The organism is uncultured Ellagibacter sp. (assembly GCF_934617235.1).
GTDB lineage: Bacteria > Actinomycetota > Coriobacteriia > Coriobacteriales > Eggerthellaceae > Ellagibacter.
On the sequence record NZ_CAKTTZ010000021.1, the window covers coordinates 1 to 41,553 of the forward strand.

The following is a 41,553-nucleotide window of genomic DNA, read 5'->3' on the forward strand; positions in this document are numbered from 1 at the left end:
GGGGCTTGCGTGAGCTTGCCCAAATTCCGCGCCCTATCGAAGAATTAGGGGTTGACGAAACTATAGGAACACCCCCCGATATCTTTGACGTAATGAAACCCACGTCGAAAGGAAAGGGAGCTAATGGGTGAATATATGAGCTCGAAAGAGGCTGCGAGTATTTGGAACACGACGCAGGCAAAGGTGACGAAATGGTGCCGCGACGGCAAACTGAAGTGCGGAACAAAGCCCTGTGAGCACGATAAACCTGGTGCGCCATGGCGCATCCGGCGAGACGCAATTCCGCCCATCACTATCAAAAACAAGCAGTAGAAAGGAATTTACCATGTACTATTATTCCAGTTTTTTTGAGTTTTTCGGCGTTGTTATTCTTGTAGTAGCCATTGTCGCTCTTGTGGCATGGATTCTTGCAATTAGCAAGCTCGTTAGCTTCGCCAACGCAAAAGGACACTCCGATGCCGGTATTCTTTGGTTCATTGGGCTATTTGCCTCGCCAATCGTGCTCGGTCTCATCGTATGCGCAATGCCAGATAAACAATCTAGCTTTTCCGAGCCAAACGACCTTCCAACGGTGTAATCATGGCAGAATCAAACTACAAAGTTATCTTCAGAGCAGACGCTCAATCCAATCAGCATCGCATCACTTGGGAAGAAAAATGCCCAATTCAACTATCAGCAGTCCAGATATCACGCGACACGACAACATCGGCGACCTTTCTCCAAGTCAAAGTTAAAAATATATCGAATGACCCCATAGTTTCGATTGCCGCAGCCTTAACTATTGAAGTGCCCGATAAACCAGATGAAGCAATGCCTCTTGAATATCTCGATACGGATATTCCCGCAGGCACCGAGAAGACGCTTAAGCCGCAACGTCTAACTCAAGCCAATATCACATCCTGCAATCTGGTGATTAGAGGAGTCGATTTTTCCAACAAAACCTGGCATTCGACAACATCGCCAAAACCGCTGCCCCAAAGACAAGCGCTAAGCCTTTCCCCGAAGGCGCGTGCCCAGCGTGCCTACGCTTTGTCGCTTGGCGAAAACGATGAAATCGTCAACGGAGCCGTTCAGAATCATAGCGGATGGTGGGTATGCGCTTGCGGACAAGCAAACATCGGGAGAGCCACTTGCTGCAAGTGCGGAATGGTAAAGGAGCGCCTGCTTGACACGGAAAACGAACAGGATTTACTCGCCGAATACAATGATCGCGTAGACGATATTTACGACCAGGCGTGCGATTTGAGCAAAGACGACGCCAGTAAGAAGGAGCTTAGAAAAGCTTCGAAACTATTCACCTCCATCAAAGACGAAAAGGACTCCGCAGAAAAAGCCAAGGGCTGCGATGAGAGAATTCAAAGCATAAGCTCAGCGCAAGGCAGGAAGATTCGGCGTGGCGTAATTACTGCGACGACAAGCGTAGTTGCGCTGGGGCTCATCATCGCACTCGGCATTTTCGTTATAGTCCCAAACGTGAAGTATGCCATAGCAGCCAATTATGCCAATTCGGGCCAATACAAAGATGCAATTGCCGCATTTGAAGAACTAGGAGACTTCAAAGACTCCCCAAAACGAGCCATACAATGCAAGGTGGATGATTGCGAAACGCAAGTGCGAAATGCCCTCGAATCAGATAACTACGATGAGGCTTACAGATGCGCACAAACACTAGCAGGGCTCGACGGCGGCTGGGATAGGCTGGAACCCATAGCGGAAACAGCTGCCAAATCTTTCATGCAGCAGCAAGATTACGGAAGAGCAGAAAAATGGTTCGCGTTCACACACAACGAGGAATCGCGTAAAACAGCGATGTACCAATACGCAACCAATCATTTGAATCACGACGACCAAGCCACCTACTTTTATTTGAAGGAACTCAGCGAAGCCAATTACAAAGACGCAGCTAGTCTTTACGACCAGCTATATTATTGGCAATTTGAATTCGGTATCTCAACCAGCGAACAGGCAAAAGACCAAAACACCTGGGAAGGAAAAAACTTTGGAAATGTGTACGCCTTCGCGAAAGCAACCAATGGTCCGCTAAGTAGCAGCAATAGCAGCGAGAAGGCGACAATCCGCATAGAGGTTAGCGCGCATTACGAAGAAACGGGAAGCAAACCAGAACGATGGGAGAGCAGTTCAGACCAATTTTCGGTCACGAGCAGCGGAAAAGTGCCATCCACTAAGTACGTCGGAATAATAGGCGGCAGCGCTGTTTATGGCGGTGCGGATTACTATAAAGTAACCTTTTTCAACAATGACACAGGAGAGTATCTAGGAGAGAAAGAAATTCAGTGCGTCAATTAAACTAGCCCCAAGAGCAAATGCTACAGAGACGCTCATACAAATAGCTTCTAGATTCACAGAGCACAATCCGCACAAAAGCATCGTCAATCCGAATTCACAACCGTAATAGCACAGGTGAAAAGCTAGCCGGATTCCTCTTCGCAAGCAATGAGGAATCCGGCTAGCTTCAGCTACAACACACCGAGCGCAATGGCCACGACGAGTAATGCAGCGGCGATTCCCATTGCGGCGAAGTCGATGCCCGAGAAGGGGTACTCCTTGAAGCCGCTTTCGCGTGTGCGCAGGTTGAAGCCGCGCACCTCGGCGGCGATGGCGGCGCTGTTCGTCTTGCGCACCGACGACACCAGAAGCGGCACGCACAGGGGAACCATGAGACGAACCTTCTTCGCAAAACCGCCGTCGAACTCCACGCCGCGCGCCGTCTGCGCCTCCATGATGTCCGCCATGTCGTTCATGAACACGGGGATGAAATGCACCGTCGACATGAAGGTGAAAGCGTACTTGTACGGAACATGCAGCACTTTGACCAGCGCATTCGCCATATCCGTGAGCTTGGTCACGTAGAACACGAGGAACAGCGGCACCGCGCAGGCCACCAAGCGCACCACGATGAGCACGGCGTTCACAACGCTCGCGGTGCCGATGTATCCCCAGGGCAGAGGCGCGAGCACGTCGCCCTGCGGCGTGAACAGAAGCGCGATCAGCGCGAGGATAACGGAGAACGCAGCGACCGCTTTTGCCAGGCCGATCGTCTGTGGGACCATCTTGCACTGCACGGCCATAACGATATCAAGCGCGATTACCACCGCCAAAAGCACGAAATTGCTCGTTGCAAAGCACGCAATGACCAGTAAAAACGCTGCCGCAAGCTTCGCTACTGGGTTCATGGTGTGCAGAAAGCTCTCGCCCGGCACGTATTCGAGGAACCCCTTCACTTGGCGCCTCCTTCCCCGCGCCCGCAAGCCTCACTCGCAAGCGCACGCTCCATGTCATCGAGCGTATTCGCGCACGCAACGGGCGACGCGGGCGAAACCGCGCCGGCCTGCGCAAGCCGCATCGACACTTCAACGACCTGCGGCGGCAGAAGATGCGCGCGAGACAGCACGTTCGCATCGCGCAGCACATCGAACGTCGCACCATCGGCAACCACTTGACCTGCGGTCATGGCAATCACTCGCGTCGCGTAGTCACCAACGACCTCCATGTCGTGGCACACCATGACGACAGTCGTGCCGCGAGCGTTCAGGTCGGAAACCACCTCCATCACCTTGGCGCACTCGCGGAAATCAAGGCCCGTCGTGGGCTCGTCGAGCACGACGATGGGCGGCTCGAGCACGATGATCGACGCGAGCGCCAAAAGCTGGCGCGTTCCACGGTTCAGAAGGAAGGGCTCGGTGTCACCATCGAAGCCGAAACGCTCGATCATCGCGTCGACCTTCACCTCAGCATCAGCGCCTGTGCGACCCTGGGCGACAAAGCCGAACAACAGCTCCTCGCGCACTGTCTTGCAGCATATCTGGCGGTCGGGGTTTTGGAACAGAAAGCCCACCTTCGAGGCAAGCTCGCTCGTCTTCAGCTGCGTCGTCGGCACCCCGTCAATCAGGACCTCGCCTGACGTCGGCGTCAACAGGCCGTTGATAAGGCGCATCGTGGTGGATTTCCCCGCGCCGTTCGTTCCCACGAAAGCGACGAAATCGCCATCGCCCACCGTGAAGCTCACGTCGCGTAAGATGGCAAGCTCCCCATCATAAGAAGCGCTCACCTGGCGAAACTCGATCATGCGCAAGCCTCCTTCCCGGAAAGCAACCCCTCGCACGCGTAAACGGCGCCCTCGACGGTGCACACCGCCGGCTCCTGAACCAGCCCGCGGGCGCGCAGCCTGTTGACGAGGCTTGTCGAGCGCGGGCAGTTCACCCCGATCTCGAGAAGCTCATTGGAATGCTCGAGCACCTCGTGGGGGGCGCCGCAAAAGCGAATCTCCCCCTCGTCGACGATGACGAGCGTATCGGCGTATTCGGATAACAGGGCGATTTTCTGCTCGACCACGATAACGGTTGTCCCATGTTCGACCGAGTAGCGCTTGAGCAGGTCGAACACGGCAACCGACGACGCGGGGTCAAGCTCGGCCGTTGGTTCATCAAGCACGAGAATCCTCGGCTTCAACGCAAGCACCGACGCGACGGCGACCTTTTGCTTTTGGCCGCCGGAAAGCTCGGCGATGCTGCGGTCGCGCAAGTCGGCAATGCCCATGGCGGCAAGCGCCTCATCGACCCGCGCGGGAATCTCGGCCTTAGGCACACCGAAGTTCTCCAGGCCATAGAGCACCTCATCTTCGACCACCGACGACACCATCTGCGAGTCGATGTCCTGGCAAACACTTCCCACCAGGCGGCTTATGTCGGTAAGCGACGCCTCGCACGTGTCGAGCCCTTCGACAAGCACGCTGCCGTAGAAATCGCCTGGGTAGCAATGCGGAATGATGCCGTTGATCGCGTAGGTGAGCGTCGACTTCCCGCTGCCCGCAGCGCCCGTGACGCCGACGAACGCGCCGTCGGGAATGACGAGGTCGATGCCCTTGAGGATGGGGTCAGCCCCCTCCCGGTAACGAAACGATAGCTGTGAGATTTCAATCATGGGGTGTCCTTCGTGGTAAGAGCGCTTCAGGCAGACGGTGCGACTAGCGCTTCAAAACCGCACGCAGGACCGGGGTGAGAATCGCGGCGAGCACCGCGTTCATCGTCGCAGTTCCAAGCACCATAACGGCGTACACCCCGAAGACGGCAAGCGGATCGAGGTGCGCAACGGCGACGCCGACGATCATCGCGAAGGTGTAGCCTGAGAACACGGTAGAGATGAAGGTGATGATAATCGGGAAGACGACGTTTTGGCAGGTCTTGTTGTCACGCGCCGCCTTGGCAAGCACGGTGACGAGAATGCCGCACACAAGCGCGCCGACCATCTCGGACGCGATGTTCACCAATGGCGTCGCGTTCAACATGGGAATCTGGCTTACCACACCGACAAGCAGGCCGATGACCACCGATTGGTAGATTTTCGGTCGCGTGAGGATGATAGCCAGGCAGTACATGGCGATCATGAAGTTCGGCTTCATGCCGGCGAAATTAAGGAAGCTCGAAACGGTGAGCTTCAGCACGGCGCCTGCCGCGATAAGCACGGCGACCAAAATAAGGTCCCGAACTGACAGGCCGTCTTTCTTCTGGTCGGTGGCGGTGGTGCGCTTCGCTGCTGCAATGTTCTCGGTCATGATTCCTCATTCCTTTCTTGGCGGTTTCCCCGCCTGTCTTCGTCCGTCCCCGGACTTTTCGGTTTGCCGGCTTGGACGCGAATGAGGAATCGCCCGGGAATCATCTCGGGTGGCAATCTGCCCGCAAAATAAAAAAATCTGTCCTTTGAGATAAAGGACAGATTCGAAATCTGCGGTGCCACCTTTATTGATTTCCCACGGGGAAACCCTCTCACGAACATGCCAACACATGTTCTGCCCTTAACGCAGGCTCACGGTCCAGATACTCAGTTGCGCGCCATGCGGCTTGCAACCTTTCCCCTTTCCCTCGGCGATCCATTTACCGCTCAGCATTTCTACGGGACTTCCAGCAACGCCCGCTCTCTGTAAGCGCTTTAACGGCTTGATCTTCGCCTCATCGGTTTCAACGTATTAAGTTGTGAATCGCACTTTAGCAGAGCGCAGTGACATGTCAAGAATTATTTTTGAATATTTCCGAAATAAAGTGCCACGAAGCATATCCCCGCGCGAATGCGTATAATCGAATTCTAGGTGCGGGAATCCGCGTGTCCGTCCGCACCGTGGTTGAATAAGGAGCACTTTTACGCCATGACGGATCAATTTAGCCGAGACCATTATCGGGACAGTCGGCAGCCTGGGGAAAATTCATCAAGAAGGCAAGCAGACTCATACACGAATCACCATACCGCCGAAAATAACGCCCGACGCTCCCCTTCGAGCAGAGGACAGGCCGGCGCTCGTCCGCGACCAGGTGGTCAGCAGCAAAACGCCCCCCGGCCGCGAGCGCATGCCGCATCACAGCAGGTAGGACGCCAATCCTCGCCGCAGCACACACCCTCGCAACGCCCTCGACAACAGGTAAGGCAAGGAGCACCTGCTGGCAATCGCGGCAACTCGGGTGCGCATCGTCCCGCAGCCCAAGGGAACGTGCGGCCCGCATCCTACAACCGATCGCGAGCGCAGGCGAACCGCAACAACCCCGCCAATGCCTCCGTCTATAACGATTACTCCCGCTACACCGAACGCCGCTCAAAGCGCCCCGGCCCTGTTGCCATCGGCGCTATGGCGGTGCTCGTTATCGCCATCGGCATTGGCGCGTTCTTTGTTTTGAACCCGCCCACTTTCGACATCACCGTCAACGGCGCGAAGCACACCGTCTCCAACGGCACGACACTCGACAAGCTCATCGATGACGGCCTCGCCTCCCCGACGGCGGGCAATCTGCTTGCCGTCGATTCGAGCGTCATCACCGAGGGCGGCGGCGACCGCTTTGCCGCGACGGTCAACGGAACCGCCACCAACGACGGGTCGAAGAAGGTCAGGAAGGGCGACAACGTCGACATCCAAAATGGCGCCGACGTCACGGAGGATTTCGACTCCTCGACCGAGGAAATCCCCTATGAACGCGTCGAGGACAACAATTACTGGAACGGCTCGCTGCATGTGTACATCGACGGGCAAAACGGCGTGCGCACTACGAAAACCGGCAAGGTATCAGGCAAAACGGTGACCGAGGACACGACCCCCGCGGTGAACGAGGAGTACAAGATCTACACCGCGAACACCGGCGACGACAAGGTGATCGCGCTCACCTTCGACGACGGTCCATGGAAGGACACGACGGCTGAGATTCTCGACGTCTTGAAGGAGAATGACGCGCACGCGACGTTCTTCACCATTGGCAAGCAAATTGCCGACCACTCTGACGTGGTGAAGCGCGCGCACGACGAGGGCCACGAGATTTGCACGCACACGTGGGATCACGCTGCCGGCAGCGGCCAAGGCGTGAACCTGACGTACATGACCGCTGATGAGCAGATTCAGGAAGTCGAGAAGGGTATTCAGGCGATCAAGGATGTCATCGGCGAAGACCCCGCCCGAATCATGCGCGCGCCCGGCGGCAACTTCAAGGGCGACATCGTTTGGACGCTGCAGCCCTACATCGATGCCGAAATTGGGTGGAACGTCGACACCGAAGACTGGCGGCGCCCGGGAGCGGACACCATCGCGAGCCGCATCATGAAGGCGAAGCCGGGAAGCGTTATCCTCATGCACGACGGCGGCGGCGACCGCTCGCAAACCGTGGAAGCGCTGAGGAAAGCTCTTCCCCAGCTGAAGCAGGAGGGCTATCGCTTCGTCACGATAAGCGAGCTTCTGCAATACGACCCGCCCGCGGATTCGAGTGTGAGCAAGTAGCGAGCTGCGAGGTTACAAGCAACATTGCCTTCGATCTCTCAGGCGGAAGGCAGTGCGCAGGCGACAATTAATACGACGCAAGACTAAGGCGGCCATCTGGGAAAACTTCTAGATGGCCGCCTTTTTCACTTAAGTCAAAATCCGCGGGCGAAAGCGCCTGAGAATGCTCGAATGGATGCGCGTGCCGATGCGGGATTGCATGCCTGACAGGCTTTTCTCCAGCAACGTTGCCGCTACTCGCCAGAAGCGTTGTGCAGCATCTCACGCGCGTGAGCAAGCGAGGCATCCGTTACGTCACCCGAGAGCATGCGCGCAATTTCGGTCGCACGATCCTCTCCCGACACGACCGAAAGCGAGGTCTCGGGCACATCCCCTTGGGTCTTGCGCACGACATAGTGGACATCGGCAGCAACAGCAACCTGAGCCAGGTGCGTGACCACGATGACCTGATGGGTCTTCGCTAAATCAGTGAGAACGGAAGCGAGAGCAACTGCCGTCGCGCCGCCAACGCCAGCGTCGACCTCATCGAAGAGAAGCGTGTCGACGCTGTCTGCCTCGCCGAGCGCCACCTTGATGGAGAGCATCACGCGGCTGACTTCACCGCCCGACGCGATGCGCGCAAGCGGTCGAGCCTGCATGCCGCTTCCCGGACGAAACATGAATTCGACCTGATGAGGGCCTTCTTTCGTCCATTTTTCGCGCGGCAGCTCGCTCACCTCGCACTCCAGGGACGCACTGCCCATTTCAAGGCGGGCCATCACCTTCGAGACAGCTCGCGCGAAACGCGGCGCCATCTTGCGGCGCGCACCATCGAGCGCCGATGCTGCTTCAGCGAGATCCCGCTCGGCAGCTTCGAGGGCTTGAGCCGCAGCACGTTCCCTCTCCTCCGCATCGTCGACGAGGGAAACCAGCTCCGCCGCCTCCTCGCGCGCGGCAATGACGTCGGAAAGTCGAGGCCCGAACGCTCGCAGAAGCCCTTGGAGCGCAGCCATTCGCTCCTGCGATTCCTCGAGCGCATCGCAATCGAATTCGACCGAGTCACGATACGACAGCGCCTCGCGCGACACATCCTCAAGAACATAGCTCGCCTCGCGCAACGAACTCGCCAAATCCGCAAGCGTCTTGTCGTAGGCAGACGCGCTCTCGAGCGCACTCGCCGCCGTGTCGAGCGCATCGATGGCGCCTCTTTCGCCAGAAAGCGACTCATAGGCGCAATTCGTCGCCGATACAAGCGACTCCGCGTTTTCCGCCTTCTCAAGACGCGCGGCAAGTTCCTCGTATTCGTGTTTGTCGGAAACACCGACCGAATCAATGCGTTGAAGCATGAAGCGCGCCTCGTCGAGCCTTGCCGTCGACGCCTCACCAGCAGCTTTTACACGCGAAAGTTCGTCGGCAGCGCGCTTCGCAGCTTCGAATGCCGAAAGGTAGGCGGCGTGCGCCTCGCTGACAGAATCCCTCGCCCAGGCATCGAGCAGGGAGAGGTGAGTCGACGGGCGCATGAGTGCTTGATGCTCGTGCTGACTGCACAAGTCGAGAGTCGGCGCGACAAGGCGGGCGATTTCCTTCGCACTTGCCATGTGTCCATTGATCGATGCGCGAGAGCGACCGTCAACGCTGACGCGGCGACAAACAACCGCCTCCCCGTCTTCGAGTTCCACCCCTTCAGGGATGTCGGCGCTATCGTCGAAGAAAAGACGTCCCTCCACCGATAGGCCTTGAGACCCTTCGCGAACTGCGGTTTTGTCTGCCCGCTCGCCCACGAGGAGCTTGCACGCCGAAAGGAGCGCCGTCTTTCCCGCTCCCGTTTCACCAGTAAGCGCGGTAAGTCCGCGAGAAGGAGAAAAGGACGCGTCCCGAATGAGCGCCACGTTACTGACATGGATTTCGTCGATCATCGCATTCTCCCTTTCCCGAACTTGCCCCGCATCGCACATCACGGTGCCGAGATAGCTTCCCTCGCGCCGTGGCGCCGCGCACCTCGACGCCTGAGGCGGCTTTCATCAAATCGCAACGCGGGGCGCCGCGTGCGGCCTGGCGGCCGAGCGTCATGTTTCTTGCCGCACAGTATACCCCATCTTTTGAGCTTGATTTCGAACAAATGTTTCCGTTTTTTCCAAAGATGCCGATACGCGCATATCGTAGTACACTAGCTTGCATTACACACGAACCCGAAGGAGTACACATGCGCGCCCTTATTCAACGCGTCACTCATGCACAAGTCGATATCGATGGCAGCACCGTCGGGTCGATTGGCACCGGGCTGCTCATCCTGCTCGGCGTCAGCACGAACGACACCGAAGCGCAGGTCGATAAGCTATGGGGCAAGATCTCGAAGATGCGCATCTTTGAAGATGAGGCTGGCAAGACGAACCTTTCCCTCGCCGACGTGTCAGGCGAGGTGCTCGTTGTATCCCAGTTCACCCTTTACGCCAGCTGCAAGAAGGGGAACCGGCCATCCTTCACCGATGCAGGTGCGCCCAACGAAGCGAATCGCCTCTATGAGCTCTTCGTTTCGCAAGCGCGCAAGGACGTTCCCCGTGTGGAAACGGGAGAATTCGGCGCGATGATGGAGGTATCGCTGGTCAACGACGGGCCCTTCACCATCTGGCTCGACACCAACGAGCTGTAAGTGAGAGAATCCCCATCGCCCACCAGCGCCTAGCTTCTGCGACTCGAACCGTAGGCTGCGTTCTTGCGATTACCAAACGCGCTCCCCTTTCGAGCGCTCCGCTTCAGCTCCTTCAAAACGTCGTCTTCGCTTGAGCCCTCGAACTGAGCTTTCAGTTGCACCACCTGATCGCGCAAGCTTGCCGCCCGCTCGAAATCCATCTCGCGCGACGCTGCCGCCATATCGTCTTCCATGCTCGAAATGACGCGAAGTACCTCTTCGCGCGACAGCGAGGCAAGCTCCTTGTTCACCTGCTCCGCCGTCGTGTTCGAAATCTCCGCCACCGCGCCCATGATGTCGCTGACCTTCTTGCGGATGGTTTGCGGCGTGATGCCGTGCTCATTGTTGTAGGCCATCTGGATAGCACGGCGGCGGCGCGTCTCGGTAATGGCCTTGTCCATGGAATCCGTCGTTTTATCGGCATACATGATGACCTGGCCATTTGCGTTTCGTGCCGCGCGGCCAATAGTCTGGATGAGCGAACGGTAGTTGCGAAGGAAACCCTCCTTGTCGGCGTCTAAAATGGCGACGAGCGACACCTCGGGCAGATCGAGCCCCTCGCGCAAAAGATTGATGCCCACAAGCGTGTCGAACTCGCCGCGCCTGAGGGCGCTAAGGATTTCGACGCGCTCGAGCGTGGCGATGTCGGAGTGCATGTAGCGCGCCTTTAGGCCCCTATCGAGAAGATGGTCGGTTAGATCCTCCGCCATCTTCTTGGTGAGCGTGGTGACAAGCGTACGCTCGTCGCGCTCGGCCCGCTCCCTCGCCTCGTCGATGATGTCGTCGATCTGGCTCGCACTTGAACGCACGATAATCTCCGGATCCAGCAAACCGGTCGGGCGAATAATCTGCTCAACCGTCTGCTGGCTCACCTTTTCCTCGTAATCGCCCGGCGTCGCGGACACGTAGACGAACTGCGGGACGCGGTCCTCGAACTCGTCGAAGCGCAACGGGCGATTATCCAGGCAGCTCGGAAGGCGGAAACCATGCTCGGCAAGCGTGATCTTGCGCGAGCGGTCGCCTTCATGCATGCCGCGGATTTGCGGCACCGTGACATGGCTCTCATCGATGATGCACAGGAAGTCTTTCGGGAAGTAATCGATAAGCGTATAAGGAGGTTCGCCCGGGGCGCGGCCGTCGAGATGGCGCGAGTAGTTCTCGATTCCCGAGCAGAAGCCCATCGTCTCGATCATTTCCAAGTCGTAGTTCGTGCGCATCTCAAGACGCTGCGCCTCGAGGAGCTTGCCTTCCTCCTTGAACTGCTGCAACCGCTCGCGCAGCTCGTCTTGGATCGTTCCGATCGCTCGATCGAGCTTCGGACGAGCGGTAACGTAGTGGGAAGCCGGCCAGATGGGAAGCGCTTCGTACTCGTTGAGAACCTCGCCCGTAACGTTGTCGATCTCGGCGATCGTCTCCACCTCGTCGCCCCAGAATTCCACGCGGATGGGATTGTCGGCATACGGCGGGAACACATCGAGCGAGTCGCCGCGAACGCGGAAGGTGCCGCGTTTGAGCTCGTAATCGTTGCGGTCGTATTGAATATCAATCAGCTCGTGGATGACATCGTCGCGCTCGGCCGGTTTCTCCTTGTCAAGAAAGACGGCCATCCCCGCATAATCCATCGGGCTGCCGATGCCGTAGATGCAGCTCACCGAGGCAACCACGATGCAATCGCGGCGCGAGAGCAAGGCCGACGTGGCCGCATGGCGCAGCTTTTCGACCTCTTCGTTAATCGAGGCGTCCTTTTCAATGAACGTGTCGGAGGAGGGAACATACGCCTCGGGCTGATAGTAGTCGTAGTAGGAAACGAAGTAAACTACCGAGTTGTTCGGGAAGAACTCTTTAAGCTCGCTTGCAAGCTGCGCAGCAAGCGTCTTGTTGGGAGCTAAAACAAGCGTGGGCTTCTGAACTGCTTCGATGGTTTTCGCCATGGTGAACGTCTTGCCTGAACCCGTCACACCCAAAAGCGTCTGGTAGCGCATGCCCTCTTCGATGCCGCGCGCGAGCTCGGCGATTGCTTTGGTTTGATCACCTGCCGGCTCATACGGAGACACAACCTGAAACGGCGTATTGGACAGGCGGACCTCGGGCAGCTTGCCCTCCATTTCAAGGCCTTCGATATTTTGAAGATGTGTCGACATCAGAGCACCACGTCCTTCGCCGGAAGGATACGCAATTTCGCGACCCCGCGCCCGGCTTCAAAAAAACTAGCCTTCCCTTGTTTCGGGAAGGCTAGTCTATCATAGAATCATTATTAGAACAAGTGTTCGAACTCTAAATCGTCTTCTCGTACTCTTTCCACCAGTTCAGCATCTTGTCGCGCAGCACTTCCGGCGTGCTGTCGTTGCTGAAGACGACGTCTGCGGCCTCGATGCGATCGGCGTCCGTAATCTGGCGAGCGATACGACGTCGCACGTCAACCTCGGAGAACCCCGAAGCCACCGCTCGCTCGACGCGCAGCTCAAGCGGTGCGATGATGGCAATCACCACATCGGCGCAATAGGCAAGCGACCCCTGGCGATTCTTGAACACGGACTGCTCGACTACAACGGCCTTGTTTCCCTGGCGCGCGAACTCATCGAGACGGTCGGAGAAGAGCTCCTCAATGCGAGGAAGCGTGATGCGGTTGAGCTTGCGCGTTTCGGCAGGCGATGCGAAGGCCTTCGCTGCGAGCTTCTTGCGATCAATCTGGCCGTCTTCCCCGAAGACATCGTCCCCGAAAGTCTCGCGAATCTCGTCTTTCACCGTATCCCAAGCGAGCACCTCATGCCCAACATGATCCAAATCGACATAAGGAAGCCCCTGCTCAACGAGGGCTTTTCTGGCTGTAGACTTGCCAGCGCCCATACCACCGATGATGAACAGCTTTTTCATGACTTGCCTCCTCGAACGTTTGCCACCCTCCGTATACCATAATACACGTATTGACGTCTCATGGGGCAAAAGCCGCACGCCCCGCTAAGCAAGATTGCGATTGGGCAAGTCATCCAGGAGAAGCGTTCGCCCTACCCCATCTTCCATCGAATGGCATGCTTTTGGATTTTCTCCACGATCACGTTCACGATTAGCACGACAACAGCCATCTCGAATATGCCCGCGAACACCTTCGCGTAGTCACCGTAGTGCGTGAAGAGGTTGATCCAGTGGCCCATGCCGTAGTTAGACCCGACCGCTTCGGCGAACACAAGCATCATGAACGCGATGATGACGTTCACTTTGAGCGCATCGACATATGCGGGAAGAGCACTTGGCAGCAAGATTTCCATAACCATCTTCGAGCCGCTGATTCCAAGGGTGCGCGCCGAGTCGACGATGTTCTCATTCACTTGGGAGACCGAGATGATGGTGCTCAGGAACACGCAAAGAAAAATCGCAAGTCCCACAAGCGTAACCGAGGTCAGCTCGAAGGCGGGCAGAATGATAACGACGTAAGGCGCATAGACCATAGGCGGAATAGGCGCCAGGATTCGAGCGATGGGGAAGAAAAAGGTTTTAAGGCGAGGATGCCACCCAACGAACAAGCCAAGCAGAATGCCAGCCGTCGTGCCAATGACGAAACCGACGATGAGGATGCCCGTCGAATAACCTGCGTTTATAAGCATTTCCTGCCAATTCGCGGGGAAGACCGCGAAGACATTTTCAGGTGCGGGGAAGATAACCACATTCATCAGCTTCAGTTTCGCCGTGACCACCTCCCACACCAAAAGGACAGCCCAGAGAAAGGCGATGACTTCCCCTGCGTGGCGGTTAATCGTGCCGCGTCTCCAGTGGTAGACCTGAAGCGACACGAACAGCACCTCGATAATCGCAATGGCCACGCAAAACGCTACCGGGCCTTTCGTCTTAAGGACACCGGGCATGGCAATGGTCGCATACAGTGCGATGAGGACCACATGCGACAAGATAAACGCCGGATTAAACAGTTCCCTAAGCTTCATGTGCGTCCTCCTGGTCAACATCGAGCGAGAACAATTCCAAAAGCTCGCGACGGAGCTCGCCGAAGCGCGGGTTTTCCGCCAAGGACGCCGCATCTCTGCTTCGGGGAAGATCGACATCGATTATCTTCGTGATTTCCCCTGGTCGCATGAAGAAAATACGATCAGACAGCAAAATGGCCTCATCGATATCGTGCGTTACGAACACAACGGTTTTACGGTGCTCGCCACTGTCCCACAGCTCGAGAAGCATCTCTTGAAGCTGAGAGCGCCTATGCTGATCGAGCGCGCCGAACGGCTCGTCGAGAAGCAAGATGTCGCTGTCGAGGGCCAAAGCACGCGCAATGGCGACGCGCTGCTTCATGCCGCCTGAAAGCTGATAAGGATACAGGTCGGCTGCATGGCTCATTCCCACATTCTTCAACGCGAGGGCAGCACTTTGCCTCGCCTCCGATTTGCTCAGTTCAGGATGAGCCTGGCGAATGCCGTATTCGACGTTTTTGATCGCCGTCTTCCAGGGAAACAGCGAATACTGCTGGAACACGACGGCGCGATCAAGCCCCGGCCCTTCAATCGGCTTCCCGTTAAGCGTCAACTCCCCTGAGGTAATCGGAGACAAGCCCGAGATGAGCCTGAGAAGGGTTGTTTTCCCACAACCGGAATGCCCGACAACGCAGACGAACTCGCCGTCTTCAATGCAGAAATTCAAATCATGCAGCGCCGTAAAACCGTCGGCGTAATCATACGAAAGGTCTTTTGCTTCGATTCTTCCCACAAACGCTCCTTGATTCTTCGAATTCGCACAATTAAGCCCCCGCAACCTCAACGGCGATGCGGGGGCACAAGGCGCAACTACATGCTGTAAGCGTACGTGGTGTTTTCCTTGGGATAGCGCTCCTTCATTTCCTTCCAGAGCTTCTCGTCGGGCTCGCGCTCGGAAAGCACATCGAGGGCGGCAACGTATGCCTCGTTGTAGAAGAAGTCATCGAGCTCGTAAGGAGTTTCCGGATCGATGAAACCGCAGGTCTTGTAGTCTTCGTAGTAGGTCTTGATGTAGTCGACCTGGGGATCCATAACGATTTCCATGGCGGTACGGAAGCTGTCGGTACCGTAGTAGACCGCCTCCAAGGACTCAGCGTCGACGCCGGTGAAGGCCGCAAGATTCTTCACCGTCTGCTCCTTGTTTTCCTTGAACAGCTTATAACCGCGCAGCTCTGCGACCATGAACTGGGTGAGCGCGTAATTATGCTCGGTTACCATAGCCTTGTTCACCGTCATGCGGCAGCAGGGGTACTTGCCGACGAGGTCCTCATTGTACGCGGCAATCTTGAGCCCCGACTTAACGGCGATCATGTACACGGGAACACCGTTGAAAATGGCGACATCGGCCGTGCCTTTGAGCACGTTTTCGCAGCCAACCGACATGCTCTCGGTGTAGATGACCTTATAGTCCTCGCCGCGTTTAAGGCCGCTGTTGAGCAGCAAGGCTTCGATGACGATAAGCTCGGAGTCTGCCTGGATACCACAAATGGTAAGGCCCTTGAAGTCCTCTGCCGATTTGAGTGTGATGTCGGAATCGGGGGCAACGGCGCACACGCCGCCTTCAGACATAATGCCACCCGCCATGTAAAGATTCTCCTCACCTGCGGCGATGCGATTCAAAGCGAGGTTCATGGCGACAACCATGTCAAGATCGTTGGTCGCTACAGAAGAATACGCGGTGCCCATGTCCTCGACGATCGTCAAATCCACGATAGCGTTTTCGTCATCGAAGTAGCCTTCCTGATAGGCGTTGATCACGGCAACGGGGTTGGGATTGCCCTTGGTCATTCCCAAGCGAATGGTGTACTCATCGCTGCCCACCTTGGAGGTGTCGAGCGGAGTATGATCGACGCCGTCGGCCCCCACAAAAGCGGAATCGGCTTTGGTGTCGGAAGCGTTATTGGACGTGCCAGAGCCTGAGGAGCATCCAGCAAGACCCGCGGACAAAGAAGCTGCAACTACTGCGCTGCCGGCAAGAAATGAGCGGCGGCTAATCGACCGAACCATAAATCCTCCTTTATAAAACCAACAGAAAAAATCAACGGTCGAATAGTAACAGAACTAATGCTTTATTTAGCCGACTATTTAGTTTTTACTACTAGTTGCTTCGGTTGATGCATCGATGATGTCTGCTATTTGCGAAGCCGATAAGCAGTCGTGTAGGGAGAATTCCCGCATCTGCGATTCTCGGTCGCTAGGTTTTTGCCTCGTTCCATACAGGCTAAGAAGACCATCGCGCTCCTTCTTTTCGGCGGTGACAGCGGTGGGCGCCCGCCCGCTTTCTCCCCAATTCCGCACCCCCCAATACAAAAAAAGGAACCCGCCAGATGACGGGTTCCTTCATGTTCGCGTTATGCGAGTTGGAGCTATTCGGCTTCCTGCTCCTCGGCGGGCTTGTCAGCCTTCTTCTCGCGCTTCTTGGCCGGCTTTTCCTCGACCTGGACGGACTCGTCCACTTCGATCTCGTAGCCGAGCTCTTCAGCGGCAGCCTTCATGGACAGGGAGATGCGACGACGCTCGGGGCTGATCTCCATGACCTTCACCTTGACGTCCTGGCCAGGCTTGACGACCTGAGCCGGGGTGTCGATGTGGCGCATAGCCATCTCGGAGATGTGCACCAGGCCCTCGATGCCGTTGCCGAGCTCGATGAACGCGCCGAACGGAACGATCTTGGTGACCTTGCCGTCGACGATGGAGCCGACCGGGTACTCCTCGACGAGCTTGACCCACGGATCTTCCGTGGTCTGCTTGAGGCCGAGGGAGATGCGCTCGCGCTGCAGGTCGACGTCGAGAACCTCGACCTCGACCTCGTCGCCAACCTTGACGACCTCGGACGGATGGTTGACATGGTTCCAAGAGAGCTCGGAGATGTGAACCAGACCGTCGATACCGCCGAGATCGACGAATGCGCCGAAGTCGACGATGGAGGAAACGGTGCCCTTGAGACGCATGCCCTTGGAAAGCTTGGACAGGATCTCGGCGCGCTCGTTCTTGCGGCCTTCCTCAAGCAGCACGCGGCGGGAAAGCACGACGTTGTTGCGGTTGCGATCCATCTCGATGACGCGGGCTTCGATCTCGGTGCCCAGGTACATGTCGAGATCCTTCACGCGGCGAAGGTCCACGAGGGATGCGGGCAAGAAGCCACGAAGGCCGATGTCGAGGATGAGGCCGCCCTTGACGACTTCGATGACCTCGCCGGTGACCGTTTCGCCGGCCTTGAACTTCTCTTCGACGCTGATCCAGGCGCGCTCGTACTCGGCACGCTTCTTGGAGAGGATCAGGCGACCGTCCTTGTCTTCCTTCTGAAGAACGAGAGCTTCGATCTTGTCGCCAAGGCTGACGATCTCAGAGGGATCGGCATCCTTGCGGATGGAGAGCTCGCGAACGGGGATAACGCCCTCGCTCTTGAATCCGATGTCGACGAGCACCTCGTCGTGCTCAATCTTCACCACGGTGCCGTCGACGAGATCGCCCTCGTCAAAGTCGGTCAGCGTGCCATCGATCATCTTGTTCATTTCCTCGTCGGAAATGTCGGTGAAGTCGATGACGGAAGTGTTCTTAATTTCGGTCAAAACGGACCCCTTTCGAACCTTCAAATTCCGGGGACCCTTCGCCATGATTGATTGCTTACGTGTAAACCATGTTCGTACGTAGTGGAACCGACCTGCCCGAAGGCTGCTCGGCCGCGCAAAAAACATGTCTCGGGGGCCAACATTACTTACTGCCTATGGGTTTTCCCATAAGCTTGGCTAGTATACCACGCGCCGACGCGCCTCAGCGAGACGAAATTCCAAGGTTCGCGAATGCACAAAAAGAGCCGACAACCGCACATTCGATGCAGTTGCCGGCCCTTAAAGCCTTGGCGTCGGAATCGGCCGCCTCAAACCCCAAGCGCTACGGCGGGCAGCACAGAAGCTTGAAACGCAATACCGTTTCCTTTACGCCTCCTTCTTGCGAAGGCGCGGGAAGGTAAACGCGATGACCGCCGCGATGAGCATCGTCACGCCGACGATGCCGAAGGAATTGCCCACAACGCCCGTCGCGTCGATGAGCATGCCGGCAAGCCAGGGGCCGAGGTAGCGGCCGACGACGTTGACCGTGCCGATGAAACCCGTGCCTGTGGCGCGGATGTCGTCGGTGTAGTACTCGCCTGCCGTGGTCATGATGACCGTGATGACGCTCGTCGTCGCAGAGATGATCGCGACGAAGATCCAGCAGATCATAAGCGAGGGCGAAGGCGTGTTCGTCAGGTAGAAGAAGTAGGCCAGACCGAAGATGCCGGAGAGCGCGACCACCGCAGCGATGACGTTCTTGCGCTCGACATGGTCGGAGAGCGTGCCCAGGATAAGCTCGCAGATGATGGTCAGGATGCCGCCCCAGGTGATAGCGAGCGACGCAGAGGCCAAATCGAAGCCGGCAGACTGGATGGACGCCACGTAGTACTGGGTCGCCGCCATGTAACCGACCTGATAGACGATGTAGAAGATACCGAAGTGCCAGGAAATCGGCATCTTGAGCACGCGCTTGAGCGCCTCACCTGCGCCGACCTTGCCCGTCTTCTGGTCCTCGAGCTTCGGCGCGGGAGCGGCCTGGGTGCCTGCAGGAGCACCATAAGGTGCAAGACCCTTCTCCTCGGGTCCTTCGCGGAAGAACATCGCCACGAAGACCGTGATCACAGCGAACACGATGCCGAAGATGACGTAGGTCCACTGCCAGCCCATCGCACCGATGATGAGCGGCGCGATGATGCCTAAGATAATCGCCGAGAAGTTCGCGCCCGGCGTGATGAGGCTCATGCCGAAGCCACGGCGATGCGGGGCGAACCAGCGAGAGACGATTTTCGGCAGGATGGCCATGAGCAGGCCAGCCGTGCCGACGCCCGCGATAGCCCAGGTGCCGATCGCAACCGGCAGCCCGTACTGGGCGAAGAAGCCGAACAGCAGCGCGCCGACGGAGGCAAGTCCACAGGCAATGGTCATCGCCCAGCGGGTGCCGATCTTGTCGCCGAGCATACCCCACACGATGGACAAGCCCGCGTAGAAGATCATGAACACCGAGGTGATGAGGCCGACATCGGCGTAGCTCACACCGAGCGTCTGACGAATCGGCTCGAGCGCGACCGCGGGAAGTCGCTGGCAGCTCAAGACGATGGCCTGCGTTAAGAAGCCACCAAGGCAAATGACGAATGCGTAATGGAGGCCGTTCCCCTTTTTCGACGGGGCAGTATCTTCAATGGTTTGAAGCATTACCGTCTTCCTTTCTAAAACAACAGTCGAATCGAATCAATGCGATCGACCGGCGAAAGCGTCCCCTTATGACGCGCTACCGCCGAGCGAGCGCAGTTTCGTGAATAAAAGTCCCCTTTTCGCCCTCCTCCTTTCCTTTTTCATCTCGAGGTACGACGCCTTCTTCTCCGTCGCCTCTTCGTTGAACCTCGCGTGCGCCTCGCCTCCGACCTCGGCTTCGAGCTCGGCGGCGCGGGCGAGCTTCTCCTCGTCCTCAATGAGGGAAGCCGCCTTCTTCTTGCGGTCGGCGGGCACGTATATGTCAACCCCATAGTTCTTGTCCTTGCTCATGGGGATTGCCATCGCTGCAATGGGGTGGTTCATCTTCGTCGTTCCGCGGTCGATGCCGTAAAGCGGGATTCCCGCTTTACGAAACAGGTACGCCATTCCGTCGTATTGCCAGGTCATCTTGATATTCGTGAGAAACGTCCAAGTGGTTTTCTCGAACTCGGCAAGGTCGACCATAGTGGTGAACCCTTGTCTTTTTTGAGGCATAGAACCTCCTTCGCACCTCAGGGCGCGTCATATGGAAATGCTGGGTTTTGCTGTTTGGGGAGTGCGCGGCCCGTCTAAGCGAGGGAAACGGACCGCGCAGGTGAGGGATGGATAATCGCTATGGGATGCCCTACGGCATGAAGCAGCACACCTTGTGCTCGCCAAGGTCGGCCAAGCGCTTCGAGACATCCTCAACGGGAACGATCTCGATGCACTTCGCCAGGCAGTGCAACTCGCACAGCGGCACTTTGCCGGCCTCGCGGCGCTCGGCGCACAGATCGCACGCCCGGGAAGGCACGGGAACATAGTCCCATTCCCACTTGCCGCCGATCTTGTTCGGGCCGATCTGCTCGACCTTCATGCCCCACTCTTCGGCGCCAAGGCCTTTCTCCTTCGCGCAGGAAACAACGCAGGACTCGCATCCGGTGCAGTACTTGTAATCGATGATCATCGCATGTTGCATGTTGCACACCCCCTAATCCTTCATGCTGTCGACGCGAGTGATGGAGCAAATGCCGTTCTTGTACGGCGCGCCGTATCCGGTGACGCCGACGCTCTCATGTGGGATGAGGTTGTTGGCGTTCGCGTCGAACACACCGAAGAGGTTGGGCGCCTCGCCGTCTTGCTCGGGGAACCACCAGGCATGTTCCACGTGCACGGTCTTCTCGTTGACCTCGTAGGTGAGGTGCGCCTTCTGCGTGCACTTGCCGAACATGGTGTCGACGCGCACCCAATCGCCCTCGCGGATGCCGTACTTCTCGGCCGTGGCCGGGTTGATAGTCACGAGCGGATCGGGGTGCAGCGCACGCAGCGAGGGAACCTGTCGGTGCTCGGAGTGGAAAGCGCTGATGTGGCGGCCGCCCGTGGTGTAGACGAGCGGGTACTTCTCCACGACCTCAGACGGTTGGGACACAGGACTGTAGTCAGGTTCCTCGAAGTAGGGGACCGGCTTCTCGTCATAGGCCTCGAGCACGTAGGAGTACAGCTCCACGCGGCCGGTGACCGTCTGAAAGCCGGGCTGCCCGTCGTCGCGCAAATCGCCCGTCTCGTACTTGCGATACTTGTAATCGGCCTGGATGACGGACCTCTCGCGCAGCTCCTCGATGCCGTAGCCGTAGTTCTCCTTCAGCTTGGTGTCGAAGAAGTCGTCGATCGTGGTGAAGTCCCCCCAGATTTCGGGGCGCATGCGCTTGCCCATGTCGACCAAGATCTCGAGGTCGCTTTTCGTGTTGGGGTTCTCCACCGCGGTGTTCATAGCGCCCACGAAGTGCTGGTTGCGCCCGTAGTTCGGCGTGACCAGGCCGTCGTGCTCGGCGAAGGTCGAAAGCGGCAGGACCAAATCGCACAGGCCCATGATGGTCGGAGTCATGAAGATATCCTGCGCCACGATGAAATCGAGATCCTTCATCGCCGCATACCAACGCTGCGGCTGGTCGGCCATGCAGGCGAGCGGGTTCGAGCCGATAAGCCAGCACATGCGCAGCGGGTAATACTCGGGATAATCCTTGTACATGCCTTCGAGCCAGTTCAAAAGCGTGTCGCCCTGAACGCCGCCCATGGCAGCGCCCGTGTTGAACATGCGGTACTTGCCCGTGGGGTCGACGATATGCTTCTCCGCCATGCCCTCGGTGAGCGTGTCGGACATGTCGTAGCGCCACTGGCCGATGAAACTCGTGGGCTTCGTGATGGTGATGCCGCCGGGCACATCGATGTAGCCGCAAATGGCGCAGATAGCCATGAAGCACTGGGCCGCCTGCGTGGACTGCTTGGATTGGTCAAGCGCAACGCCCCAGGTCGCAGTGGAAGGTGCGTTCGTCGCGAAGGCACGCGCGGCCCCCACGAGTTGCTCGGGATCGACCCAGGAAACCTCCTCGACCTTCTCAGGCGTCCAAGGCTTTACCGCCTCGGCGAGCTCCTCGAAGCCGTAGCACCACTTCTCGACGAAATCGTGATCGTAGAGGTCCTCGGAGATGATGACGTTCAAAAAGCCCATGCCGACTGCGGCGTCGGTGCCAGGGCGCAGCTGCAGATGGTATTCCGAGTGCGCACCGAGCCAGGTCAGGCGCGGGTCGACGGTGATGATTTTCGCGCCGCGCTTCATGATGTCGATGATGCTGTGGCCGAAGAACCCATCGGGGCTCGAGTAGAGCGGATCTTTGCCCCACACCATGATGTACTTCGGGCAAACCCAGCGCGGATCGTCATAGCGGTCGGGGAAAAACTGCGCGGAGTCGATTTCGGGCACGCCTGCACCCAGCAGGTAGTTCACGATGGTAGCGCGCGGGCCGTAGCATGCCTCGCCCGAGAACGGGTAGGTCGATGCACCGTTTGGCGTGTTCATGATGGCAGGACCATACACCGGGGCGTAAAGCGTCGACTCGCGACCCGTGCCCGTCAGCGTGAAGATGCACTCGGCGCCGTAGTTCTCCTGGAAGCCGCGAATCTTCTCCTCGAGCAAATCGTAGGCCTCATCCCAAGAGATTTTCTCCCACGTGTCCTTGCCGCGATCTTCGCGGGCGCGCTTCATGGGGCTTAGCAGACGGTCTTTGTGATAGACGACCTCATCGAGCGCGATGCATCTCGGGCACAGACGGCCCTGCGTGATCGGATGGCTCGGGTCGCCCTCCACCTTCACGATCTTGCCATCCTTCACATGAATGAACATGCCGCATCCAACCGGATGGTCTCCCGGAGGCGACCACGCACAGGTGCGGACTTTCAATACCCCGTCTTCTTCGGTGATGAATGGCTTGCACGAAGCGCAAGTTTCTCCCATTACACTCCCCCTCCTTCGTCGGTTTCACGAAGGCCTCGCCAGACCCTCGCGTCGTTTCGAGCGACCCGAACTCTACGCTTCGGGAATCGGGGGGAGAAAGACCCGTCGCGGGGCGTTTCGGGCATTCCCCACTCGGCGGGGTACAAACCCCCCACAATAGGGGGTCTCACTCCCCCCTATGGGTCTCACCTGGGGAAAGGAAGTGAGGTATGCTGCATAAGGAAAAAGGAGGGAAAACTATGTCGTGCTACACCTGCACGCACTGCAACAAGTGCGGAATGTTCTCGATCAAGGTTGTCGTGGTGTGCAAAAGCTGCGGAACGGGAGTGCCCGTGGGGGCGGGAGCGTGCCCCGCATGCGGCAGCACCTCCCTTGCGCAGAAGGTCATCAAGCCCGCCGCGGCTACATCCGCAGATAAAGCTCCTCGACCGCATCGATGAGCTCCTGGCGCGAATGGATGCCGAGCTTCGCGTACACGTTCTTCACGTAGCCTTTCGCGGTGTTCTGCGCGATAACCAGTTCGTCGGCGACATACCCGATCGTCCGACCGCGGGCAAGCAGCGCGAGCACCTCCGTCTCGCGAGCCGTCAGCTTCGCCTCCGAGGCGAGCGTCGTACATGCCCGATCGAAGAGCGCCCCGGGGGCTTCTTCGGGAGCGCCGGTACGCTCCTCGCCCACCGCAGGCACACTCGCAGCCTGCCCCTCAGCGGAGCGCTGGCTTAAGCGCTCGACCGCCTGCTGTTCCTGCTTCGCGAGCATCACGTCAAGCGCCCGCTCGATAGTGCCCGTGGAAAGCGCCAGGGTGAACACGAGCACAAGAAGCACGCTCATGACGGCAAGATAGGCCACGTAGTAAACAGAGTCACCCGAGAAAAGCCCCTGGTTCAGCATCACTACCACAACGCCGACCGTCGTTCCAAGCGCCGACGCGCCGCGCCCGAAGCCGAACACCCGCACGGGGGTGAGCGTCGTTCTCCCCGCAAGGTCGATGAGCAAGCACCACACCACGATCACGAAGATGTTGTACAACACGCCTGCAATCGCGCTCTGCACGATGTCGGGAGAACCGAGGATTGGCGTAACGAGCATCGCGAACGCCATGAGAAGCCCGATTGGCAGATAGAGCGAGCTCACGTTGAAATTGCGCGTACGAAGCAGTAGGCACAGCCCCAAGATGAAGCCCGCGATGCACACGATCGAGATGATGCACTCGACAGGCGTCGAGGCGCCAGAGACGACAATCATGCCGATGCCCTTTGACACGCCTGCAGCCAGCGCAAACGCGCACACGGCAAGGATAAGGCGCACGAAAAACCCGCGCGGCAGCTTGTCGATGCTGATCGCCTCTTCGAGCGGGTCGCTCTTGCTCACCTCATCGGGCACGCAAAACGAGCAGAATACCGAGGCAAACGGCAGAAGCGACACGAGGACAACCGATATGTCCCCCGGCGCCCCTTTCACCGCGAAGTAAATGAGGAAGGAAAGAAGCGCCACGCTGCTGATGGTGATGCACGCCTCCGTGCCGCTCAAACGGCTTGTCACCAGACCGACGCGCAAGCACACAAACGCCGTGCCGAGACCCGTTCCCACCATGGCGATATCGTAAGCAAGACTGCCGGTGCCATGGCCCGTCGCAACGACGAACGTGGACACGGAGGCAATGATGGCCATGACGACCGTCAGCGGACCGTGCGCGATGCGCTTGTTGAAGAACGAGTCGAATGCACCCGCCAAAAACAGGCAGGCGGTCAGCGGGATGCCGGAGAGCATGTAGTTGCGCAAGAAGCGCGATACGGCGTCATCCGCGCCCGAAAGGGAAACCAGGTCGACCCCCGTCACTGAAAGCAGGATCCAGGCTCCGTAAAAGCTATAGCTTAAGTATCGAAGTTGCGGAAGCCTGTTGCCGATGCATGACAAGGCCCAGCTGATTCCCACTGCTTTATTCTCCACGTACGTCCCCTGTTTTCCACTCTGAACGCGCGAACCCCTTTTCGCGCGTTGTCCATTATGCGGCTTGGGACATCGTTTCGCTAGCTATTCCTTGGGGTTTGCGCAATCGGGGCATAGGCCGGTGAAGATGATGTCGAAGCCCTCGATCTGGAACCCATGGGTGTCGCGCACGCTCGAGAGCAAGCCCTCGCTGGGCATCTCGACATCGTAGACGACGCCGCATTCACGGCAAATCGCATGATAGTGGCAATCACAACGGAAGTCGTAGCGGTCGGCACCGCCCGCCACGGGGATATGGAGCACCTCGCCCTGCTCGGTTAGCACACTGAGGTTGCGATACACCGTCGCCCGCGAGATGCTCGGGTGCTTCTCGCGCACAGCCTCGTACACGTCCGCGGACGTGGGATGGTTATGAAGCGAGCGAACTGCCTCGAGAACAAGTGCCCGCTGACGCGTGTTCCTCGTCGCCACACTGCTTGCAGTGCCCGCCTTCGCCGTAGCCTTCGATATGTTCGCCATTTCGCCTCTTTTCAAGCTTGCTAATCGTAATCTTAATAGGAGTATATATCATTAGCAGAGCCTTTACGCAAGCATGATAAAGGCTCCGACGGAAAATCCATCGGAGCCTTCCGAATTTGAGAACTCAAGCTGTCGCGCGGGTGCCTTTCAGTCCTATACCGCCGACTCGCCACGCTCGTCGGTGCGGATGCGAATGACCTCGTCAATCGGAGCGACGAAGATCTTGCCGTCGCCCACGTTGCCCGTGCGCGCCGTCTCGGTGATGACCTTCACCAGCCCGTCGACTTCCTCATCTCCGACCACGAGCTCGAACTTCACCTTGGGTACCATGTTCAGCAGAACCTCGGTGCCGCGGTAGTATTCCTTCCAGCCATGCTGACTGCCGCAGCCGTTGACCTGGGAAATCGTCATGCCGCCAACCTTTGCTGCAAAGAGAGCCTCCTTGAGCGGTTCGAGCTTCTCGGGGCGGACGATTGCAGTGATCCTCTTCATAGGTTTCAACTCCTTCCTTAAAACTCGCCTAGTCAAGACCGATATAGGCAGGGTACGCGGACTCGCCGTGTGCCGCAACGTCGAGGCCTTGCGCCTCTTCTTCCTCGCTGACGCGCAGGCTGCCCTTGAAGCACGCCTTCACGATGAGGCCGATGACCACGTCGAGCACGCCGACGAACACGATGGTAATCAGGATGCCCAAAATCTGGCTGCCGAGAAGCGAGACGTCGCCGGTGTAGATGAGGCCGCCGAAGTCGGTCCAGGAAAGCTCGGGCACGCAGAAGATGCCCGTGCAGATGCCGCCAACGATGCCGCCGACGCAGTGGCAACCGAACGCGTCAAGTGCGTCGTCGTAGCCGATCTTCGCCTTGCAGAAGGAAATCGCGAAGTAGCAGATCGGGGACACGATGAGACCCATGATGATTGCAGCCCAAGGCTCCACGAAGCCAGCTGCAGGGGTGATGACGACGAGACCTGCGACAAGACCGGTAGCAGCGCCGACGAGGGTGGGCTTGCCGACCTTCACGCGCTCGACGACCATCCAGGAAACGAGCGCCGCGCCGGAAGCGACGACCGTGTTGATGAGGGCCAGACCCGCAACGCCGTCAGCAGCGAACTGAGAGCCTGCGTTGAAGCCGAACCAACCGAACCACAGAAGCGCAGCACCCAGGGCAACGAAGGGGACGTTGTGCGGGCGGTAGCTCATCATGCCGAAGCCCTTGCGCTTGCCGAGAAGCAGGCAGAGGATAAGGCCAGTCAAGCCGGATGAGATGTGGACAACGTCGCCACCTGCGAAGTCGAGCGCGCCGATGGTGTCGCCGATGAGGCTGCCGTCGCCGCCCCAAACCATGTGGGCCAGCGGCGGGTACACCACGATGGTCCAGATTGCTACGAACGCGCACACCGCGCCGAACTTCATGCGACCTGCAAGGGAACCGGTGATGATGGCCGTGGTAATCATGCAGAACGCCATCTGGAAGACGAAGTCGATGATGGACGGGTAAACCGCGTCTTCGGGAACTGCTTCGGCTTCAGCAAGCATATCGCTCGTGCCGCTTAAGAAGCCCAGCTGATCAAAGCCCCCGAAAAAGGGGATCGAACCGTCTCCGCCGTAGGCAAACGACCATCCGCAAATCGTCCACGTGATTGCAACGATGCCGATAACCCCGAACACCATGACCATCGTGTTGACCACGTTCTTGCGACGCGAAAGGCCGCCGTAGAAGAACGCGAGGCCGGGCGTCATGAGCAGGACGAGCATGGCGCAAACGATCATGAATGCCGTTGATCCTGTGTCAAACATTGCATTACCTCCTCTGATATCACTAACGTGCATCTGTATGACAGAAAAGATAATCGCACCTCAAGACGGTCTCAGACGGCGCGAGCCCGAGTGTTAACGTTCATTCAAACGCACCGTAACAAACGGGAAGCGTGAGCGAAACAGAGAAGAAATAACCCCAGGTCAGCTGACCTAGGGTTATTGTTTCAAGCAGATTTCAGGGCACCGTTTGCCGATGGGCTCAAAACGACTGTCGCCTTGCCAACCTCTAACGATGGACAGCCATCAATAGCGCACAAAGAACTCAATGAGGAGCTCGCCGGCATAGCCCGCCTTCCCGCCTAATTTCCGCCCTTGGGGGGCACCCCTCTAGTCCATGGTCAACTGAGCGAGTTATGCGCTATTATTTTTCAGGATAATTCAACTTGCTCTTCGCTGACCTGGGGCTTTATTATACAGGGGAGCTCCGACCCATCATGAGGGGGCAAAACGGACGAAAAAACGTCGCATAACTCGCTCATTTGACCACCAACTCGGGGTCATGCAATCGCTTATCGCTGCATTCCCCTCAAATATCGCTTCGCGCGACAAATCAAGTATTGACGACTGAGGTATTGCTTCAAGCAGATTTCAGACCACCGTTTGCCGATGGAGGCGGGCTTTGCGAGTAGCATGGGGCTTCTTTAGATTCCGGATCATTCCCCGCCGAATACGACGCCATTTCAGAACCGAGAATCCCTTTTCATTCGGTCACTTCCACGTCCGCGCCTTTGGGAACGACGACCATGCGAAAGCCCAGCTGCTGCAGGTAACGGTCGACCTTGATCGCCGACACGTTCTTTCCCGTCTCAAGCGCCGAAAGCGTCACCGACGAGAAGCCGAGCTTTTTCGCCATCTCGACCTGCGTGATGCCGCGCTCTCTGCGCGCCTCGCGCAGGAACTCACCAATGTCCTCGCATGAGTAAGCGTTGGTCCACATGATATGCCGCCGTTCAAAATACTTTATATTCGCTCTTCTTGCATAACTATACAGAATACTTAATAGTATCTTAATATCACGAATAATAGGTTTTTTGAATCCCAAATGCTGAAGGATGGACCCGAAGGCTCGACAAAAGCCCACGCCTTCGCTACGAGCTCGCCTTGGTACGCGCCAGAATGACGGAAGATCATCGCTTTCTGCACAAGTATCGCCTGTTGAGCTTGTTAGAGCGCTTCGAGCTTCTCCTCAACGGCTGCGGCGATTCCTTCAGCGTCGAGACCAAGCTCGTGCATGAGGAAGTCAGGGGCGCCTTGCATGATATAGCGGTCGGGAATGCCCAGCGTGAGCACAGGCACCTTCTCGTTCTGGCGCGCGAGCTCGGCGAGCACCTCTTCCCCGACACCGCCTGCAACAACACCGTCTTCGACCGTCACCACGAGGCGGGTTTCAGCCGCCTTGCGAATCGCCTCGACATCGAGCGGCTTCACCCAACGCATGTCGACGACGCGAACAGACAGGCCCGCGTCCTCGAGCGCAGCCGCAGCCTCACTCGCAGGTGCCACCATGTTCCCGAACGCGAGGATCGCGACATCGGACCCTTCCCTCACCAGGCGAGACACGCCGGGCTCATAGGTTTGCGGCTCGTCGGGAACAGGCACGCCGCACGCCTCGCCGCGCGGATAGCGCACCGCGAACGGCCCGCCGAGCGCGAGCGCCGTATGCAGGGAGTTCACAAGCTCAGCCTCGTTGGAGGGCGCAAGCACACGCATATTGGGAACCATGCGGGTATAGACCAGGTCAAACATGCCGTGATGCGTCGGCCCGTCAGCGCCCACCAAGCCCGCGCGGTCGATGGCGAACACGACGTCGAGGTTCATGAGGGCGTTATTGACGATGAGCTGGTCGATGGCGCGCTGCAGGAACGTGGAGTACACCGCAAACACCGGCTTGCTCCCGCCGATGGCAAGCCCCGCCGCCATACCGGCCGCGTTCTCCTCGCAAATGCCTACGTCGATGAAGCGATCGGGGAACTCCTTCTCGAAGTCGGTGAGGCCCGTGCCGCTTTCCATCGCGGCAGTGATCGCGACGATGCGCTCGTCGGCGCGCGCCTCGTCCAAAAGAGCCTTCCCGAACACCGAGGTATAGCTCGGCGCCTTCGCGGGCTTCTTTAGGGCCTTGCCCGTGGCGATATCGTAAGGACCCGTACCATGGAAACGCGTCGGCTCCGCCATCGCGGGACCGTACCCGGCGCCCTTCTTGGTGACCACGTGCATGAGCACCGGACCGTCAGAGGCCAGACACGTCGAGAGCATTTCCTTCAGCTCGTGGATATTGTGCCCGTCGACCGGCGTCGTGCACACGATGCCCAGCTGCTCGAAGATCATCGAGTGAGGAATGACGAACTGCTTCATCGATTCCTTCGCGTTGCGCCCGAAATGCATGAGGGCGCTGCCAAGAGCGCCCGATTGCTCCATGGCTTCCTGCACGCGGTCGCGCGTCGTGCGATACGACGATGACGTGCGTAAATAGCCGAGGTGCTTCATGAGCGCGCCGACGTTGCGCGAGATGGACATCTCGTTGTCGTTCAGGATGATGACCATGGGAAGCTGGGCTTGCCCGATGTAGTTCAACGCCTCGAAGGCCATACCTCCGCCGAGCGCCGCGTCGCCGATGAGCGCGACGATCTTGTTCGTGCCGCCCGAAAGCGCCCGCGCCTTGGCGAGCCCCACGGCGATCGAAAGCGAATCGGAAGCGTGGCCGGATGCGTGCACATCGTATCTGCTTTCGGAGGGCTTTGGGAAACCCGAGATGCCATGGAACGTGCGCAACGTGTCGAAGCGATCGCGCCGCCCCGTCACGAGCTTATGCGCGTATGATTGATGCCCCACATCGAAGATGAACTTGTCTTCGGGGCAATTAAGAAGGCTGTGAACTGCGAGGATAATCTCGACCGCGCCAAGGGAGGACGCGACATGCCCACCCGTTTTGGATGTGGTGGTGATGATCTGCTCCCTGATCTCGCGCGCGAGAATCGAGAGCTCATCATCGGTGAGAAGCTTCAGGTCGGCTGGTGAATCGGCCACGTCAAGTATGCGCTTATTCGCCATGATGCAAAAACTCCTCTTTCCCCTCGCGCGTTCACGCAGAAGCGGTGCTACTGTGCAGCCGACGTCGCCTCGTCATCGCGCACGACGGCCGCCTCGCCCTCGGAGGGCGCGCTCTGATTGTCGGGCGAACCAGCCTGCTCGCTCTGTTCACCCTGTTCGGTTGTGAGGTTTGCAGCATCCTGCTCGAGAAGCTCCTCGGCGCCTTCCTCGGACAAGTCGCATGCGGAAAGACCGAGCTTCACCGCCTCCTCGTAGAGCGCGAGCGCCTCGTCAAGTGAGATGCCGGGCGCGCTTACCGCCTCGACGATTTCATCGAGGCGGTCGCGAACCTGATCATATGATTCAATGTTAGAGCTCGACATTCGCCGGCTCCTCGGGAGCGCTGATCGGCTCCTCGGGCGATGCGGGACCGGCGGGAACCTGCTCGCCGTCGGCCGCGGGCGCACCCTCGCCAGCGGCTTCTATTGCGGACGCACCCTCAGCCGCGCCTTCCGCTGCGGGCTGCTCGCCTTCCGCTGCGGGCTGCTCGCCTTCCGCTGCAGAATCCCCTTCATTGGTCGGGAAAGCGTAGGCTGCCAGGGCCTCTTCCTCGCGACGGCGAGCCGCCTCGGGATCTTTCGCGTCTTCCTCGAGCTGGCGGGCGATGCGGCCCAAAACGCCGTTCACGAAGCGGGGCGACTCGTCTTCGCCGCCGAAGTCCTTCGCCAATTCGACCGCCTCGTTGATGGCGACCGAAACCGGCACCTCATCAACGAAGAGCATCTCATACGTCGCCAGACGCAGGATGCAGCGGTCGACGATGGGCATGCGGTTGAGCTTCCAGTTCTCGGAAGTCGAATTGAGGCGCACGTCGATGGGGAGCATCTTCTCGTCGACGCCCTCGATCAGCCTGATTGCATAATCCGAAAGCGCCTTGCCGTCGTCTTCGAGCACAAGACCCGAATCGAGCAAGTCGCTCGGGCGCGTACCCTTGATTTCGCTGGTATAAAGCACCTGAAGCGCGCTTTGACGCGCCGCGGTGCGTTCATGTCGTCGTGATGCCATTGATCTCCTATTCGGCGAACTGGATGCCGTCGATGTAGACATCGACCGAGGCAACCTCGACGCCGACCTGGCTTGCCACCGCATCGGCCACAGCCTGGCGCAAGCTGGATGCGACCTCGGGAAGCACGAAGCCGTAATAGACCTCGATGCGCACGGCAACTGCCAGTTTGTTGTCTTCGTTCACAGTGATTTCGATGCCCTGAGTCGACGGCTTCTGGCCGAACACGGCACGAATGCCGCGGCTCTGAGCGCCCGCCGAGCCGACGCACGCAACGCCCTCGACCTCGCTCACCGCGATGGACACGATTGTTTCCACGACGCCCGGGGCGAGCGCCATACCTTCGACGTTCAACTCACTCATAACAAGTCTCCCATCTGGGTCTCGATGAAGTCAGTCGTGGCTTCACCCGCACGGAACACCTCGTTGTCGAGCACGCGACGGTGGAACGGCAACGTAGTGGCGATGCCCTCGATAACGAACTCGTCGAGCGCGCGACGGCCACGGGCGAGGCACTCCTCGCGATCTTGGCCGCTCACGATGACCTTCGCCACCATGGAGTCATAATACGGCGAAATCGAGGAGCCTGTGTGAACGTAGGTTTCCACGCGCACGCCCGGGCCCATCGGAGGCTCGAAGCGCGTGATCTTGCCCGGGCACGGACGGAAGCCGTGATCGGGGTCCTCGGCGTTGATGCGGAATTCCATCGCGTGGCCAAAGGGAGTGAACGGAGCGCGATCGGCGCAGCTCATAGGCTCGCCAGCCGCGATTCGCAGCTGCTCTTTGATGATGTCGGTACCCGTGATCTGCTCGGAAACCGGATGCTCGACCTGCACGCGCGTGTTCATTTCCATGAAGTAGAACTTGCCCGTGGTGTCGAGCAAAAACTCGATCGTGCCGGCATTCTTGTAGTCGACCGCACGCACTGCCTTGATGGCCGCAACGCCCATCGCGCGACGCAGCTCGTCGGTAAGCGCCGGAGACGGAGCCTCTTCGATAAGCTTCTGATGGCGACGCTGCACCGAGCAGTCACGCTCGCAAAGCGCCACGTTGTTGCCGAAGTTGTCGGCAAGCACCTGCACCTCGACATGACGAGGACGCAACACGAGCTTCTCGAGATACACCCCGTCGTTGCCGAACGCCGCGCCCGCCTCGGCACGAGCGGCTTTGTAGTGGGACTCAAGGTCGGCCGGGTCGTGCACTTCGCGCATTCCCTTGCCGCCGCCGCCCGCCGTTGCCTTGATGAGCACCGGGTAGCCGACTTCCTCGGCGAAGGCGCGCGCCTCCTCGACGGTGTCGATGCAGCCGTCAGAGCCGGGCACCGTGGGAACGCCGCAGGCCTTCATGGTCTCGCGGGCGGAGGACTTGTCGCCCATGCGCTCAATGCATTCGGCAGAAGGCCCGATGAACACGAGGTCGTTGTCAGCGCAGGCACGGGCGAAATCGGCGTTTTCAGCCAAGAAGCCGTAGCCGGGATGGATCGCCTCGGCGCCGGTGATTTTCGCAGCCTCGATGATATTCGACATCACAAGATAGCTTTTATTCGCCTGAGCAGGTCCGATGCACACCTTTTCGTCGGCGTAGCGAACCGGGTAGGTATCCTCGTCAGCGGTTGAATAGACCGCCACGGTCTTCACCCCGAGTTCCTTGCACGCACGCATGACGCGCAGCGCAACTTCCCCGCGATTGGCGATGAGAATCTTCTTAAACATTATGACTGCTCCGAGACAAGCGGGGTCTTCGCATGCGGCTCAATGTAGAAGAGCACGGTGCCGAACTCGACCGGGGTGGCGTCCTCGACGCACACCTCGCGGACGGTGCCCATCTCTTCGGCGGCGATCTCGTTCATGAGCTTCATCGCCTCGACGATGCACAGCGTCTGATTGGCGGCAACCTCATCGCCCACCTTGACGAACGGCGGCTCATCGGGAGCCGGGGCCGCATAGAAGGTGCCGACCATCGGCGCCTTTACGGCATACCAGTTGGCGGGGTGGTCGTTGGCCGGCTCGGGCGCGGGGGCTGCAGGGGTAGGAGCCACAGCAGCGGTGGGCGCGGCGGCGGGGACGGCGGCCGGCGCAGGGGCGGCCACGGCCTGACCGGGCATGCGCACCGCGATGCGGGTGCCTTCCTCTTCGACTACGATTTCGCCGACGCCGCTTTCCTCGGCAACGCGAACCAGTTCGCGAATCTGATTGATATCCACGTAATCTTCCTCCTTGGTGCCGCTCGATTCCTGCTCGAGCAGGAAGTCGACCTTCTCGGATGTGCGGTGCTTGCTCAGGTACGTGCGCGCCTCGTTGGGGAACAGCGCGTACATAAGGACATCTTCCTCGCTCTGCGCGAGATCGCCGATTTCTTCTGCCACCTCGTCAAACGTCGTGGTGACGAGAGAGCCGGGCGCGATGTCGGGATCGAGGACGTCGGAGTTGCCCACGACCTTTTTCACGATTTCCTTGTCCATGCGGCCGGGCGCCTTGCCGTAGTAGCCGCAGATGTAGTCCTTCATCTCCTTGGACACGACGCTCCAGCGCTTGCCCGTGATCACGTTGAACACGGCCTGCGTGCCCACAATTTGGGACATCGGCGTGACGAGCGGCGGATAGCCGACCTCGGCGCGAACCTTCGGGATTTCCGCCATAACCTCGCCCAGACGATCCGTGGCGTTCTGAATTTCCAGCTGGCTCATGAGGTTCGACATCATGCCGCCCGGAACCTGGTGGGAATACACCTTCATGTGCGTGAGCGAGGAGACGCCGCGCTTGTAGTGGCAGCGCTTGCGCACGCCTTCCCAGTATTCCGCGATCTCGAAGAGCAGGCCCAGGTCAAGGCCGGTGTCGTAGCGGCTTTCCTGAAACGCTGCGGCGAGCATCTCGACAGCAGGCTGGGAGTTGCCGAAGGCAAGCGGCGCGGTTGCGGTGTCAACGATGGCAGCGCCGGCTTCAGCGGCCTTGATGTAGTTTGCCGGGGCCATGCCGCCGACGTAATGGCAGTGCAGGTGCAAAGGCAGGCCGATTTCCGCGTTGAACGCCTTCACGATGCGCTCGGTGCGATACGGCGTGAGCATGCCCGCCATATCCTTGATGCAGATGGAGTCCGCGCCCAAATCCTTGAGCTGCTGGCCGTATTCAAGGAAGCTATCGAGCGTGTGAACAGGGCTTACGGTGTAGGAAATCGCACCTTCGAAATGCGCCCCGCACTCCTTGATTGCGTCGGCGTTGTCCACCACGTTGCGGATGTCGTTCAGCGCGTCGAACACGCGGAACACATGGATGCCGTTACGGTTTGCCGCCTTGATGAAGCGGTTGCAGATTTCGCGCGAGTAATGCTTGTAGCCAACCAAATTCTGCCCGCGAGAAAGCATCGAAAGCGGGGTGTTCGGGGTATTTGCCTTGATGGAACGCAGGCGCTCCCAAGGGTTCTCGTCGAGAAAGCGGAGGCACGTGTCGAACGTTGCGCCGCCCCAAGCCTCGATAGCCCAATACCCCACGCGGTCCATCTTCGGCAGGATCGGCAGCATGTCGCCGATCTGCATACGCGTGGCCCACAAGCTCTGTTGGCCGTCGCGGATGGTGGTATCCATAATTTGAAGCCGTGGCATGAACTCACACCTCCTTCAGTTGTTTAAGTCAAAGAACGAAAACAGAATTATAGAAGAAGGCCGCTCAAGCGGCCTTCGAACGTCCGAATTTCACGGACAAGCAACACATGAACGGGTAGGCGGCAGGGCAAATGGAGCAGACAGGCAAGTTCGTGGTCAATTGGGCGAGTTGTGCGCGCTCTTTTTAAGCTCTGGAGCCCCGAATGAAGCGATGAGGTGCGTTTTGGGCGCCAAATCACGTCAAAAACGCGCTTTCGCCCAGCGAAGACGTCGCACAACTCGCTCAATTGACCACAAACCCACGGTTGCGCTCCGCTGGGCGCGTTGGGCGCAGGTTGGCCGCGGCCCGGTCGTGCTGGGTGGCGCGTTCAAGCTAAACGCTGGGCCGACACGAGCTCAGCTACGCGCGGCTCGGAAGCTCGACGACCGACTTGGCAAGCACATGGCCCTCGATTGCGCGACGGAACTCGTTGAGGTAATACCCCTCGGAAAGCCCCAGCTTGCAATCGAGCGCATAAACGGCAAGCGTGTAGACGTGCGTCTTATCGGGCGGCTGGGGGCCGCAGTAGCGATTGAACACGGCGGGGTTCGAGCTGCCGTGCGCCATCGGCGACCAGTTGGAGTTCGCGCCCTGGGTGCACGCGAGCGCCTCCGTGCGCGAGGCATCCTCGGGAATGAGCGTAGTCGACGGGTCGAAATCGCAGGCCAGCCAGTGAATCCAGCAAAAGCCGCCCACGGGAATCGCGTCGAAATCGATAAACGCAAGCGCAAGCGATGCCGCACCTTCGGGCACATCCTCAATCTGGATGGGGAAAGACCTTACGGGAAAACCCTCGATCCTGTCAGCATCGGACGCATACTTCCCGAATCGATCGGACAGCAGATTCCCCTCGAGTTCAACGCTCACACGCATGGCAGGGCCCCTTTCGTTCGACGGCGTGACACGGTGAGTGTACCACGCGCAGCATCCCGAAACGCGGCATTACGCAAGGCCGAACGCAAGTCCCACGGCGCGAATGCAGAACGCGACCACCCACGCGACAACGCATTGCGACACCACGAGCTTCGCTGCCGTTCGCCCGTTCGTTTCCTTCTTCACCGTCGCAATGGCGGCCACGCAAGGCGTGTAGAGCAGCGTGAACACCAAAAACACGAATGCCGTGAACGGGGTGAACACGTTCTGAAGCGCCGCAACGCTGCCGCCGACGAGAACGGTCAGCGTGGACACGACGCTCTCCTTTGCCATGAAGCCGGTAAGCAGCGCCGTCGATGCACGCCAATCGCCAAATCCAAGCGGCGCGAACACCGGGGCGATTGCGCCTCCGATCAGGGCAAGCAGACTCTCGTCGGCGCTTGCCGCCAAACCGAGCCCCGCGTCGAAGGTCTGCAGGAACCAAATGACGAGCGTCGCGAGGAACACCACGGTAAACGCCTTCTGAATGAACCCCTTCGCCTTGTCCCACACGAGGCGAAGCACGCTTTTCGCGCTCGGAAGGCGGTAGTTGGGAAGCTCCATCACAAACGGCACGGGCTCGCCGGTGAATCTGAACCGCTTGAGCACGAGCGCATAGAGAACGCCGGTCGCCATGCCGAGCAAGTAGAGGACAAGCACGACGAGACCACGCATCTCAGGCGGGAAAAACACACTTGTGAGCAGGCCGTATATCGGAAGTTTCGCACTGCAGCTCATGAAGGGGACAAGCAGTATCGTCATCTTGCGGTCGCGCTCGCTCGACAGGGTGCGCGAGGCCATGATCGCCGGCACCGAGCAGCCAAACCCCATAAGCATGGGCACGAAGCTTCTGCCCGAAAGGCCGAGGCGGCGCAACGGCTTGTCCATCACGAAAGCCACGCGCGCCATATATCCGCTGTCCTCAAGAATGGACAGGAACAAAAACAACGTGACGATGACCGGCAAAAACCCGAGGACGCTCCCCACGCCGCCGCAGATGCCGTCGGTCACAAGCGAGCTCACGATCGGGCTCACCTCCGCCGCGGCGAGCACATCGCCGATGGCACCGATAACGAAATCGATTCCCATCTGCAGCCAATCCGAAAGCCAGGCGCCGAGCCAACTGAACGTCATGAGGAAAACAAATCCCATGATGAGGATGAAGCAGGGAATGGCGGTGAAACGCCCAGTCAGGATGCGGTCGGCCGCCACGCTTCGCGCATGCTCGCGGCTTTCATGCGGGCGAACGATGGTCCGCGCGCAGAGACGCTCGATGAACGAGAAGCGCATGTTCGCAAGCGCCGCCTCGCGGTCGAGCCCGCCCTGCCGCTCGAGGGCCTCGATGAAACCGGTGAGCGCCTCGCGTTCGCGCTCGGGGACGGCAAGCGCGCCCTCGATCAGCGGGTCGCCTTCGACCATCTTCGTCGCCGCGAAGCGAACCGGCAGGTCAGCGGCTTTCGCGTAAGGATCGATGAGGTGCATGAACGCGTGAACACAGCGATGCACCTCGCCAAGCGGATCGCCTGATTTCTCGCCCGCGGGGCAAAAGTCGATGTACCCGGGGACCTCGCGATTCATCGCAACGTGCATCGCATGATCGACAAGCTCGTCGATGCCCTGGTTCTTCACCGCGGAGATGGGCACAACCGGGATGCCGAGCGCCGCCTCAAGCTCGTTGATGCGCACCGAGCCGCCGTTGGCAGAAAGCTCGTCCATCATGTTGAGCGCGAGCACCATGGGAATGTTGAGCTCCATCAGCTGTAACGTAAGGTAGAGATTGCGCTCGATGTTGGTCGCGTCGACGATGTTGATGATCGCGGTGGGCTTCTCTTTGATGAGGAAGTCGCGCGTCACAACCTCCTCGCTCGAATACGGCGAGAGCGAGTAGACGCCGGGAAGATCGACCACCGTCGCCTCGGGATGGCGGCGCAGCTGGCCTTCCTTTTTGTCGACGGTGACGCCAGGGAAGTTGCCAACATGTTGATTCGCGCCTGTGAGCTGGTTGAATAATGTGGTCTTACCGCAGTTTTGGTTGCCGGCGAGCGCGAAGGTGACGGGTGCGCCCTTGGGCAGGGGCTCACCGAGGTTGCGGATGTAGTCATCGCCCGTCGCGCTCATCTCGCCGATGCCCGGGTGCGCAGACGCGCGAGGCAAGGGTTCAATGGGGACAGGTGTCTGGGGAAGAGACTCCACGGGCTCGACCAGGGCGAAGCGGGCGTCATCGAGGCGCAGCGTCAGCTCGTAGCCGCGCAGCTCAATCTGGATGGGATCCCCCATCGGGGCGACCTTGCGCACGCGCACCCCGATCCCGGGCGTGAGGCCCATATCAAGCAGGTGACGGCGCAGCTCACCATGGCCGCGCACCGCCTTGATGATCGCGCACTGCCCCGCCTTCAGCGCGTCGAGCGTGAACTCGCCGTCTGCCTCCGCCGCGCCGCCCGCGGGACCGCTACCTGCGGGTACACTGCTAGCGGGTTCACCGCCCACTGCGGGTTCACCGCCCGCGAACCCTCCGTCCGCAGCCGCACCCCCCTCAAGCACGCCCTTATCGCCCAACGCACCCTTCGGCGCACCGTTATTCTCTCGCATTATGAAAACCTCGTCCCCCGCGCTAACTTTCAACTGCTTATCGTTGCGCGTAACGGGCGCGAGCGCAAGGATATCTTCCCAAACGGCTGAGAAATATCCATCGCCCTACGAGCTGTCAGGCGAAAATCCCTTCGCCTCGCAAGCTATCGAGCGGAGAGCTCCTCGAGCATGCGGCGCAGTTCCTTCTGCACGCTCTGCTCGGTGTTGGGGCCGATGACTTTGCGAGCTATCTGCTTGATCGCCGAGCGCCCGTTCTCCATCGCGATGGGCATGCCGACCATGCGCAGGATCTCGTAGTCGTTCATGGAGTCGCCGAACGCCGCGGCCTCATCGGCGGAGACCTCGTGTGCGTCCATGACTTGGCGAATTCCCGTCGCTTTGTTCACGCCGCGCTGCATGACGTCGATCCATTTGCGGCCCGACGGCGCGAACACGAAATCCTCGCCGAGTTCGCGGGTGAGCGCGTAGGACATGTCCATCACCGTACCGTCGCTCACATACACCGACGCTTTGATGATGTTGGTCTCCGGGGAAGGCACCTCGTAGGCGCGCACGGGATTCGGGAGGTTCTTGTCGATCTCGCGCTCGAACACGGCCTCGTCATCGAGGAGGAAGCTGTTCTTGCGGTCGAAGAGCGCCAGATGGAGCACGTCGAACAGAGAGACCACGCGATAGAGGCGACACACGGCGGCGTGCGAGAAGACCTCGCGATCGACCAGCTTTCCGCCGACGACGACCTGTGCGCCGTTCGACGCGACGAAGTCCATGAGCTCAATCACGGGCGCGAACTGCTCGGAAAGCGTATCGAAGCGGCGCCCCGACGACGCGACGAAGTGAACCCCGTGGCGGCGAAGCCCGCTGATGAGCTCGAACGTTTCGGGCGGGACGTTGCCCTCCGCGTCGAGCAGCGTTCCGTCCATGTCACTTGCGATAAGCTTGATCATGCAGTTCTCCTTCTCGCTTCTTCTCGCTGGGCGTTGCCAGTACGCCCGCTTCGCGCTTCCAACGCCGCATTGTAGCGAGCGGGTATAAAGAAACGGTTAAGGAAACGTCACGGATTGCCCGCAGCGGCAGGGCCGGGCCGGAAGGCAGGCCTAGTCGGAGAGCCCCGCATCCTCGAGCGCGGCGACGATCGTGCGCAGGGCTTTCACGCGCGCATAGCGCTTGTCGTCGGATTCGAGGATGATCCAGGGCGCAAACGAGGTCGACGTCAGGCGGAACATGTCCTCGATTGCCTCTTTATACTGGGGATACTTCTCGCGATTGCGCCAATCGTCATCGGTTATCTTCCATTGCTTGGCCGGGTTCGACTGCCGCTCCTCGAAGCGGCGCAGCTGCTCCTCGGGGCTGACCTCCACCCAGAACTTCAACAAGATGGCACCCCAATCGACCAGGTCTTTCTCGAAGGCATTGATCTCGTCGTATGCCTGGGTGAGGCGCTCGGGCGAGGCGTAGCCCTCCACCCGCTCGACGAGCACGCGCCCGTACCAGCTGCGGTCGTAGATGCCCACATGGCCCGCCTTCGGCAAGCGCGTCCAGTAGCGCCACAGATGCGGATGCGCAAGCTCGGGCGCCGTGGGGGCGGGGCTCGGGAAGATCGTGTAGGCGCGCGCGTCAAGCGACTGCGCCACGCGCTTGATGTTGCCGCCCTTGCCCGCCGCGTCCCAACCTTCGTACATCACCATAAGCGGAATGCGGGCCTGATACATGTTGTTCTCCAGGCGGAATAAGCGTTTTTGCAGGCTCTTAAGCTCGTCTTTGTATTCCTCGGGCGAGAGCGCGAGCGAGTGGTCGATGCCCTCGAGCGTCGGCGCGTCCTCGATGAGGTGGAAACGCGAGGTTGCGGGCGCGACGAAACGCGGCGGCTGCTTCACGGCGCTTGATGAGCTTGTGGCGGCCAGCGAGCCCGCGGCGTCTGGAGAGGTCGCAGCGCTTGGCGAGGTCGCAGCGCTCTCGGTACTCCCGACGCACGCAACACTCGCGGCCTCTTTGCGCGCAAGCGCGGACTCGAGCGCGCGCACGAGCGTCTGCGCGATCACAAGGTTCGCGCGGCGCTTATCTTCCCCGTTCACAAGCGCCCAAGGCGCGAACGCGAAATTGCTGCCCTCGAGCATGAGGTCGTAGATGCTGTAGGCGTACTCGTAGTTCCCGATGCGCTCGAGGCGCTTCTTGTCGACGCGCCATGCCGTGGCAGGATCGGCGGCCAAGCGCTCCAGGCGCTCCTTCTGTCCTTCGGCGGACACGTGGATGAAGAATTTCACCACCTCGTAGCCGTCGTCGACAAGGCCGCGCTCGAACTCGCGTATGGACGCAAGACACACTCCCGCCTCTTTGCGCGCAGCAAGCTGATCGCCGCGGGCAGCGCCCTTCTTGCCTTCCTTACGCTTCGGGTTGAGCCCCCCGAACGCGCGGTACATCGCACGCTCGGCGGCCACGGAATACCACCCGCGGTCGTAGAACGTGATGGCGCCGCGCGGGCCGAGCGCCTGCCAAAACTGCTGCATGAAAGGCCAGAACCCCGTAACACCGTGCCCCGCGTCCGAGAATTCCCGCGCCTCGTCCACGTTGTAATCGCCCGTCACATGCACGCTCGTCGCACGCGCGTCCAGGTTGAACATAAGGTCCGAGATGCGGCTTCCCTTGCCTGCGCCGTTCCATCCCTCGAAGAGCACCACAAGCCCTACGCCCCGAAGGCGTGCCTGCTGCTGCAACGTCACGAGCCGCTCGATGAGCGCGTCGTGGGTTTCCTTGTACGTGCCCTTATCGATATCTGGTTGATTCAGATTGACCTGGTCGAGCATGGAAAACCTCTTTTCACGCAAGGTTTGGCGCAGCGTCGGGCGCCGAGGAGTCGGCTTGCCCGGGCACCGCGAAAGGCGCATCGTAGGGGTCGCTCTCGATGATCGGACACCGCCCGCGCACGAGCTCCGTGAGGTCCGTCTCGAAGGGCTCCTGCGTGCCGTCGAGCATGCGGAACGTGAGGGCGACCTGTGCCGCGAAATCGGCGTCGACAGTCTGGGCGCCGTGCTGGCTGGCAAGGCGTTGAGCCTGCTCGTAAAGGGAATACGGG

At 59.3% G+C, this 41,553-nt stretch carries 36 protein-coding genes; 5 read left to right on the forward strand and 31 right to left on the reverse strand.

Translation table 11 applies throughout. The features are described 5' to 3' along the window. The first annotated feature begins 123 nt into the window (after window positions 1-123). Genes Q0G85_RS05445 through Q0G85_RS05455 form a run of 3 tightly spaced genes read left to right on the forward strand, consistent with a single transcriptional unit; the run spans window position 124 to window position 2,307 of the window. Window positions 124-312: a helix-turn-helix domain-containing protein gene (locus Q0G85_RS05445; protein ID WP_297155480.1), complete on the forward strand. Its 189-nt coding sequence runs from the start codon at window positions 124-126 to the stop codon at window positions 310-312. A gap of 13 nt (window positions 313-325) precedes the next feature. Beyond that, the gene (locus tag Q0G85_RS05450) at window positions 326-577 is read left to right on the forward strand and encodes a hypothetical protein (RefSeq protein WP_297155483.1); all 252 of its coding nucleotides are present in this window, start codon (window positions 326-328) and stop codon (window positions 575-577) included. Window positions 578-579: 2 nt separating this feature from the next. After that, complete coding sequence (locus tag Q0G85_RS05455) at window positions 580-2,307, forward strand: hypothetical protein (protein ID WP_297155485.1); 1,728 nt, start codon at window positions 580-582, stop codon at window positions 2,305-2,307. Between the two features lie 170 nt (window positions 2,308-2,477). Here the strand turns inward: Q0G85_RS05455 and Q0G85_RS05460 are convergent, their stop codons facing one another. From Q0G85_RS05460 to Q0G85_RS05475, 4 genes are read right to left on the reverse strand one after another with little or no spacing between them, the layout of a single operon-like run. Next, window positions 2,478-3,242 (reverse strand): energy-coupling factor transporter transmembrane protein EcfT, encoded by a 765-nt coding sequence (locus tag Q0G85_RS05460; protein ID WP_297155487.1) that lies wholly within the window; start codon window positions 3,240-3,242, stop codon window positions 2,478-2,480. Next, window positions 3,239-4,087, reverse strand: a complete 849-nt coding sequence (locus Q0G85_RS05465) for an energy-coupling factor ABC transporter ATP-binding protein (protein ID WP_297155489.1) — start codon at window positions 4,085-4,087, stop codon at window positions 3,239-3,241. The genes Q0G85_RS05460 and Q0G85_RS05465 overlap by 4 nt, the downstream gene beginning before the upstream one ends. Then, window positions 4,084-4,941: an energy-coupling factor ABC transporter ATP-binding protein gene (locus tag Q0G85_RS05470; RefSeq protein WP_297155491.1), complete on the reverse strand. Its 858-nt coding sequence runs from the start codon at window positions 4,939-4,941 to the stop codon at window positions 4,084-4,086. Before Q0G85_RS05470 ends, Q0G85_RS05465 begins: the two co-directional genes overlap by 4 nt. 43 nt (window positions 4,942-4,984) lie before the next feature. Then, window positions 4,985-5,572, reverse strand: a complete 588-nt coding sequence (locus tag Q0G85_RS05475) for a tryptophan transporter (protein WP_297155493.1) — start codon at window positions 5,570-5,572, stop codon at window positions 4,985-4,987. Between the two features lie 927 nt (window positions 5,573-6,499). Between Q0G85_RS05475 and Q0G85_RS05480 the strand changes: the two genes are divergently transcribed. Further along, complete coding sequence (locus Q0G85_RS05480; RefSeq protein WP_297155495.1) at window positions 6,500-7,768, forward strand: polysaccharide deacetylase family protein; 1,269 nt, start codon at window positions 6,500-6,502, stop codon at window positions 7,766-7,768. Window positions 7,769-8,001: 233 nt separating this feature from the next. Here Q0G85_RS05480 and recN read toward each other — a convergent pair whose 3' ends face one another. Continuing rightward, window positions 8,002-9,663 carry a DNA repair protein RecN gene (gene recN, locus Q0G85_RS05485; protein ID WP_297155496.1) on the reverse strand — a complete coding sequence of 554 codons (1,662 nt, stop codon included), beginning with the start codon at window positions 9,661-9,663 and terminating at the stop codon, window positions 8,002-8,004. A 287-nt stretch (window positions 9,664-9,950) separates the two neighbouring features. Between recN and dtd the strand changes: the two genes are divergently transcribed. Next, window positions 9,951-10,397 carry a D-aminoacyl-tRNA deacylase gene (dtd, locus tag Q0G85_RS05490; protein WP_297155497.1) on the forward strand — a complete coding sequence of 149 codons (447 nt, stop codon included), beginning with the start codon at window positions 9,951-9,953 and terminating at the stop codon, window positions 10,395-10,397. Window positions 10,398-10,426: 29 nt separating this feature from the next. Here the strand turns inward: dtd and uvrB are convergent, their stop codons facing one another. The 26 genes from uvrB to Q0G85_RS05620 form a co-directional block, all read right to left on the reverse strand. Next, window positions 10,427-12,577 carry an excinuclease ABC subunit UvrB gene (gene uvrB, locus Q0G85_RS05495; protein ID WP_297155499.1) on the reverse strand — a complete coding sequence of 717 codons (2,151 nt, stop codon included), beginning with the start codon at window positions 12,575-12,577 and terminating at the stop codon, window positions 10,427-10,429. 133 nt (window positions 12,578-12,710) lie between these two features. Next, window positions 12,711-13,310, reverse strand: a complete 600-nt coding sequence (gene coaE / locus Q0G85_RS05500) for a dephospho-CoA kinase (protein ID WP_297155501.1) — start codon at window positions 13,308-13,310, stop codon at window positions 12,711-12,713. Between the two features lie 131 nt (window positions 13,311-13,441). Beyond that, window positions 13,442-14,374: an ABC transporter permease gene (locus Q0G85_RS05505; protein ID WP_297155503.1), complete on the reverse strand. Its 933-nt coding sequence runs from the start codon at window positions 14,372-14,374 to the stop codon at window positions 13,442-13,444. Continuing rightward, window positions 14,364-15,146, reverse strand: a complete 783-nt coding sequence (locus Q0G85_RS05510; RefSeq protein ID WP_297155505.1) for an ABC transporter ATP-binding protein — start codon at window positions 15,144-15,146, stop codon at window positions 14,364-14,366. The genes Q0G85_RS05505 and Q0G85_RS05510 overlap by 11 nt, the downstream gene beginning before the upstream one ends. A gap of 77 nt (window positions 15,147-15,223) precedes the next feature. Beyond that, entirely contained in the window at window positions 15,224-16,420 is a 1,197-nt protein-coding gene (locus tag Q0G85_RS05515; protein ID WP_297155508.1) for an ABC transporter substrate-binding protein, read from the reverse strand. A gap of 359 nt (window positions 16,421-16,779) precedes the next feature. Then, window positions 16,780-17,985: a 30S ribosomal protein S1 gene (rpsA, locus tag Q0G85_RS05520; protein WP_297155510.1), complete on the reverse strand. Its 1,206-nt coding sequence runs from the start codon at window positions 17,983-17,985 to the stop codon at window positions 16,780-16,782. 366 nt (window positions 17,986-18,351) lie between these two features. Next, window positions 18,352-19,659, reverse strand: coding sequence for a nitrate/nitrite transporter (locus Q0G85_RS05525; RefSeq protein ID WP_297155512.1), 1,308 nt, complete (start codon window positions 19,657-19,659; stop codon window positions 18,352-18,354). A gap of 66 nt (window positions 19,660-19,725) precedes the next feature. Beyond that, window positions 19,726-20,193: a hypothetical protein gene (locus Q0G85_RS05530; RefSeq protein WP_297155514.1), complete on the reverse strand. Its 468-nt coding sequence runs from the start codon at window positions 20,191-20,193 to the stop codon at window positions 19,726-19,728. Between the two features lie 130 nt (window positions 20,194-20,323). Further along, the gene (locus Q0G85_RS05535) at window positions 20,324-20,656 is read right to left on the reverse strand and encodes an oxidoreductase (protein ID WP_276997777.1); all 333 of its coding nucleotides are present in this window, start codon (window positions 20,654-20,656) and stop codon (window positions 20,324-20,326) included. 12 nt (window positions 20,657-20,668) lie between these two features. Then, window positions 20,669-22,969, reverse strand: coding sequence for a molybdopterin-dependent oxidoreductase (locus tag Q0G85_RS05540; protein WP_297155516.1), 2,301 nt, complete (start codon window positions 22,967-22,969; stop codon window positions 20,669-20,671). A gap of 402 nt (window positions 22,970-23,371) precedes the next feature. After that, window positions 23,372-24,919, reverse strand: a complete 1,548-nt coding sequence (locus Q0G85_RS05545; RefSeq protein WP_297155518.1) for a LuxR family transcriptional regulator — start codon at window positions 24,917-24,919, stop codon at window positions 23,372-23,374. Window positions 24,920-25,003: 84 nt separating this feature from the next. After that, a complete protein-coding gene (locus tag Q0G85_RS05550; protein ID WP_297155520.1) occupies window positions 25,004-25,438 on the reverse strand; it encodes a Fur family transcriptional regulator in 435 nt (144 codons plus the stop codon). 153 nt (window positions 25,439-25,591) lie between these two features. Next, window positions 25,592-25,930 (reverse strand): P-II family nitrogen regulator, encoded by a 339-nt coding sequence (locus tag Q0G85_RS05555; protein WP_297155522.1) that lies wholly within the window; start codon window positions 25,928-25,930, stop codon window positions 25,592-25,594. Between the two features lie 28 nt (window positions 25,931-25,958). Continuing rightward, window positions 25,959-27,233 (reverse strand): ammonium transporter, encoded by a 1,275-nt coding sequence (locus tag Q0G85_RS05560; protein WP_297155523.1) that lies wholly within the window; start codon window positions 27,231-27,233, stop codon window positions 25,959-25,961. Between the two features lie 721 nt (window positions 27,234-27,954). Next, on the reverse strand, window positions 27,955-28,191 hold the full coding sequence (locus Q0G85_RS05565; RefSeq protein ID WP_297155525.1) for a helix-turn-helix transcriptional regulator: 237 nt from the start codon (window positions 28,189-28,191) through the stop codon (window positions 27,955-27,957). A gap of 227 nt (window positions 28,192-28,418) precedes the next feature. Continuing rightward, the gene (dxs, locus tag Q0G85_RS05570; RefSeq protein WP_297155527.1) at window positions 28,419-30,302 is read right to left on the reverse strand and encodes a 1-deoxy-D-xylulose-5-phosphate synthase; all 1,884 of its coding nucleotides are present in this window, start codon (window positions 30,300-30,302) and stop codon (window positions 28,419-28,421) included. A 47-nt stretch (window positions 30,303-30,349) separates the two neighbouring features. Further along, window positions 30,350-30,664 (reverse strand): exodeoxyribonuclease VII small subunit, encoded by a 315-nt coding sequence (locus Q0G85_RS05575; RefSeq protein WP_297155529.1) that lies wholly within the window; start codon window positions 30,662-30,664, stop codon window positions 30,350-30,352. Further along, window positions 30,651-31,346 (reverse strand): transcription antitermination factor NusB, encoded by a 696-nt coding sequence (gene nusB / locus Q0G85_RS05580; protein WP_297155530.1) that lies wholly within the window; start codon window positions 31,344-31,346, stop codon window positions 30,651-30,653. Before nusB ends, Q0G85_RS05575 begins: the two co-directional genes overlap by 14 nt. Window positions 31,347-31,353: 7 nt before the next feature. Next, entirely contained in the window at window positions 31,354-31,707 is a 354-nt protein-coding gene (locus tag Q0G85_RS05585; protein ID WP_297155533.1) for an Asp23/Gls24 family envelope stress response protein, read from the reverse strand. Then, complete coding sequence (gene accC / locus Q0G85_RS05590; protein ID WP_297155535.1) at window positions 31,704-33,056, reverse strand: acetyl-CoA carboxylase biotin carboxylase subunit; 1,353 nt, start codon at window positions 33,054-33,056, stop codon at window positions 31,704-31,706. Before accC ends, Q0G85_RS05585 begins: the two co-directional genes overlap by 4 nt. After that, window positions 33,056-34,942 carry an acetyl-CoA carboxylase biotin carboxyl carrier protein gene (gene accB, locus Q0G85_RS05595; protein ID WP_297155537.1) on the reverse strand — a complete coding sequence of 629 codons (1,887 nt, stop codon included), beginning with the start codon at window positions 34,940-34,942 and terminating at the stop codon, window positions 33,056-33,058. Before accB ends, accC begins: the two co-directional genes overlap by 1 nt. 400 nt (window positions 34,943-35,342) lie before the next feature. Next, window positions 35,343-35,855 carry a YbhB/YbcL family Raf kinase inhibitor-like protein gene (locus tag Q0G85_RS05600; protein ID WP_297155539.1) on the reverse strand — a complete coding sequence of 171 codons (513 nt, stop codon included), beginning with the start codon at window positions 35,853-35,855 and terminating at the stop codon, window positions 35,343-35,345. Between the two features lie 69 nt (window positions 35,856-35,924). After that, a complete protein-coding gene (gene feoB / locus Q0G85_RS05605) occupies window positions 35,925-38,483 on the reverse strand; it encodes a ferrous iron transport protein B (protein ID WP_297155541.1) in 2,559 nt (852 codons plus the stop codon). A 143-nt stretch (window positions 38,484-38,626) separates the two neighbouring features. After that, a complete protein-coding gene (locus Q0G85_RS05610; RefSeq protein WP_297155543.1) occupies window positions 38,627-39,427 on the reverse strand; it encodes an HAD family hydrolase in 801 nt (266 codons plus the stop codon). A 150-nt stretch (window positions 39,428-39,577) separates the two neighbouring features. Further along, window positions 39,578-41,284 (reverse strand): polyphosphate--AMP phosphotransferase, encoded by a 1,707-nt coding sequence (locus Q0G85_RS05615; RefSeq protein WP_297155544.1) that lies wholly within the window; start codon window positions 41,282-41,284, stop codon window positions 39,578-39,580. A gap of 13 nt (window positions 41,285-41,297) precedes the next feature. Beyond that, on the reverse strand, window positions 41,298-41,553 hold a 256-nt coding region (locus Q0G85_RS05620; protein ID WP_297155546.1), incomplete at its 5' end, for a DUF1949 domain-containing protein.

Coding starts and splice junctions, on each gene's coding strand:
- Q0G85_RS05445 (WP_297155480.1), top strand. CDS start 124: ATGGGTGAATATATGAGCTCGAAAGAGGCTGCGAGTATTTGGAACACG.
- Q0G85_RS05450 (WP_297155483.1), top strand. CDS start 326: ATGTACTATTATTCCAGTTTTTTTGAGTTTTTCGGCGTTGTTATTCTT.
- Q0G85_RS05455 (WP_297155485.1), top strand. CDS start 580: ATGGCAGAATCAAACTACAAAGTTATCTTCAGAGCAGACGCTCAATCC.
- Q0G85_RS05465 (WP_297155489.1), bottom strand. CDS start 4,087: ATGATCGAGTTTCGCCAGGTGAGCGCTTCTTATGATGGGGAGCTTGCC.
- Q0G85_RS05470 (WP_297155491.1), bottom strand. CDS start 4,941: ATGATTGAAATCTCACAGCTATCGTTTCGTTACCGGGAGGGGGCTGAC.
- Q0G85_RS05475 (WP_297155493.1), bottom strand. CDS start 5,572: ATGACCGAGAACATTGCAGCAGCGAAGCGCACCACCGCCACCGACCAG.
- recN (WP_297155496.1), bottom strand. CDS start 9,663: ATGATCGACGAAATCCATGTCAGTAACGTGGCGCTCATTCGGGACGCG.
- dtd (WP_297155497.1), top strand. CDS start 9,951: ATGCGCGCCCTTATTCAACGCGTCACTCATGCACAAGTCGATATCGAT.
- uvrB (WP_297155499.1), bottom strand. CDS start 12,577: ATGTCGACACATCTTCAAAATATCGAAGGCCTTGAAATGGAGGGCAAG.
- coaE (WP_297155501.1), bottom strand. CDS start 13,310: ATGAAAAAGCTGTTCATCATCGGTGGTATGGGCGCTGGCAAGTCTACA.
- Q0G85_RS05505 (WP_297155503.1), bottom strand. CDS start 14,374: ATGAAGCTTAGGGAACTGTTTAATCCGGCGTTTATCTTGTCGCATGTG.
- Q0G85_RS05515 (WP_297155508.1), bottom strand. CDS start 16,420: ATGGTTCGGTCGATTAGCCGCCGCTCATTTCTTGCCGGCAGCGCAGTA.
- Q0G85_RS05525 (WP_297155512.1), bottom strand. CDS start 19,659: ATGCTTCAAACCATTGAAGATACTGCCCCGTCGAAAAAGGGGAACGGC.
- Q0G85_RS05530 (WP_297155514.1), bottom strand. CDS start 20,193: ATGCCTCAAAAAAGACAAGGGTTCACCACTATGGTCGACCTTGCCGAG.
- Q0G85_RS05535 (WP_276997777.1), bottom strand. CDS start 20,656: ATGCAACATGCGATGATCATCGATTACAAGTACTGCACCGGATGCGAG.
- Q0G85_RS05540 (WP_297155516.1), bottom strand. CDS start 22,969: ATGGGAGAAACTTGCGCTTCGTGCAAGCCATTCATCACCGAAGAAGAC.
- Q0G85_RS05550 (WP_297155520.1), bottom strand. CDS start 25,438: ATGGCGAACATATCGAAGGCTACGGCGAAGGCGGGCACTGCAAGCAGT.
- Q0G85_RS05555 (WP_297155522.1), bottom strand. CDS start 25,930: ATGAAGAGGATCACTGCAATCGTCCGCCCCGAGAAGCTCGAACCGCTC.
- Q0G85_RS05560 (WP_297155523.1), bottom strand. CDS start 27,233: ATGTTTGACACAGGATCAACGGCATTCATGATCGTTTGCGCCATGCTC.
- Q0G85_RS05565 (WP_297155525.1), bottom strand. CDS start 28,191: ATGTGGACCAACGCTTACTCATGCGAGGACATTGGTGAGTTCCTGCGC.
- dxs (WP_297155527.1), bottom strand. CDS start 30,302: ATGGCGAATAAGCGCATACTTGACGTGGCCGATTCACCAGCCGACCTG.
- Q0G85_RS05575 (WP_297155529.1), bottom strand. CDS start 30,664: ATGTCGAGCTCTAACATTGAATCATATGATCAGGTTCGCGACCGCCTC.
- nusB (WP_297155530.1), bottom strand. CDS start 31,346: ATGGCATCACGACGACATGAACGCACCGCGGCGCGTCAAAGCGCGCTT.
- Q0G85_RS05585 (WP_297155533.1), bottom strand. CDS start 31,707: ATGAGTGAGTTGAACGTCGAAGGTATGGCGCTCGCCCCGGGCGTCGTG.
- accC (WP_297155535.1), bottom strand. CDS start 33,056: ATGTTTAAGAAGATTCTCATCGCCAATCGCGGGGAAGTTGCGCTGCGC.
- accB (WP_297155537.1), bottom strand. CDS start 34,942: ATGCCACGGCTTCAAATTATGGATACCACCATCCGCGACGGCCAACAG.
- Q0G85_RS05600 (WP_297155539.1), bottom strand. CDS start 35,855: ATGCGTGTGAGCGTTGAACTCGAGGGGAATCTGCTGTCCGATCGATTC.
- feoB (WP_297155541.1), bottom strand. CDS start 38,483: ATGCGAGAGAATAACGGTGCGCCGAAGGGTGCGTTGGGCGATAAGGGC.
- Q0G85_RS05610 (WP_297155543.1), bottom strand. CDS start 39,427: ATGATCAAGCTTATCGCAAGTGACATGGACGGAACGCTGCTCGACGCG.
- Q0G85_RS05615 (WP_297155544.1), bottom strand. CDS start 41,284: ATGCTCGACCAGGTCAATCTGAATCAACCAGATATCGATAAGGGCACG.